Origin of the sequence: Mycolicibacterium fluoranthenivorans, from assembly GCF_011758805.1 — a bacterium.
Lineage (GTDB): Bacteria > Actinomycetota > Actinomycetes > Mycobacteriales > Mycobacteriaceae > Mycobacterium > Mycobacterium fluoranthenivorans.
In genome coordinates this window covers 1,198,623-1,255,736 of the sequence record NZ_JAANOW010000001.1, presented here as the reverse complement: position 1 = coordinate 1,255,736, position 57,114 = coordinate 1,198,623, and the positions used below count along the sequence as shown (strand labels likewise).

Below are 57,114 nucleotides of genomic sequence, written 5' to 3'. Positions count from 1 at the left end.
CACCGCCGACGCGCCGCTGACCGCCGCCGACTACACCAGGCAGCGCATGGTCGAGGCGATGCTGCATTCCGACTATCCCCTGCAGGCGCTGTTGTACAGCGTGGTGCTGCACCGCTATCTGAGGTGGCGGCTTCCCGGGTATGCACCCGAAACCCACCTGGGCGGGGTGATCTACCTGTTCGTGCGGGGAATGTGCGGCCCCGCCACACCGGTGACCGACGGCCACCCCTGTGGGGTGTTCAGCTGGGCTCCGCCACCGGTTTTGGTGACCGAACTGTCGGCACTGCTGGAGGGCGCGTGACCCCCGATTTCGAACCGGCCGATACCCATGTGGCACAACGATTGGCGGCACTGACCGGCGAGACCGACGAGTCGGTGATCCTGGCGGTGGCCCTGGCGGTCCGCGCCCTGCGCGCAGGGTCGGTGTGCGTGGACCTGCGCGCCGCGGCTGGCGAGTTCGGCACGGACGCCGACACCTGGCTGGCCGCCGTGCGGGCCAGCCCGCTGATCGGTCCCCCGGCGGTGCTGCACCTGTTCGGCGATCTGCTCTACCTGGACCGGTATTGGCGCGAGGAGCAGCAGGTGTGCGATGACGCACTGGCCCTGCTGGCCGCGCAGCCGCCGGGCCCCACACCGGAGGTGGCGCGGCTGTTCCCGGACGGGTTCGACGAGCAGCGGGCGGCCGCGAAACTGGCCCTGGCCCAGGGCCTCACCGTCCTGACCGGCGGTCCCGGAACGGGTAAGACGACCACGGTGGCCCGGCTGCTCGCGCTGCTCGCGGAGCAGGCGGCCCTGGCCGGCCGGGCGTCGCCGCGGATCGCGTTGGCGGCGCCGACGGGTAAGGCGGCCGCGCGGCTGCAAGAGGCGGTCCGCGCCGAGGTGGACCGCCTCGACCCGGTGGATCGCGCGCGGTTGACCGGGCTGCCGGCGACCACGTTGCATCGGCTTCTCGGGGCACTGCCGAATACGTCGTCGCGCTTCCGTCATCATCGGGGCAATCGGCTGCCGCACGATGTCATCGTCGTCGATGAGGCCTCGATGGTGTCGTTGACCATGATGGCCCGACTGCTGGAAGCCGTCCGCCCACAGACCCGGTTGCTCCTGGTCGGTGACCCCGATCAGCTGGCCTCGGTGGAAGCCGGCGCGGTGCTGGCCGACCTGGTGGACGGCCTGGGTGCCGACCGTGTCGCCGCGCTGCACACCTCGCACCGCTTCGGCGAATCGATCGGCGCGCTGGCCACGGCGATCCGGGACGGTGACGCCGACGGCGCTCTGGAGGTCCTCGCCGCCGGTGGACCGCACATCGCGTGGACACCGAGCTGCGACGCCCTGCGGGACGTCCTGCTGCCGCATGCGCTGCGGTTGCGTGAAGCCGCGCTGCTGGGCGATGCCCCGGGGGCCACGTCGGTACTGGATGAGCATCGGCTGCTGTGTGCGCACCGGCACGGCCCGTTCGGGGTGACGCACTGGAACCGTCAGGTGCAGCGCTGGCTTACCGAGGCAACCGGCGACCCGATGTGGTCGGTGTGGTACGCGGGGCGGCCGGTGCTGGTCACTGCCAACGACTACGGACTCAAGTTGTACAACGGGGACACCGGCGTCACCGTGGCGACACCGGAGGGCCTGCGGGTGGCGATCGGTGCCGCGTCGTTCTCGACCGGTCGCCTCACCGAGGTCGACACCATGCACGCGATGACGATCCACAAATCCCAGGGCAGCCAGGCCGACGAGGTGACCGTGCTGTTGCCGTCGGAGGATTCACGGCTGTTGACGCGGGAGCTGTTCTACACCGCGGTGACGCGCGCCAAGAGAGCGGTGCGCGTGGTGGGGTCGGCCGCCGAAGTCCGCGCGGCTATCGACCGCCAAGCCGTGCGCGCGACCGGACTCGGCCCGCGCCTGCGCCGGTAGGTCAGACGGTCCGCGCTGCGAATGCGGCGCTGGAGAGGATGCCGATCGCCAACGCCAGCGTCCCGTAACCCAGAACGGCGGCTGCGACGACGGCGGCGATCGATCCGAGACCCAGAACGACCAACAGGCCTGCTAACAATGCTCCGCCCATGTCCACCCTTTCCTATGACTGCCGTCACAATGTAGCGCATGTGGTGGGCTCAATCACACCAACCCACGGACACGATTCGGTGGAGACTTACTTACGCGCATTTGTACAGTTCAAGAGGCTAATTTGAGCTTGCCTATCGGCCGGTATTGCCTTGCCGATCGGCCGACTAAGTAGCTCCGTGTCTCGCGGATGCCGAAGGGCCCGGACAGGCGTCCGGGCCCTTCGGGAATGCGACTAGCGGTGGTTCTGGTGGTGATGATGCACGGAGGTCCCCGGCTGCGGCGCGTTCCCCTGGTACGGGAAGCCGGTCTGCGCGTCGGCGCTGCCGGCGACGCCCAACGCGATCATGGTCGGGGCGGCGGTAAGGACGATTCCTGCGGCGATACGGCGGGCGATGGTGGTCATGTCATCTCCTTGTGCGGCTGGGCTTTTCGCCGTTCAACCCGGGTGGTTCAAGCCCGCATTGTTCCGGCGTTGTCACCACAATGCCGGGTCCGGGCGCCGCGGTATGTCGGGCGACCGGACCACGCATCGGGGGAATCCACGTTCCCCCGATCGGGGGACACACCCGGGCCGGTGACTACGGCTGCATCGCCGCGAGCAGCTCGGGAAGCGCGACGGTGGCGATTCCGATCGCGCAGTCGCCGATGCCGTAGGGCAGGACCAGGGTGTCGGCGTGTACCAGCGCCCCGCACGAATACACCACGTTCGGTACATAGCCGTCCCGCTCGTCGGCCGCGGGATGCAGCAGGGCAAACGGCAGCCGCCCGATGATCCGGGTGGGATCGTCGAGGTCGAGGAGTATCGCCCCGATCGAGTAGGTGCGCATCGGCCCCACCCCATGGGTGAGGACCAGCCAACCGGCGCCGGTCTCCAGCGGAGAACCACAGTTACCCAACTGCAGCGTTTCCCACACGGCGCTGGGCTTCTGACATTCCTGCGTCGTCGTCCACACCGACAGGTGGTCACTGAAGGCGACGGTGTTCGATTCCCGGTCGGACCGCGACATCGCGGCGAATCGCCCGTGGATCCGGCGCGGAAACAGCGCCAATCCCTTGTTCGCCGCCGCCGCACCGACCATCGGTGTCGAGTCGAACGTCCGAAAGTCCTTGGTGGTCAACATCTGTTGACTGATCTCGACTCCATCGTAAGCCGTATAGGTGGCGTAGTAGGTGGCTTGCCCGTCGTCCTCGACGAAGCGGACGAATCGCGCGTCCTCCATCCCCGCTTCCTCGGCATCCGTCGCCGGCCACAACACCCGCTCGGCAAGGGGTATCTCGCCGCGGAACTCGACACCGTAGGAGCGGTCCGCAATATCAGTGATCAACTCGATCAGCTGCGGAGTGTGAGCTCTGGTGCGACTGTGCCGATGTAACCGCTCCAGTCGGTCGTCCAGATCGCCCCGGCTGAACCGTTCGCCGAGCCCGTCGAGCACATAGCCGGCAGTCTCTTCGGAACCCCACACTTTGACCAGCTCATTGCGAAACACCGCGGCGTCGAGCAGGGTCGAGGTGATGGTCCCGACCGTCGCGAACGGCACGGCATCGTCGAAGTGGACCGTCCCTGCGCCGTCCACGGTGCCGGTGCGGAATCCGATGGACGACCGATGCCCTTCACCGATACCCCGCACGCTCATCACAAAGCGCAGACTGCCCGGCGCCACCCCCGATTGATCGGGGTGCTCGACGATGCTGGGATTGCACAGCGCGGCCCCCTCGATGGTGTACTCGCTGGTGAAAGCTGCGCCCAGCAACAAGATTCGGGCATCGGAAAGATCCCGCCCCGGGTCCAGCCGGTCGGACAGCTCGCGTGCGTGCCGGCGGAACGTGCCGACGAGATCGCGGTGCCGCCGATCGAACCGGATGACGATATCGTCCAGGGCCGCCCGCACACCGTCCTCATCCAGCGCCAGTATCCGCCGCAATACCGCTCCCGCCCGGGACTCGTGGACTTCGAATCCCTCTTGACCGGGCACGAACAACCGGGTGATGACACGTGTCGGATCGGCCGCCATCCGAAGCGGGCTCCGGGTGACCAGTTCCTGGTCCGTCCGCGTCACTGGGGAGCACCGGTCACTGCGGAATACCGGCGAAGCGCCTGGCCAGCTGAAGTGTGGACATCGCCGCCAGTGTCGACTCCGCCCCCTGATTGATGTTCACGCCGTTCTCGTGCAGACCGTCGTATCCGCCGCCGGTCTCGGGGTCCCACATGAGCAATCCCGCGTCGTTGGCACCCTGGAACCACGCTGCCGCCGCACGCACGGTGTCGGGCCAGATCGACTGCGCATCGACGGAGGCTGCCCGGGCACACGCATCGGCCAGGGTGGATATCTCGATCGGCTGCTGGTCGAACCCGGGCCTGTGCTCGCCGGCCGACCAACCTCCGACCGGTGTGGGCGACAGGTGCTCGCCGTGTGTCTCGCGTTCGATCAGCCAGCCCAGCAGATCCAGGCCGCGCTGCCCGAGGGCGGGGTCGCCGACAACGGCGGCCGCGGCGATCATCGCCTCGGCGAGTACGGCATTGGCGTAGGTGAGGCGCGCCTCCGGCCAGGGCCAGCTCGGGTCGTCATTCGGCGCCGGGAGACCCGCGACGTAATCGTCGATCAGGCGCCGGGCCGCGGTGTTGCCGGGCTCGACACTGAGCAGTTCAGCGGCCCCGACGGCGGCGAAGGCCATCGCTCGCGGCCATGCGGAGCGACCATGGGCGGCGCGCTCGAACTGCACCACCGCCAGCCTGCGCACCAGACCCAGGTCGTTGTGCGCGGCGGCCGTGCCCAGTCCCCACAGACACCTGCCCCAGCAGTCCTCCAGTGCGTAGCTGTCGGTCCACTTGCCGCTGTGGTCCATTCGATTGCGGCATCCCCCGGAGTACGCCTGCGCCTCGTCCAGGAATCGCACCGCCAGCCGGGACAGCCCGTGGACCGCGTCGCCCGCCTCGGGCTCGCGGCTGGCCACCACCAGCACTCTGGCCATATCGTCGGTGCAGTACCCGTGGTTCTGGCGAGGCGACGTCCCGTCGGCGTGTTCAAAGGTGCCACGCCGGTCCGAGAGTCTCAGCAGATGACCGAACTCCGTCGTTATGACAGCCATGTCTGCTTCGACCGCTTCGCCAGAATTCGTTGTGCCACAGCTTGATACGAGGTGGCCACCACCGGCCAGGCCATTGCCGGCGCGAGCCTGCGGGCCTCCGCGGCCATCCCCCCGGCAAGCCGGGGCTGGGTCAGGACGGCCTCCAAGGCGGCCGTCATCGCGTCCGGGTCATCGTGGGGTACCACGATGCCGGCTCCGGTCGCCAGCAGCTCGACGGCGTGCGGGAAAGCGGTCGCGACCACCGGGCGGCCACTGGCGATCGCGTCCACCAGGACACCGGAAGTGACTTGGTCGGTGGAGTCGTAGGGCAGCACCACCACCGACGCGGACTGCGCGAGAGCGGACAACGACGCCACATCGCGGTAGCCGGCGTCGAAATGGACCGCTGCCGAGATGCCGGCGCGTCGTGCCTGCTCGGCACGAGCCTCACGATAGGCCTCACCTTCTGCGGCAAGAACCTTCGGATGGGTGCGACCGGCGATCAGGTATCGCGGGTTGCCCCTGAGCGTGTGCAGGGAACCCATCGCGTCGATCACGCGCTCAATGCCCTTGCCAGGGCCGAGCAGTCCCCACGTCAGCAGGGTGGGGCGACCGCTTCGCTTGGTATGGCCGAACGTCGTGACGGCCGCACCGTGCGGAATGGTGCTGACCTTTCGGCGTTCGACGTCGAACCCTGCACACAGCCGCAGCGCGGCCGAATCCGACATCACCACCACCTGATCCGCCAAGGCCGCCACCGCCTCCAACACCGAACGCTGATGCCGCGTCGGATCCTTGGGGACGGTGTGCAGCACGACGATCGACGGAATCTGCAGCCCGCCAAGGATACTGATGACCTCATCGCCATCGGCACCGCCGTAGATACCGTATTCGTGCTGGATGACCGCGACATCGCTGTTGTTGAGCAGATCCGAGCACGCGTCGACCGAGGACGGAGACCCGTTGATCAGTTCGCCGACAACGCGATTGCTACGGCTGGGGGTGCCGTCGGCCACTCGCACCACATTCACGTCGGCACCATTGGCGGACAATCCGTCCGCCAATGCGGCGCTGAACGTGGCAAGGCCGCACGGAGTGGGCGGATACGTGCTGAGAATTCCGAAGCTCGGCGTTGCCGACACCGGACGCTCCAACAACGGGCTATTCGAGAATTGAGAATTAAGAAAAGGTTTCAAGGTGTGATCCAGACAGTCGGATGTCACCGACGTGCCCGGCGCGAGCTGCTGCTCGTGAGATCAACGGCGGACAGCTGACTCATCCCGGACTGGCTGGGGTCCCAACACTGTCCACGTTACACCCCGGGTTCGGCCCGGCCTGGTCAGCACGGCGAGCACGGGCCCGGCGCACGGCTTCGGCGACGATCTGTTCGGCCACCTCGGCCAGTTTGCGTTGCTCGGCCTGACTCATCGCCCGTAGCTGGCCGAACGCCTCCGCGGCGCTGCGCCCGGTACGCGCGCGGATGATCCCGATCGCCTGATCGATCACCGGACGCGTCGACAGGGCCACCTGCAGCTGACCGGTGAGCGCGAGCGCGTCGGCCAGGATCCGGGCGTTGTGCACCGCGACGGCCGCCGGCTTGGCGAACAATTCCGCGAACTGCGCCGAATGCTCGTCGAAGGCGTCCTTCTCGCGGCTGTAGACGCTGACCGCACCGACGACCCGGTCACCCAGCAACAGGGGCACCGCCATCGCACTGTGCACGCCGAGCCGGCCCACCCGCGGACCGAATCGCGGCCACAGCTTGGTCCCCCCGAGCGAACCTGATCGCACCGTGCGCCGTTGCAGCGCGGCGGTGATGCTCGGCCCCTCGTGCACCGTGACGTATTGGATGGTGTCGATCTCAGCGACGAACGGCGCACTCGCAGCCGACGCCAGGACGGGGTCGTCCTGGCGTTCCGGCTGCAGCAACGTCACGCCGGCACCGTCGGCGCCGGGGACGGCACGCACGGCCGAGGCGGCCACCTCGGCGAGCACCTGGTCCAGGTCGAGGCTGTCTGCCACCAACCCGGCGAGGCTGGTGAGCCCGGCCTGCAGGTCGGCGACCGCAGTCACACCGTGATCATCTACGGAGTGCTCCGTCATCGCCCGTGCCCATACGTTCGGCCGGCAACGCACGCGTGCCGGATACCCGGTTCATATTAGTTGACCTGCTTCAGACCCCAACGGCCCCGAAGTCCTTCGTCGGGCAACGCGAGCCGGAAGTTGGTCCGCAGCGTCTGCAGATACTGGCGGGCCAGCGACCCGGTGGTGTAGGCGAGGTCGTATTTGTCGCACAGTTCCCGGACCCGCACGCTGATCTCGGCGTACCGGTTGCAGGGCAGGTCGGGAAACAGGTGGTGCTCGATCTGGTAACACAGGTGACCGCTGGAGAAAGCCATCACAGGGCCTGCGTTGAAGTTGGCCGCGCCGAGGAGTTGGCGCAGGTACCACTCCCCCCGGGTCTCCTGCTGCAGGATCTCCGGCGCGAACTGCTGCACACCGTCGGGGAAATGCCCGCAGAAGATCACCACATACGCCCACAGATTGCGGAGCAGGTTCGCCGTGACGTTCGCGGCCAGGGTCCGTCGCCATCTGCGCAGGCTCAGAGCCGGCAGCAGGACGTAGTCCTTGGCCACCTGCCGCCCGATCTTGCGGAGCAGCGACTGCGTCACCGCACGCCGGCCGGCTTCGGTGGTGGCCCGCTCGTGCTCGGAGTGCATTCCGTGCCGCGCGATACCCCATTCGAAGATGAGGGCGAGCAGCAGGTTCCGCAGCGGCTGCAGCAGATACTCGCGCTTCCAGGGCTGATCCCGGGTCACCCGCAGCACACCGAAGCCGAGGTCGTCGTCCACTCCGAGCACATTGCTGAACACGTGATGCCGGTAGTTGTGCGAATAGCGCCACTGTGCGGAGGTGCCCGCCATGTCCCATTCCCACGTGGTCGAATGGATCTCCGGGTCGTTCATCCAGTCCCACTGACCGTGACTGACGTTGTGCCCGATCTCCATGTTCTCAACGGATTTCGCGTACGCCAGCAGGACCGCGCCGACCACCCAGCCCGTCCGCGACGTGCTGCCGGCGATCACCAGCCGGGCCGTCAGATCCAGTACCCGTTGAAACGCGATCACCCGGTGCAGGTAGGTGGCGTCCGGGCCACCCAGGGAAGCTTCGATGTCCGACCGGATCGCGTCCAACTCGGCGCCGATCGCCTCGACGTCCGCCGGACTCAAGTTCGCGTACTCCGCGATATCGCTGATTGCCACCTGAATTCCCGGTCCGTGTTGGTACGGCGGCAAAGTCCGGGCCACCTCAAATGCAACACCTCCACCCTAGGCCTCGGAACCGATCCGCGCCACGCCGCGACCCGATGAGCAAGACTGGACCCATGACCGAGACCTCTGCCGCCCGTGTCGCGGTATACCTCGACTTCGACAACATCGTGATCTCGAGGTATGACCAGGTGAACGGGCGCAATTCGTTTCAGCGCGATAAGGCCAAGGGACTGGACCCCGCTCACCTGGCCCGCGCCACCGTCGACGTCGGCGCCGTGCTGGACTTCGCCTCGTCGTTCGGCACCCTGGTGCTCACCCGGGCATATGCCGACTGGTCGGCCGATGTGAACGCGGGGTACCGCCAACAGCTGGTCGGCCGTGCCGTCGACCTCGTGCAGCTGTTTCCCGCGGCCGCGTACGGCAAGAACGGCGCCGATATCCGGTTGGCGGTCGATGCGGTCGAGGACATGTTCCGACTGCCCGACCTGACCCATGTGGTGATCGTGGCCGGCGATTCCGACTACATCCCACTGGCGCAACGCTGTAAGCGGCTGGGCCGCTACGTGGTTGGTATCGGGGTGGCGGGATCGTCGAGCCGTGCGCTGGCCGCGGCCTGCGACGAATTCGTGGTGTACGACGCCCTGCCCGGTGTTCCGGTGTTCGAGCCCGTACCGGCTTCCGAACCGAAGAAGGCCGCCGGACGGTCGAAGAAGTCCGAGGAGGACGAGCCCGACCCCCAGGCGGCCGCCACCGCGCTGCTCAGTCGAGCTCTCCAGATCGGCCTGGAGAAGGAAGATGCGGAGTGGCTGCACAACTCCGCGGTGAAGGCGCAGATGAAGCGGATGGATCCGTCGTTCAGCGAAAAGTCTTTGGGATTCCGATCTTTCAGCGACTTTCTGCGGTCGCGCTCGGACACCGTCGAATTGGATGAGAGCTCGACGACCCGGTTGGTGAAACTGCGCGGCGACCGATCGGACTAGCAGTCTTGTGGTGAATGCCGCGTCGAAAATGACGGAATCACAATAAAATTCACGTGGTCGCGTCTCACGGTCAAGGTCGCCGGAACCGTCGTGTCGACGTGTATGGTCGGGGAACAGGGACCATCGCAGGCCCCCATATCAAAGGGGTCTCCATGGCCGACAAATCACCGCGGCAGAGCATGACGAAGAAGTCCGGTAAGTCACTCAAAGAGAAACGCGCGACCAAGCGCGCCGGCGAGACCGGGCAGCAGACGACCGAGAATGTCCTGCACCCCAAGAAGCGATAACTAGGACACCGCGCCGTTGAGCGCGGGTTCGGGGATCATCCCCTTCTCCACACCCCACATCGTGGCGATGGTCTTGTACTCGCCGGTGGAGATCAGGTGCTGCAGCGCCTGCATCAGCGACTGAGCCAGCGCCGACCCCTTGGCCACCGGCCAACCGTAGGGTGCCGCGTCGAACACCTCACCGGCGGGCACCAACGACCCGCCGCTGAGTTTGATGGCGAATCCGGTCACCGGCGAATCCGCGGACATCGCCGCGATGTCACCGGCGATCAACGCTGCCGTCACATCGTCCTGGCGGTGGTAGACCACCTTCTCGATGGGCGCCAGACCCGCCGCCACGCACTCGTCGCTCTTCGCGGGAATCTCCACGGTCTCCTGCAGGACGCTGGCCGCCACTCCCACGCGTAGTCCGCACGCCGCATCCGGGTGGACTGTCTGCCCGGCCCGTTGCGCCCAGAGCGTGCCGGCCTCGAAGTAGGTGACGAAGTCGACCGCTTTCTGACGTTCCGCCGTGTCGGTCACCGATGACATCCCGATGTTGTAGGCACCGCTCTGCACGGAGGGGATGATCTGATCGAATTCGGTCTCGCGGTACTCCGGGGTCAGCCCCAAGGTGCGGGCCACGGCATTCATCAGGTCGACATCGAAGCCGACGATATCGCCCGCGGAGTTCTTGAACTCGTTCGGTGCGTAGGGCACGTTCACCCCGATCACCAACTTGCCGGTATCGCGGATGTCCCCGGGCACGGTCGCGGCGATCGCCGGCACCGACCCGGGCAGCCCACCGCCGGCGGCATCGTGCGGTTCCCACCATTTCCACGCCGCCACCGCGCACGCCCCCACCAGCACCAGCACCCCGGCCACCACGAGCGCCCGCTGCGGTACCCGGCGACCCGCGCCGGACTGTGCGCGCTGCGCGGAATGCCGGCCCGAGCGGGTCACCCGAACGGGGATGGTCACCGCACGCCGGGCGGCCGCCGCCAGCTCGGCCCCGGTCTGGTACCGCTTGGCCGGTTTCTTCGCCATCCCCTTGGCGATCACCTCGTCGAAGGGCTCCAGCCGGGGGTTGAGCACCGACGGCTTGGGTGGCGGGGTCACCATGTGCCCCGCGATCTGCTGTTCGAGACTGTCGGCCGGATAAGGCCGAGTCCCGGTGAGACATTCGTAGAGCACACACGTCAGGGCGTAGATGTCGGCGCGCGGATCGGCCTGCCCGCCGTCGAACCGCTCGGGTGCCATGTACGCCAGCGTGCCCAGGGTGCTGCCCGCCGTCGTCATCCCGACCTCACCGGCGACGCGCGCCAGTCCGAAGTCGATCAGGTACGCGAAGTCCTGCTTGGTGATCAGGATGTTGGACGGTTTGACGTCCCGGTGAATCAGACCCTGCTTGTGCGCGGCGTCCAGTGCCGAGCCGACCTGTTCGACCACCTTGACCGCGAACTCGGGCTCCAGCGGCTTGTCGGTATCGGCCAGGATCGCGCCGAGGGTGCGCCCTTCGATCAGTCGCATGTCAAGGTAGAGCCGGCCGTCGATCTCGCCGAACCCGTGGATCGGCACGACATGTGGGTCGTTGACCCCCGCAGCCGCCTGAGATTCCTGCCGGAAGCGCGCCTGGAAGGTGGCGTCCAGCGCGAGGTTGGGTGGCAGCACCTTGAGTGCGACGACGCGTTTGGTCCTGGTGTCGTAAGCCTGGTAGACCTCGCCCATCCCGCCGCGGCCGATCAGCTCCTGGAGCTGATAGTGCCCGAAAGGTGTCGAGTCCACCGTGTTCCCTCTCGGCGCCGGCCTCTGTGTCGCGTTGTCAGCTGCGTCGCAGTGTCGATCGAAGCTACATCACAGTGGCAAAATTGTCGTCACATGGCTAACGGGCCGGCGGCAGCTGACGTCGGCCGGGCAGCTCCGGATGGTGCTCCGCGTCAGTCAGCTCCGGACCCCGCCGGGACCTGACCCGGCCGATGCCCGGGACGTCCGTCCAACCGGACTCGACGGATTCGGCCGGCCCCTCGGCTGCGCCCTCGGTCTGGACGGTCACCTTGTGCGTGCGTCGCAGGGTGAAGTGGATTTCCTCGGTCTCCTCGAAGACCTGCCGCAGCGGCTTGGTGGCGTTGTCGATGGCACCGGCGACGATGGGCGGCACGAAGGGCCGGATCCAGCGCACCGCGGCCTTCGTGACGTCGGGAATGACGGGGATGGCCGCCAGCCCACCACTGCGCTGCGGCTCGGCGACGGCAGGCAGGTTCCCGGACTCCGGCCCGTCCAGCGCCCGGATGCCGGCGGCGTCCTGGGCGGCGACCGGCAGATGCACATCGACCGGTGGCTCGATCTCACGGAACACCGGTTCAGGCCGCACCACCCGCACCTGCTCCCGGGCCTGCAATGCCTGCTCGACGCGGCGACGCTGCTGCTCACGGTCGATCTCGTTCTGCGCCGCGACGGCCAGCCGGGCGCTCTCCAGCTCCTGTTCGGCCCACATCTCCTCGATGGTCGAGCGGACCTCGGCCCGCTTGACCGCGATCGCCGTATCGGCCGCCAGTTCGGCGCGGTGCCGTTCGGCGGCGGCCTGGGCACCCCGCTCGGCGGCCGTGGCGCCCCGCCACCGCCGGAGGATCAACGGCAGCACGCTGAGCAGCACGAAGAACATGTCCATCAGGACCCGCAGTACCAGCGGACCCGGATGGGTGCCGGTATATCCGTTCATCGCCGACCAGCGGACGCCCAGACCGGTCACCTCGCCGCTTCGGCGGGCGGCCTCCAGCGCTTGTTCTCGACCTGCGATATCGGCCTCCAGCCCGGCGGCCCGGCCGCTGCGGTCGGCGACGGCCGCGTCGACCTGGCGTTGCGCGTCGGCGAGGATCTCGTTCGCGGTGCGGGTCTCGGGTCCGGCACCGGGTACACCCGTGATGCGGACCTGCGGGCACTGCGGAGACGGGTTGAACTCGCACCTGGCCACCACGAGGGCCTCGTCGCGTTGGGTGTTGGCTGTCGCGACGGCATCGTCGAGGCCGGCTCTGGCTCGGCGTGCCTGATCCAGCTCGGCAGAGGCGCGCACCACCGCGGGCGCCGAATCGACCTGCGCCGCAAGCACCCGGTCGATCGGTCCGGCGAAGATCACCGTCGCCGCCAGCTCACCGACGACGACCCCGAACGCCGCCGCGACGGCGACCCGGCCCGCCAGCGCCGACCGGCCGCCGGCACACGCCCAACTCACCGCGCCGAACAAGACTCCGGCCGCCACTCCCCCAGCCGCCGAAGCGACCGCCGGCCACTGGGTCGCGCCAGCCAGTGCCAGCGCGGACACCAGCGCCGCAAGAGCGCTCGACAGCAACAGCACCGCCGCAGACAACGGTTCCGGTAGTCGCTTCGCACGCATTGAGGCTCCAAACTGTCCGAATTCGATGATGTTCCCCGTCGCTTCGCTCGCCCCCGGGCGATGTTCCCCGTCGCTTCGCTCGCCCTGCAGCGATTCCCCGTCGCTTCGCTCGCCCTGGCCGAGCTGCATGCCGAACGGAATCCCTCACGCCGGCCGCGAATACCCCGGATTCTCCCACAGCGCCGGTACCCGTGCTTCGCACGACGAGCGGTTACGTTTGTCCACGTGCGTGTCGACGGCCGGGATATCAGCGTCACCGGGAGCTTGCTTCAACCGTTGACCCGTCGCACCAACGACATCCTGCGACTGCTGCTCGCCGCACTGTTCCTGGCCACGGTGATCACCAGCTCACTGATCACCCGCAACGACTGGGTGAGCCTGGAACGGTCCGTATCGGAGATCATCGGGGTGCTCACCCCGACCCAGTCCAACCTGGTCTACCTCGCCTACGGCGTGGCGATCCTGGCGTTACCGTTCGTCATCCTGGTCAGCCTGGTGCTGTCGCGGCAGTGGAAACTGCTCGGGGCGTATGCGGCGGCGGGGCTGCTGGCTGTGCTTTCCCTTTCCATCTCCGGAAATGGCATCGCCGCCCCACAATGGCATTTCAACCTATCCGACCGGCTCGACACCCAGCTGTCCCAGTTCCTCGACGATCCCCGGTGGATCGCACTGCTGGCGGCGGTTCTCACGGTGTCGGGACCGTGGTTGTCCCGGCGGCTGCGCCGGTGGTGGTGGACGCTGCTGCTGGCATTCGTGCCCATCCATCTGGTGGTCAGCGCCGTGGTGCCGGCCCGCACCCTGCTCGGACTGGCCGTCGGCTGGTTCGTCGGCGCGCTGGTCGTCTGGGTGGTGGGCACACCGGCCCTGGAGGTGCCACTCGACGGCGCGATCCGGGCCCTGGACCGGCGCGGGTTCGTCGCCACCACGCTGGCGGTCGTCCGCCCGCCCGGCCCCGGACCTCTGGTGCTGGCGGCCACCAGCGCCGACGCCACCGTGGTGGTGGAGCTGTACGGACCGAATCAGCGCAGCGGCGGCGCCATGCGTCAGCTGTGGGGCAAGTTCCGGCTGCGCGACGACGAGACCGCTCCCCTGCAGACCTCGATGCGCCGCGCCGTGGAGCACCGGGCGCTGATGGCCATCGCGATCGGCGATCTGGCACTGGCGAACACGTCGACCGTGGCGATGGCCGCGCTGGATCGCGGGTGGACGCTGTACGCGCGCAAACCCGCCTCAGGCGCACCGCTGAGCGCCGAGTCCACCCCTGCCGACGCCGTGTGGTCCGCACTGCACCTGCTGCACGAACACGGCATCGCGCACGGCGATCCGCGCGCCAAGGAGATCACCGTCGATGACCACACGGTGCGGTTCGGTGGGTTCGCCCACGCCGAATACGGCGCCACCGACCCGCAGCTGCAGTCCGATATCGCGCAGCTGCTGGTGACCACCAGCGCGCTCTACGACGCGCCGACGGCCGTCGCCGCGGCCATCGGCGCCTTCGGCCGCGACGCCGTGTTGACCGCATCGCGCCGGCTCACCAAATCGGCGGTACCGAAACGGATCCGGGGGGACGTGCCGGACGCACCGGACGTCATCAAGGCCGCACGCGAAGAGGTGCAGAAGCAGACCGGCGCCGACCAGATCCGACCCGAGGCGATCACCCGCTTCACCCGCGTTCAGGTGATCCAGCTGGTGCTGCTGGTGGCGCTGGTGTACGTCGCCTATCCGTTCATCAGCACGGTGCCGACCTTCTTCTCCGAACTGGGCTCGGCCAACTGGTGGTGGGCGCTGCTGGGCCTGACCGTGTCCGCACTGACCTATGTGGGCGCAGCCGCGGCATTGTGGGCCTGCGCCGACGGGCTGGTCAGCTTCCGCAATCTGTCGATCATGCAGGTGGCCAACACCTTTGCGGCCACCACCACCCCGGCCGGCGTCGGCGGGCTCGCCCTGTCGGCACGATTTCTGCAGAAGGCGGGGCTGAGCTCGCTGCGGGCCACGGCCGCGGTGGCCCTGCAGCAGACGGTTCAGGTGATCGTGCATGTGCTGCTGCTGATCATGTTCACGACGTTGGCGGGTGCGTCGGCGAACCTGTCGCATTTCGTCCCGAGCACGACGGTGCTGTACCTGGCTGCTGGTGTGGCGCTGGGCCTGGTCGGATTCTTCCTGGCCGTGCCCAAACTGCGCCGCTGGCTGTCCTCGTCCCTGCGACCGAAGCTCAAGGAGGTCACCGAAGATCTTGTCGAGCTCTCGCGGGAGCCCAAACGGCTCGGGCTGATCGTGCTGGGCGCGGCGGGCACCACGCTGGGCGCGGCACTGGCGCTGTGGGCCAGTGTCGAAGCATTCGGCGGGGACACGTCTTTCGTCACGGTCACCGTGGTGACGATGGTCGGTGGGACGCTCGCGTCGGCGGCGCCGACGCCCGGTGGTGTCGGCGCGGTCGAGGCGGCGCTGATCGGTGGTCTTGCCGCGTTCGGTGTCCCGACCGCGATCGCGGTGCCCTCGGTGCTGCTCTATCGCGTGCTGACCTGCTGGCTGCCGGTGTTCGTCGGCTGGCCGGTGATGCGCTGGCTGACGCGTAACGACATGATCTGACCGCGCACGTATGTTGGTCGGTATGGCCTTTCGTACTTTGCTTCCGTCCGCGGCCGCAGTGGCCGCCACCGCTGTGATCGGCGGGCTGGCCAGCCGGCCCGCCCAGTCGCCCTGGTACGAGCAGTTGCGCAAACCGCCCTACCAGCCACCGCGCCAAGCTTTTCCGATCGTGTGGCCGGCGCTCTACGCCGACATCGCCGTCACGTCGGCAGCGACCCTCGACGAACTGGAAGCCCGGGGCGAGACAGCACAACGCAAGGCCTACCTCGCCGCGCTGGCCACCAATCTCACGCTCAACGCGGCGTGGTCGTGGATCTTCTTCAGCCGGCGCAAGCTGGGCACGGCAGCCGTCGCCGCCGCAGCGCTCACCGCAAGCAGCGCGGACCTGACCCGACGCGCCGTGCGAGTGAACGGCGCCAAGGCGGCACCGCTGGGGCTGTACCCGGCATGGTGTGCGTTCGCGACGGTGCTGTCGACCCACATCTGGGCGCTGAACCGCCGCAGCTAGCGGTGTCCCCCGTCGCGAGTTAGTTCGGGTTCGACGGCCTGCGCTGGATCCGAAGTGCGGTGGTGGGATTCTCCAGCACGGTCGTCGGCGGTGCTTCCATCACCGTCGTCGGATCCTCCCTGCGTCGGACGATTCTCGGCACCGTGGGGGCCTGCGGCACCGGCTGGATGACGGTCGGGGGCTCGGCGGGTGCCGGCGCCGCGGTCCGTGGCTTTCCGCGGCCGCTGCGGGAGTGGAGATAGCCCGCCAACGGTCCGGTGAACAGCATCACGGCCAGCACGATCAGGCTGAGCACGCTGATGGTGACGTCGAACGTGCTGGTGATCTGCTGGGCCAGGTTGTTGCCGTAGATCGCGTCGGGGGCGGGGCCGGCATAGCGCGGCGCGAGCGCCACCCCGATCGCCACGTTCGCGACGCTGAAGACGACCAACACCCCGCCGAACGCGGCGGCTACCGTGCTGTTGGTGAGATTCCGGTGCAGCCACAACGCGATGACCGCGGTGACGAGGTTGAACACCGTCATCGCCACGCTGTCGTAGAGCGCCCGCGGCAGATCCAGCGACAACGCCACCAGATAGTCGACCACTCGCAATGTCGCGGACGCGAACGCCCAGAACGCGATGAGTGTCAGGCATTTCTGCGCGGCGCCGCGGTAGGCGCCGATGGTCGGCGGCTTGATCAGAAAGACGGCGTACAGCGTCGTCGGCGCGACGATCCCCGCCACGGCGGCCCAGGCGAGATAGCCCTCGTAACCGATCGCGGCGGTCGAAGTGTTCTGGGCGATGCCGTGGAAGGCGTCGATATCGCGCCCGACGCCGGCGATCCAGGTCAGCGTCGCGGCGACCGCCCCCGCGCTGCCGACGGCCGTCGTGGCCAGCCGTGCGGCCGCGGTCTTCTCCGTGAGCCAGCGTGAGGCGATGACGAGGGCGATCAGCGCCTCGGCGCCGTACAGCGCAGTGGTGAGGACGACCCCGACGTCGCGGCCACCGAACGTACCGTCGGTGACGAACAGATACCGCAGGCGCCAGTACAGATTGAAGGCCACTGAGAGCGTCGCCAAGGCGATCGACAGGAACCCGATGACCCGCGCCACCGCATACCAACGTCGAAAAGCGTTGTCTTCGATGGTGATCGACGTAATCGGCGGCTGCGCTGCCAGCAGTGCGCCGGCCACCCCGAGCAGCAGGCCCGGCCCGACACCCGGCGGCACCGCGCCGGTGCCGCCGTGCTGGACGGTTTGCGCCAGGTGATACCCGACGAAGGCGATGGCCAGGAGCACGTAAGGACCGGCCAGCAGCAGCCGGACCCGGCAGACCCGCCGGATCTCGGTCGGCGGACGGACGTGCGGGAGGAGAGCGGCCCCGACGGCCAGCAGCGTCACCACGACCAGCACGGCGAACAACGCCCCGCGACTGCCCGGCACCCCGAGCCCGAACTGCAGGTTCCACGGCAGCAGCAGCGCGAGCATCATCAGCGCGACCGCCAACCCGTCGCGCACTCGGTTGGCGCGGACGGGGACATGGCCGACGCGGTCGCTCACCCGCCCGATCCTTCCACGGGCGCGACCGAGACGGTATCGACTTCTGCTCGGCGGCCGGGCTGTGCGGTAGCTTGGAACGGTCGAAGCGTCGGGGTGAGCGCGAGGCGAGGAGTGGATCCGTGGACGTAGTCCTCGGGGTGGCGGTCACCGGACGAGTGGCACGACTGGCGATGATCGATTCGCCGGGGACCCAGGTGTTCGATCAGTATGCGTTCGATCTGCCCGACGGTGATTCGACCGGGGCCCTGACCGAACTCGCCGAGACCATCATCGGCACCTACCGCGAGGTCATCGATTCGGGCAACCGGCTCGCGGCGACACGCCTGTGCCTGCCCGACGCCGCCGAGGCCGAAACCCTGCGACAGACGGTGTCGAGCGCCGGAGTACAGAACGTCGAGGTGGTGACGGAAGCAGAGGCCGCCGCGGCGCTGGCCCGTAGCCAGGGCGCCGACGCGTCGCTGCTGTTGGCCGGGGACGACACGGTGTCGTTGACCGTGGTCGGCGAGAATCCGGCGTTGACCTCGACGCTGGCCTCGGTACCCATCGGCGCTGCCGGCGCCGCCGTCGCGTGCGCATCGGTGTTGGCGCAAGCGCCGGCGCACGTCCGGGTGATGCTCACCGGTCAACGCCTCGATCTGGATTCCATTGCTGCAGAACTTCATTCGATGGCACCGGTCGAGGTTCCACCCGACGCCGGTTATGCGATCGCCCGCGGCGCGGCGCAGACCGCGAACGCTTCCGGTGCGATCCCCGCGGGGGCGGCCACGCAACCCGCGCCCGCCGTCGATGCCACGCAGGCCGCGCCGGCGATGGACGCCACGCTGGCCGCCCCGATTGCGGACGCCACCCAGGCCACTCCGCTCAATTCGGCCGATACCGAGCTGGCTCCCCAGCTGGCGTATTCACAGGCCGCCGAGGAAGCCTGGCCGCAGTACCCGGACCTCGGGGAGATCCCGGACGAGGCGCTCGCCGAGTTCGTGCCCGAACAGGCGGATGAGGCGGGTTACCCGGATTCCGATTTCACGACCGCCATCCCGGCGCCGCCGCCGCGACTCATCTTGATGGGCAGCGCGGTGGGTTTCCTGGTGGTCAGCTTCGCCACCCTGGCCGTCACCGTGGCGGTCAACATCCGGCCCGCGGCCGTGGTCAGCGCGCAACCGCCGCCCACCCAATCGGACACCGTTCCCGGACGGTATCTCCCGCCCGTGCCTCATGAGCCCGACCCGGTGGCCCTGCCGGTCAGCGTGCTGACCCCGCCCCCGGCGGCACCCGCCGCCCCGGTGCGGTCCAGAAGTGTGAGTCCGCCCGCGCAGGCGCCGGTACCGCAGGCGCCTGCGCCGGCGGAAGCGCCGCCGGCACCGCCGGCGGTCGGCGTCCCGGCGATCCCGATTCCCGTTCCGCCGGTCGTCGTGTTCCCGCCCTTCAATCCGTGGACTCCGCCCACGGTCACGTCGACCGTCACCACCACGCCGACGACCACCACCACACCGACCACCACCACGCCGACCACGACACCTTCGACGTCGACGACGACTTCGACGTCGACCACGACCACGACCACGACGAGTTCGCCTCCGACGAGCACGTCCAGCTCGCCACCACCGACGTCGTCCTCGGAACCCCCGATCGAGCCGGTCACCCCGGTGACCCCGGTCCAGCCGGTGACGCCAGTTCAGCCGGTCACCCCGGTAGAGCCGGTGACCCCGACGGCCCCGGCTTACACGGCACCGAGCCAGGCTCCGGCGCAGGCACCGGAACCTGCACCCGTCACGACGGTCGAGGCCCCGCCCGTCACGAAGGCCCCCTCGGGCGGTGAGTCCACGTCAAGCGGTTCCAGCGGCCGGTCCGGAGGGAGCGGACACTCCGGCCAAGCTCCGGTGACCACGGTGTCGGAGAGCCCGTAGCCAACGCTCGCCGGAGCGCAGACCATCCCCCGCTGCCGACCTTTCCGCCGGTGAGATAGATCACTTGACAACATTGGAATCGCAGCTCACGGGTCCCGACTTATAGCAGGCAGTTGCCACCTCTACACAGAAGCGATGGCAGAGCTTTCAGAACGGGGACCCATCTCATGAGCTCATCACTGCCGGCCCGCACAGCGGCCGTCACCGCACGGGTGGCGAAATCGACGTTGTTCACCACTCTGGCGCTGGCGGCGATCGCGGTGGGCCTGTTCGCCGGTCCCGCCGCGACCGCCAACGCCGCTGACGACTCCTGCGCGGCCGTCGAGGTGGTGTTCGCACGCGGTACCTTCGAAGGTCCCGGTGTCGGCGCCACCGGCCAGGCGTTCGTCGACGCACTGAATGCACGGCTGCCCGGCAAGACCGTCGATGTGTACGGGGTGAACTACCCGGCCTCGCTGGACTTCGGACAAGCCGTCGACGGAGTGGCCGACGCCGCCAACCGGGTCCAGGCGATCGCCGCACAGTGCCCGTCGACCAAGATCGTGCTCGGCGGCTACTCGCAGGGCGCCGCGGTGGCCGGCTACACCACGTCGAGCACCGTGCCGGCCGGGTATGCACTGCCGGCAAGCATCTCCGGACCGATGCCCGCGTCCGTCGCCTCACACGTGTCGGCCGTCGTCCTGTTCGGTACACCCGACAGCTGGTTCCTGAACCTGGCCGACCGCAGCGCTCCCCCCATCGCGATCGGCGACCTGTATGCAGGCAAGACCATCCAACTGTGCGCCACCGGTGACCCGATCTGCTTCCCCGGAGGCCTGGACCGCTCCGCGCACAGCTCGTACAAGTCCAATGGGATGGCCGACCAGGCAGCCGATTTCGTGGTGGGCCGGTTGGGTCTGCCCGCTCCGGCGGCGACCGTGGTGCAGGCTGCGGCCGAAGTGGTGCCGGGGAACTGAAAACCACAACCCTACGGCCGGAAGCCAGTTGGCTTCCGGCCGTAGGTTTTTCATGGAGCTACGCGTTATTGTTCGCGCGTTCGGGCTGGCGCTTCTTCTTTTCGATATCCGCGAGTTGCTCTATCCGGTCGGCCTGAACGCGTTTGGCCGCTGCATCGCGCCGCTTCTCCTCTGCATCGCCGAGCTTGGCTTTGGCAGCGGCGTCGGACCGCTCCTCGGATGCGCGAATCTCGTCCTGGTGCGCACGTTTGGCGGACTCGATCGTGTTCGTCTGCCGGGCGGCATCCTCGTTGACCCGCTTCTTCGCCTCAGCAGCGCGCTTGTCGGCGTCCTCCTCGGCTGTACGTGAGCGTTCCGCCGCCGCAGATTTGGCGTCCTCGACGGCACGTTCCTTGGATTCCCGGGCCTGTCCGATATCGCCGATCACCTTGTTGTGCGTGGCTTCGAGCTCTTCTTCGGCGTGATCGCGTTTGCGCGTCGCAGCGTTCTCCAACCTGGTCGCACGCGACAGCGCGTCGCTGCGTTCGGCGAGCGCAGCGCCACGACGCTGCAGGTCCTTATCCCTGAGCACACCCCCGACGGCAGCGTCGAGCAGACCAAAGGAGCGCTCATATCGCAGTCGGGTGGGCGCGTCGGAATCCATCCGCGCGAAGAACCTGTCCTCGGCGACCTGAAGCGGAAGTCGAGCGACCCGGTATTGGAAGCGCAGGACTGCGAGTGGGATTGACGTGATGCTCATGGAGACTCCTTGTTTCTTTCGTTGCTCAGGGCAGGTCGGCTTCGGCGGTCACACGGTCAGCGCGTTCCCTGATGCGCTGCGCTTGGGCCTGGGCGCCGGCGGTGACGTGCTCGGCGGTACGGTGCTCGTCGATGGCGTCGGACAGTTCCCCGCTCGCCGCCTGAATATTCGCGCGCTCTTCGACTTTCGCCTGGGATGCCTCATGCTGCGCGCCGGCTTCGGCCTGGGCCTTCGCCCTGGCCGCGTCCTGCTGGCCGGCCCGCTCCACAGCCTGCCTCCGCGCGGCGTGTTGCGCGCGGACATCGCTCTCGACGACCGCCGCTTCGGCGTTCACGTCAGCACGCGCATGGGCGCCCTCGATCTTGGCCTCGGCTGCTTCCTTACCGGCTTGGCTGGCCTCGGCGTCGGCCACGGCCTCGACACTGTTGGCTTCCTTGCGCTCCTGGGCCTGGGTCTGCTCGAGTTGACCCTCCGCGGTCAGGGATTCGTTGCCGGTGACAGCGCCGAACACTTCCTTCGCCTTGCCCTTGACCGAGTCGATCAAACCCTTTCGGGCCTGGTCCGCCTTGTTGTGCTCACTCATATGCTTCTCCTGTCGATGATCGGTGAAAATGCTTGATGCGCCGAGAATCTCCCGTGCCCAGTGACGAGATGGCCGGCTGGTGACGAACCTGACGGTTCATACGCGACACAGCGGGTAGGCGCCCCTTGGTGAGGGATACACCGTCTAGCCCCAACTGAAACCCTTTTCGGCTGTGGGAGACAGATGTCATACGACGCCGCCGGGCCAGCCGATCCGTTCGCCCGTGAGCACGCCGGCCGACCGCGTCCGCACTCACCGCCTCAGCGCATGGTGGCGAGGTTGTTCCAGAAGCTCGTCACGCTGTCGGCGCCGCCGAACAGTGTGGTGAAGTGCGTCGAGTCGACAGGACGATGTCACCGGCCCAGCAGCCGCAGCGCGTCACTCTCTGGAGCGGTCGACGCGTAGTGCGGCAGGTGCGGGTGGACGTTGAAGGTGGGGTGCAACACGCACACGAGATCAACATTCGGATCTGCGTGGTGGCCATTCGCGACATGGCAGCCCGGAATGTGGTGATCACCGTCTGTCGCAACAATTTTCGTTGACAACGAAAGATATTTGATGAGAACCGCTAACCATATTTCGATACTTCGTAGTCGGAAATATCGACCGGAAAATGCGAATTCGTGTCCGGGTACGCCCTACCGGATTACTCTCCAGCGATACCGACTCAGGCGCGGCGTCCAGGAATACGCGCGGTGGGCCGCGTAACCCACCGAGGGGGTCATCATGCGACCACAAATACGCTGCATCGCTCTGGGGCTCATGCCCCTGATACTCATGACCGTCGGCGGTATCGCCGCGCCGTCGGCATCGGCCGACTGTACGAATGCCGGCTACGCCACCGTGTGCGCACAGGGCGAGGTGCGCGGCGGTGGCCCGACCCCGCCGTCAGTCGTCTACCCCTCCTATTGCGCAGACCCGTGGTACTGCGATGACGATTGGAACGTGGACGTGATCTGGGACCCGGGCCGTCCCGGCGGCATCGGACCGCGTCGCTGAGCAATACCTACCCCGTGCCGTGACCCTTTCCATCGACGAGGAGCCTCACACATGTTGATTCGAAACCTGATTGGCGCCGGTGTGATTGCCGGGACGATGATTGCCGGCACCTCGGCAACCGCAGCCGCCGATCCGCCGAACTGCACCGCCGCAGACCTTGCCGGCGTGATGTCCGGCGTCTCGGCGGCAACATCGACCTACCTGTTCACCCACCCGGATGTGAACGCCTTCTTCACCGGACTCAAAGGCCAGACGAGGGACGAGATGCACACCTCGATCAAGGCCTACTTCGACGCGAATCCCCAAGTGAGCGACGAACTCAAGGCCGTCAGGCAACCCGCGGCCGATTTCCGGGACCGCTGTAACGCACCGATGCCCGATATGCCCATGGGCTAAATGTCCAGACGTGCAACCCGTTTGTGTCTCCCTACGGGCCGTCACAACGGCGAAGTCAGATGACACAGATAATCCGACGAATACTCACAGCATTCTCGCAGCCAGGGGTTGTTTTGCAGACGCCAACTCTTCCTAGGGTGACGGTTACCGCCCACGGCGGGCGGGCGAAGGGGATCGGACATGGGTAGCTCACGCTTCATAGGCCGAGTGGGTGCGCTGGCGATGTTTCTCGGCGTCGGCGTATCGCTGACCACCGCACACGGGATCGCGTACGCCGAACCGTCCCCGACCACCGCCTCGACGACCGTGGCAACCCCAAGCAGTGGCGATCAGCCTGCCGCGGGCGGCACTGATCTCCACAAGCGTGCCCCGAAGCACAAGCAAGACCCGTCGGCCGCTACGCCAACGACGGCAGCCGATGCCTCGCCGCTGTCGGATGCTGCAGTCCAGAAAGAAACGCGAAAGCCTCGTCACAATGTCGACGAAAGCACCCACCACGGCGGCGGCACACCACACACCGCACTGACGCCGCCTTCGCCTTCGACTTCGAAAGCGACGCCGAAGGCGGCCGAGGAACCGCCCGGTGCGGCAAGAAAAGTCCCTTCGCCGAAACCAAGCACCACGGCAGCCGCTGCGGCCACCCGCCTGTCCGAACAGCCGGCAGCGTCAGCGGCGGTCGCCCCGGCGACCGCTACCCGAACGGCCGTGGCCACCGCCCCCAATGTGCTGGGGCACGTGGTCGCGGTGGCCAAGCAGCTCCTCAAAAAGGCGCTGGGCCCACTGGTGTCGACGCTGCCGTCGAACGTGCCCGCTCAATCGCCCGTGCTGTGGACGGTACTGGCCTGGGTCCGTAAGGAGATCGAGACGAATCTCTTTCCCGCCCATGTGGTTTCCCCGTGGTCGGTCACCAGCCCCAACCTGCTGGTCAACGGCAGTGCAGAACTCGCCGACCCGTCGCTGACCGGCAACAGCTCGGTGACCATCCCCGGCTGGACCGTGACCGGTACCCCGACCGTCATCAGATACGGCACAGCGCGTGTCATCCCGCTGGGTCTGTCCATCCCAGGCCCGACGTTGCCTGCCGTCTTCAACTTCCCCAACGATCGACCCGTCAGCGGAGACACGCAGTTCATCGGAGGGGGCAACGTCGCCACCTCGACGCTGTCGCAGACGGTCGATCTGACCGGTGCGGCGTCAACCATCGACGGCGGCTCAACCCCGTACAAGCTCAGCGGATGGCTCGGCGGCGCGTCGATCGATCCGTCGGCAGCCTCGATCACCGTCCGCTTTCTGGACGGCAACGGCGCTCAGTTGGGAGTCGGGAAGATCGGCCCCGTCACCGCCTTGGACCGCTGGTTTCAGACCGGACTGCTCGAACGGAGCACTTCGGCCGTCATTCCGGTCGGCACCCGCTCGGCGCAGGTGGTCGTGACCCTCAGGGATTCAAACCCCGCGACCCTCGGCTACAACAACGCATTCGCCGACGACCTCGCCTTCACGGTGGGCGCGGCACTACCCGCACCGCCGCCACCCGCCCCGCCGGCATCGACGGTCGGCCAGCTCGACCATGTCTTCATGGTCTACATGGAGAACAAGGGCTATGGGGACATCGTCGGCAGCCCCAACGCGCCCTACCTCAACAGCCTTGTCAACGCGTACGGCGTCGAGACCAACTACTACGCGCTGACCCATCCGAGCGACCCCAACTACTATCCGCTTCTCGGTGGTTCCGACTTCGGTTACAGCTTCAACTGCGCGACCAATTGCATCGACGCTCGCAACCTCGCCGACAACATCGAAGCGGCCGGCAAGACGTGGGCGGGATACGCCCAAGGCATGTCCGCGGCGGGACCCTACACCGCGACCGGCGACTACGCGCCCGACCAACTGCCCTTCCTGGCCTACCGCGACATCTACAACGACCCGGCCCGCGCCGCCGCGCACCTGTTTCCACTCACCCAACTGGCGACGGATCTCTCGTCATCTTCCACCGCACCCAACTTCGCCTGGTTCGCGGCAAACGAGGCGAACAACATGGAAGGGCCCATCGCCTCGCTCACGGGTGTCCTCAACTACATCGGAGGTCTGTTCACCAACCACCAGTACAACGTGAAGGCGGGTGATCAGTTCCTGCAGAACACCGTCCCCGCCATCCTGAACTCTGCGGTGTGGAACGACCCCGCGCAAAAGAGCGCCCTCTTCATCACCTTCGACGAGGACACCGACAACATCTCGCTGGGCTTCGGCAACGGCGGAAATCACGTCCTCACCATCGCGATCCCCTCGCCGGGTGCGATCAGCGCCGGGATGCGTTCAGGACCGTTCACCGACGACAGCTACGCCAACCACTACAGCCTGCTGCGCACCATCGAGGACGCACTCGGGCTACCGTCCCTGACCGACAACGACACCTACGCCCAACCCCTGAACGGCCTCTGGACGACATCGCCGACGAACCCTGGCACCACACCCGTCATTCTCTGAGGACACCACGAGAGATACCCACCGACCCCATCTACATCACGCCAGTCGTCGGTGGCTGACCTCGTTCGCCGACTGTTCACTCACTACCGCCTTGCGAGTCATATCGATAACTGTCAATATCGATGTATGTCGAATCAATGGGATGCGGTGACCGACGCGGACGCGTGTTGCGCACCGGGAGCACTACTGCGAGAACCACTGTCGGCAGCTGACGCCGCCGATATGGCGGTCAAGCTCAAGGCGCTCGCCGACCCCGTTCGGCTGCAACTGTTCTCGACGATCGCCAGCCGCGAAGGCGGCGAGGCCTGCGTCTGCGATATCTCCGACGGGGTCGAGGTATCGCAGCCCACCGTGTCCCATCACCTCAAGGTCCTGCGCGACGCCGGCCTGCTCACCTCGCAGCGCCGCGCGTCCTGGGTCTACTACGCCGTCGTCCCGCAAGCACTGGCCAGCCTCGCCGTCCTACTGGGCGCCGATACTCGAACGGAAGTCCCCGCATGACCGACACCACCAGCACTGCCCCGGCAGTCGTGGGCAAGCTGTCCACCCTGGACCGGTTCCTGCCGGTGTGGATCGGCGCCGCGATGGTCGCCGGCCTGCTACTGGGCCGGTGGATTCCGGGCCTGAACACTGCGCTGGAAAAGGTTCAGATCGACGGGATTTCGCTGCCGATCGCACTGGGCCTGTTGATCATGATGTACCCGGTGCTGGCCAAGGTCCGCTACGACCGCCTCGACACCGTCACCGGCGATCGCAAACTGCTGGTGTCCTCGCTGCTCCTGAACTGGGTACTCGGCCCGGCACTGATGTTCGCCCTGGCCTGGCTGCTGCTCCCGGACCTGCCCGAGTACCGCACCGGACTGATCATCGTCGGGCTGGCCCGCTGCATCGCGATGGTGATCATCTGGAACGACCTGGCCTGCGGGGACCGCGAAGCGGCCGCCGTCCTGGTCGCGCTGAACTCGATCTTCCAGGTCGTCATGTTCGCGGTGCTGGGCTGGTTCTACCTGTCGGTGCTGCCGGGCTGGCTCGGCCTGGCGCAGACCACCATCACCACCTCGCCCTGGCAGATCGCGAAATCGGTGATCATCTTCCTGGGAATCCCCCTGGCCGCCGGCTATCTGTCGCGGCGCCTGGGCGAGAAGGCCAAGGGCCGCGACTGGTACGAATCGACGTTCATCCCCCGGATCGGACCGTGGGCGCTGTACGGCCTGCTGTTCACCATCGTGATCCTGTTCGCGCTGCAGGGTGAGCAGATCACCAGCCGCCCACTGGATGTCGTGCGCATCGCGCTGCCCCTGCTGGCCTACTTCGCGATCATGTGGGGCGGCGGGTATCTGCTGGGCTCGCTGCTCGACCTCGGCTATGAACGCACCACCACCCTGGCCTTCACTGCGGCGGGCAACAACTTCGAACTCGCCATCGCCGTGGCGATCGCCACCTACGGCGCCACCTCGGGCCAAGCCCTGGCCGGCGTCGTCGGGCCGCTGATCGAGGTACCGGTCCTGGTCGCGCTGGTCTATGTCTCCCTCGCGCTGCGAAAGCGGTTCCACCACCACACTTCGCAGCACCTTCCCACCGACGAGGCGACGAGAACGGAACCCACCTCATGACCGAGACACCCGTCACCCACGCACTGCGCTCAGACCTGTCCATCGACCAGAAGCTCGCCCTCAAAACAGCGGCGACACGGCTGCGGACCGAATTCGAGGACACGTTCGGGGTGGCGACCATCGAACGGTTCCTGCACACCTCCTATGACCAATTCGCCGGTCGGGCCACCATTCCCAACTTCCTTCCGCTGCTGGCCGAACGGTTCGCCCGCCAACGCCTGCACGCCCTGGCCCGCGTGGAAGGCAAGATCGTCGACGGAAAACCCACCGTGCTGTTCCTGTGCACCCACAACGCTGGACGCTCCCAGATGGCACTGGGCTACTTCACCCACCTGGCCGGCGACCGCGCGGTCGCCTGGTCGGGCGGCTCCGAACCCGGCACCGAGATCAACCCCGCGGCCATCGCCGCGATGGCCGAAGTCGGCATCGACATCACCGGCGAGTACCCCAAACCGTGGACCGACGAAATCGTCCAAGCCGCCGACGTCGTCATCACGATGGGCTGCGGAGACGCCTGCCCGGTGTTCCCCGGAAAGCGCTACGAGAACTGGCAATTACCCGATCCGGCCGGACAGGGACTCGATGCGGTGCGCCCGATCCGCGATGACATCGAAGAACGTGTGCGCCGGCTGCTCGCCGACCTCAACGTCACCCTCACGCAATGACCGACACCCCCAAGGTGCTGTTCGTCTGCGTCAGCAACAACGGAAAATCCGTGATGGCCCAGGCTCTCCTGCGTCACACCGCCGGCGAACGGATCACGACCACCTCAGCAGGCACCAAAGCCAAAACCGGCGTCAACGCGCAATCCGTCGAGGCGCTCGCCGAACTGGGCATCGACATCAGCGGCCACACCGCAACCCAGTTGACCGACGACCTCGTCGCCGCCGCGGACCTGGTCGTGGTCCTCGGCGCCCAGGCGCACGTCGACCCGGTCGCCGACACCCCGATCGAAACCTGGGAGACCGACGAGCCGTCGTTGCGCGGTATCGAGGGCATGGAGCGGATGCGGTTGATCCGCGACGATATCGCCGCCCGCGTCGCCGAACTCGACACTCGCTTGACCGGACACGTCACCGCTCAATAGCACTGTTCCACAAACACTTTCACGTCGCGCCACCTGGCACGGCGCGATGCCCCCTGCCCACCTGACATCGTCAAGGAGTCCCTGATGGCACCTCGTCACATCATCGCGATCGGCGGCAGCGATGCCGGAATCTCGGCAGCCCTGCGCATCCGCGAACTTGACCCGGTAACCGAGGTCACCGTCGTCGTGGCCGATGCCTACCCGAACTTCTCCATCTGCGGCATCCCCTATTACGTCTCCGGAGAGGTCACCCATTGGACCAACCTGGCGCATCGCACCGCCGCAGACCTGGCCGCCACCGGCATGCGGGTACTCACCGACACCACCGCCACCAAGATCAACGTTGTCGACCACACCCTGGACGTGCTCGACAACGCCGGTGCGCCCAGGCAATTGAGCTATGACGCGCTGGTCGTCGGGACCGGCGCGGTGTCCGCTCGCCCACCCATCACCGGACTCACCGGGCCTGGCGCGCTCGGACCTACCGACGGAGTGCACCTGCTGCACTCCATGGGCGACACCTTCGCGGTGATGGAGTCCCTGGCCCGCCGCGACCCCAAAACCGCGGTCATCATCGGCGCCGGATACATCGGCCTGGAGATGGCCGAAGCACTCACCACCCGCGGGATCGCCGTCACCCAAATCGAAGCTCTGCCGGAGGTGCTGCCCACCGTCGACCCCGAATTGGGTGCGGTGGTGCACGCCGAGTTGACCCGTAACGGTGTCGAGGTGCTCACGAACACCACCGTCGATGCGATCGGCCGTTCGGAGGCCGGCGCTCTGACCGTCGGCGCCACCCACGGCGGGCAGAGCCTCTCTCGGACTGTTGATTTCGTGCTCGTGGTGGTCGGTGTCAAACCGGATGTCGAGTTGGCCGCCGACGCGGGCGCCGAACTGGGTGTCAAGGGTGCGATCGTCGTCGACGATGCGATGCGCACCACTCTGCCCGACGTGTTCGCCGCAGGTGACTGCGTGCACACCCACCACCGTCTTCTCGGTCTGACCTGGTTGCCGTTGGGCACCACCGCCCACAAGCAGGGCCGGGTGGCCGGCGAGAACGCCCTCGGCGGTGCTGCCCGCTACGCCGGGAGCCTGGGAACCCAGGTGGTCAAGGTGTTTGATCTGGTGGCCGCGCGCACCGGGTTACGCGAGCACGAAGCCCTGGCCGCCGGGCGCGGCTGGACACCCGTCAGCACCACCGCCACCCCCGATGATCACAAGGCCTACTACCCGGGAGCGACACCCATCAACATCCGGATCACCGGTGACGCTGCCAGCGGACAGCTGCTGGGTGCCCAGCTGGTCGGGCACCGCAGCGCCGAGGTATCCAAACGCGTCGATACTTACGCCACCGCGCTCTTCCACACGATGACGGTCACGGCGATGAGCGAGCTCGACTTGTCCTACACCCCGCCGCTGGGATCTCCGTGGGATGCCACGCAAATGGCCGCTCAGGCGTGGGTGCGCGAACACCGCCTCGCCGCGGAACGCGACCGGATCACCGTCTAGTTCCGCAACGCCGTCTCACCGTTGGTGGTCGCACCGTGCTGCGGCGCAGTTGCCACGGCGATGGCAGCCGCGACCGCGGCTGCCAGACCGAGGACCACGAACATCGCGGCGTAGCCGTGCAGCCAACGGGCCAGCGCGGCCAGCGCGGCCAGCGAGGTGAACACGGCGAGCAGGGCGGTGGTGAGGGCCACGGCGGCCATGATGACGACGCCACACCGACTCGTGCGACCAGCGATGTAGAGGTCACAGGAACGACAGATCCGGCCGGGACCCGGTCAGCACCACCGCCAATCCGTGACAACTCCGCCCCCACAAACGCGTCAGGCCCCCTCCGTAGAGGGGGCCTGACCAGGTGTGGCAGGTACAGGATTCGAACCTGTGTAGGCGTTAGCCGACGGATTTACAGTCCGCTCCCATTGGCCGCTCGGGCAACCTGCCGGGTGTCGCACTCCCGGACTCCGGTTTGGTGCGAAGAGAAGGGTACAACGAGGATGTACCGAAGACGAAAACGGCCCATACCGAGAGCACACCGAGAGGGAGGATCCAATGGCGGATTCCAGCTTTGACATCGTGAGCAAGTTCGACCGCCAGGAGGTCGACAACGCGCTCAACCAGGCAGCCAAGGAGCTGTCGACCCGTTTCGACTTCCGCGGCACCGACACCACCATCGAGTGGAAGGGTGAGGAAGCCATCGAGATCGTCAGCTCCACCGAAGAGCGCGTGAAGGCCGCGATCGATGTCTTCATCGAGAAATTGGTGCGCCGCGACATCTCGATGAAGGCGTTCGAGGCGGGCGAGCCGCAGGCCTCGGGCAAGACCTACAAGGTGACCGGCACGCTCAAGCAGGGCATCACCAGCGAGCAGGCCAAGAAGATCACCAAGATCATCCGCGACGAGGGCCCCAAGGGTGTCAAGGCACAGATCCAGGGCGACGAGGTCCGGGTGAGTTCCAAGAAGCGCGACGACCTGCAGGCCGTCATCTCGCTCCTGAAAGGCGCCGACCTCGATGTCGCCCTTCAGTTCGTCAACTACCGCTGAGTCCGGATACGCGCAATCCAGATACGCGAAGAGCCCGGAGACCACTGTCTCCGGGCTCTCTGCGTTGGTTCTACTGCGACTCGGGATCCGTGCCGCCATGGGTGATGGCGCGGACGAACTGGCCCGGCGCGGCCGCAAGGCCACCGGCGATCTGCCTCGGCGCGTTCGCCAAACCGTTGGCGATATTCTGCGGCGCGGTGACGACCTGCTGGGCTCCTACGATCGCCTGAAGGGGCAGAGTCCCGATACTGGTGACGAGCTGCCCGGGCACCGCGGGCAGACCACAGGGGCTTACCGATCCGTCGTCGTTGGCCGGGCAGCCCTTGCTGGCGAACAGCTGCCCGGGCGCCACCGCGAGACCATCGGCGATCTGTTGCGGGGCCTGCACCACATTGTCCGCGATGGTGCACGGGATCGAGGTGAACCCGGGCGCACAGCTCGCCTGCGCGGGCGCCGCGGTCGCGAAGCCGCCGAGGCCGGCGATACCGACGGCGCCAAGTCCGGCGGCGACGAAGATGAGAGTTCTCTTCACTGCTACTCCTATATGGGATGGCGAATTGCCGGGGCGCGGACGAATTACGCTCAGCGTAGCTCAACTTTATCCACGCTGCGCCTTTGTTGCGGTCGCTGCAGCAACGGTCCCAATGGGGCAAGAAACCCGCTGAACTGTTGGTTTATCGCCAATACTGACGGACCTGCAAGTTTGCGGGTCCGATAGAGGGAAAAAGATTGCGAAGTCAACTAAACGCCGTCCCAAGTTTCTTGCAAAGGCAATAAAAATGGGGACCATCAACTTGCGAAATCAAATAACTTCAGCCAAGGCCGGACCGCTACGTCGGCACGTCCACGAGAGATGTGCCGCCAGATCGCACTTCATCCAGCCACCGCCGAACCCCTCGCCGGACGAGCTCGAGCATCAACACAAGGAGCCCGGAGACGACTGTCTCCGGGCTCCTTGTGTCGGTGTCAGATGCGCTATTGCGACTCGGGGTCCGTACCGCCGTGGGTGATGGCGCGGACGAACTGGCCCGGTGCGGCCGCAAGGCTACCGGCAAGCTGCCCCGGCGCACTACCCAGGCTGTTGGCAATATTCTGCGGCGCCTGGAGCACATTGGCAGCGATCGTCGTCGGCGCGTTGAAGACCGTCTGCGCGCCGGCAGCAGCCTGCGCCGGCAGGGTCCCCACACTGTAGGCGAGCTGCAGGGGCGCCGCGGCGAGGCCACCCGCGAGCTCCCCGGGCGCCGCGGCCACATTCGTCACGATCGTGCACGGGATCGAGGTGAATGAAGGCGCGCACGCCGCCTGCGCGGGCGCAGCGGACGCAAAGGCAAAACCGCCGAGACCGGCGGCGCCGATCATGCCGGCGACGATGAGGGTGCTCTTCACTGAATTCTCCCAGGGATCGAGATGTTGTTGCAGACGCAAAGATGAGTAGGCTCAGAGTAACGCCTATGCGAGAACTTTGTCGGTCAGTTGAATGACATCTCGTGTACGCCGACCGGGCGACGAAACAGGTACGCCAAGAAGCCGGCCGACACGCAGCCGTGAATTCGTTGCGCTGGAAGAACTCCGAAGCGTCGTTCAGCTGTCGCTGAGAAGTTCCTCAGTGATCGGACGGCCGACCGTCGCCCCGTCGTCGCGATGGTCGGTGCCATCCCGGCACTCACCGAAAACGGTGTAGGCGATCCGGCCCGGTACGTGCGCCCGCCCCATCACCACCATCACGCCGTCCTTGTTGATGACGGTGCCGTACGGCTTCTTGCCCGGCGGCGGTCCGTCGGTCCAGCCGGCGGCCACCATCGCATCGGCCACCTGCCGCGCGTACACATCGGGCGCGATATCGACGGGCAACTCCGAGCTCATCTCCACCCTGCCGCGGTACGGCGGCTCGCCCTGGTCGTTGCACGACTCGAACGAGAAGCCGCCCGAGACGCCCCGCAGGCCGGCGACCTTCCGCAGTTGCCTGCCGACGTCGACCACCTGCTGGGTCGACTGTGCGGGCGTCAGCGGATTGGCCGGTCGATCGGCATCGGGATGTGTGGGATTCATCGCACACCCTCCTAACGTCAACATGACGGCGACGGTCGCCGCGACCCTACTTGTATTCATGATCTGTGGTCACCGAACTTCCTGAACGCTCTGCTTGCGGGTCGATGAAGGCCGGGGAACCGGGGATGTCGGAATCGATGTGCGGCAACGGAATGTCGATCCCGAAGGGCAGATCGACGTGATCGGGTGTGCTGATATGCGGCTGTCGACGGCCCTCGGCCAGTAGCCCGTCGCCCTCCAACCGGTCGGCGTTCCCGCTGGCGATATCGGTCATCGCACGCAGAGATTCACTCCCCATGTCGTAGTAGTGCGAGTGGTCGTGGGTGCTCAGGCCACCGTGCCCGGCCACCTCGGCGTCGAAACGCACCGAGCCGTACGCCTCCCCGGCCGGGTCGGCGCCCAGACCGGCATAGGGCCCCACCGGATACCCCAACTGCTGGTTGAGCACATTCGCCGGAATCGCACCCGGGGTACCCAACCAGCTCACCGGATCGGTGGACGCCGAACCGACGTACACCTGTCCACCATCGAGGTGGAAGTCCGCCGCACTCGTGGCCAAATCGGTTCCCGGACAACCGATCAGCACTGCGTCATTGGCCCGCATCCCACTTCCGGCGAAGGCGTCGGCCACCGTGGTCGAGCCGTACGAATGACCGATCACCGTGATATGCGAGGAACCCTCGTGGGTGGCCGACAGACCGTTGACATCGGCGGCCAGCAGTGCGCCCCCTTGGCGCGCCAGATCCGGATTGGCGATCCGAAGATCGGTGAAACCGTCCGGTGCGTCGTAGCCCATCCACATGATGACGGCTGTCGGATCGTCAGGATCGGCCAGCGCTGACTGGTCGTAGAGGTTGATGGCGTCGTTGTGGCCGTCGGCCAGCCAGCCGTCGCGCACGCTGCTGCCGGTGCCGGGGACGATGACGGCGGTGTTGCGGGCCTTGTCCGGATTGCCGATCGCGATGGCGGCCCGGCCCTGCCCGTTGTCGGCCATCGGCTGGTACCCCCACAGCATCACCGGCCGCGGGTTCTGTGGGTCGGAGCCGCGCTGGTGCGTCAGCCCCTCATCGGTGCGCCGGGCGTTGTAGAAGCGGGTGGCATCGTCTTGGGTCAACCCGTACTTGGCCGGGTCCTTGATGACCTCGTCCTCGGAGACGCCGTGGCGACCGGCGACCTCGCGCACCCGGTTCAGGTCGTCGTGCATCACCGCCTGATTCACCTTGTCGCGGATCTCGGCGGGAATGCCGTTCAGGTTGCCCAGCTCAGCGGGGTGTTCGGCGACGTAGCGGTCCTTCTGTTCTTGCGGCAGCGAATCCCACCACTTCTTCACGTCCTCCGGTGCGGTACCGGCCGCCGGGATCTGCGGTGGCGGCGGCGCACCCGGCGGCTGCTGCGACGGCGAGACGCCTACCGCGGCCCGCACCGACTCGGCGGTTTCCCGGTCGATCTCGTCGAACAGCTCCAGCAGTCTCTTGATGAGCGCGGTCCAGGCCAGCGCCAGCCCGGTGAACGCCGGCGGCAGGAACGGCGGCGCGGTGCAGGTACCGTCGTCGGCAACCTGCCAGCCCAGTGCGCGCAGACCCGACACCACCGACAGCAGTCCGGTGCGTGTCGAAGACAGCTGAGCCCCGCCCCGCTGCAGGGCCGCCTGACAGGCCAACATCCTGCCGCGCAGACCCTGCATCTCGGCGAGCTGGCGTTCGGCCCGGGCCACGGCGGCGTCGGCGGCCGAACCCGACCAGGCCCCGCGCAGCGCGGCGATGACCTGGCGTTCACCGGCGATGGCGGAGTCGAGGTGAGCGATCTTGGCGCCGAGCTGGGCGGCGGCGGTCAGCAGGCTCTCCGGATGCGACGCCGCCACCAGCGAGATCGAAGTCAACGAAAACCACACCCCCAAACCGACCCCTTCGATCGTCGCACAGCCCGGAAGGGTTTCCGCGCAACAATCGAATCGGCCACGAACGCGGGGACGGCAAAACTAACCTGGCCGCATGGCAGCCGCGCAACGTGTACCGAATGTCGTCGTCCTGGGTGGTGGATCGTGGGGCACCACCGTCGCATCGATCTGCGCGCGCCGTGGACCGACCCTGCAGTGGGTGCGATCCGAGGAGACCGCCAAGGACATCAACGACAACCACCGCAACTCCCGGTATCTCGGCGATGAGGTGGAGCTGCCCGACAATCTGCGGGCCACCACTGATTTCTCCGAGGCGGCCAACTGCGCCGACGTGATCGTGATGGGCGTGCCCTCGCACGGGTTCCGCGGCGTACTGCAGGAGCTTGCGAAGGAACTTCGGCCGTGGGTCCCGGTGGTCTCACTGGTGAAGGGCCTGGAGCAGGGCACCAACATGCGGATGAGCCAGATCGTCGACGAGGTGCTGCCCGGGCATCCGGCCGGGATCCTCGCCGGGCCCAATATCGCGCGCGAGGTCGCGGAGGGTTACGCGGCGGCGGCCGTGCTGGCCATGCCGGATCAACATCTGGCCGCCAACTTGGGACAGCTGTTCCGCACCAGGCGATTTCGCACGTACACCACCGACGATGTGGTGGGTGTCGAGATGGCCGGAGCGCTGAAGAACGTCTATGCGATCGCGGTGGGCATGGGCTACTCCCTGGGTATCGGGGAGAACACCCGGGCCATGGTGATGGCGCGGGCGGTCGCCGAGATGTCCAAACTCGGGGTGGCCCTGGGCGGACACCGCGACACCTTTGCCGGCCTGGCCGGGATGGGTGACCTCATCGTGACGTGTACCTCGCAGCGCAGCCGCAACCGTCACGTCGGCGAGCAACTCGGGCGGGGCAAGACCGTCGAGGAGATCATCACCTCGATGAATCAGGTGGCCGAGGGCGTCAAGGCGGCCTCGGTGATCATGGAGTTCGCCAAGGACTGCGGGATCACCATGCCCATCGCCCGTCAGGTCGACGGGGTGATCAACCACGGCGCCACGGTGGAGGATGCCTACCACGGGCTGATGGTCGAGAAGCCCGGCCACGAGGTCTACGGTTCCGGCTTCTGATCTCGACGCGCAGTCGCGAGAGGATCAGTTGAAGTACGGGTTCCGGGCGGCGCCGTCGGGCCGATCCACCAGCGGGTTGGTCTGGTTGACGATGTAGCTGCCCGACGGGCTGAGCACGAACCCGGACTGGTCGAACGAGTTCTGACAGGTGGTCATCACGCCGTCCGTGCCGCAGGTGATGTTCTTGTAGCTGAGCTTGTTGTTCGGCAGCAGCGGGTAGACGTGCCCGGTGAGCGAACCCCAGATCGGGGCGTGGGATACGGCGAACGCGGGCGGTCCGACCTGACCGCCGGTGATCGCATTCGCCTCCTCCGGCGGGGCCGGGATCGGACCGCTGCAGCCGTAATCACCGGTGGTCCGCATCATGATGCAGACCAACCCGCCGGGTGCGGCGAAGGCGTACATCGACCCGTCCATCACCATGAACTGCGAGGGCTTGGCCAGCTCGTAGCCGCCGATATTCGGCGGGGGCGGTGGCGGCGGAGCGGGGTCGGCCGCCGCAAGAGGAAGGCCCATGCCGGGCATAGCGACGGCCGCGGCGCCGGCGGCGCTCGCCAGCGCGATCAGCATCTTGCTCAGCATGGGCCCACCCTAACCTGGTCACCTCGCGCAGGCCAGGTCAACGTAGACGGTCGTGTACCGGACGACTTCCTGCGTGTTTCCGCGCGGGAACGCCCTCAGCTCGGTGATATCGCGCCCCGGGCGGACCCCGCTGACGCTGCACTGGTCGATCGAACCCGCGCCCACCTTGGTGGTGATGACGCGGTAACCCTCGGACTGCAGCTGATCGATGGTCTGCTGCGCGGTCGACGGACCGGTCGGGGCGGCACCGGCGGGAGCGGCCAGCACCAGTCCGGCCGCGGCCAGGCCGACGGGGAGGAGAGTGAGCGATCTGAGCATGCGATACACCTTTCCGTGAATTTCTGAATACACGTCCAGGCTATTACCGATATGCACGAATTCCCACACATGCATATCAAATGCAAACAATGGCGATTCAGGCCGAACTCATACCAATTGCGAAGCCGGCGCCAGCGGCAGGTCAACCGTGAAAGTTGTTTCTTCAGAGGAAGACTGGACCGTCACCGCGCCCTTGTGAGCCTCTATGATCGACGCGACAATGGCCAGACCCAGACCGGTGCTGCCCAACTCTCGCGACCGGGATTTGTCGGCGCGCACAAATCTTCCGAACAAGTTCGGCAACAATTCCGCATCAATTCCCGGACCGTCGTCTGTGACCGTCAGAAGCGCGCGGTCACGCCGGATGTCCAGTCCGATCGTCACGGTCACCCCGGGCGGTGTGTGCATCCGGGCGTTGGTCAGCAGATTGCCGAGCACCTGATGCAGCCGCGCGCGGTCTCCGCGCACCCAGACCGGATCCTCGGGCAGACGCGTCACCCAGTGGTGCTCCGGCGCCGACACCGCGATGTCGTTCACGGCGTCGACCACCAGATCGGCCAGGTCGACATCATCGCTTTCCAGGTCCTGTCCTTCGCCGAGTCTGGTCAGCAGCAGCAGATCCCCCACCAGTCCGGTCATCCGGCGAGCCTCGGCCTCGATGCGGGCCAGCGCGTACTCGGTGGTGGGTGGAAGCTCGGCGCTGTCCTGGCGGGTGAGCTCGGCGTACCCCTGGATCGCCGCCAACGGCGTCCGCAGCTCATGGCTGGCATCCATCAGGAACTGCCTGGTGCGCCGATCGGAGGCGGCGAGCTCGGCCAGCGCGCTGTCCACGTTCGCCAACAGCTGGTTGAGGGCTTCGCCCACCACCCCGACCTCGCTGTCGGGGTCGGTGTAGCGCTCCTGCACGCGGGCATGGATACGCGGATCGTCGGCATCCAGGCGCAGGGTGGCCACCTTGGCCGCGGTCGAGGCGACCCGGCGCAGCGGCCGCAGCGCATACCGGACCACTGCGACCGTACCCAGCGCCGTCACCACCAGCGCGACGACGATGATCACCGCGAGGGTCACCGTCTTGCGGGCGATCACCTGATTCGCGCTGTCCAGCGATACCCCGCACAGCAGCATGTGCCCGTCGCCGTCACCACCGGCGGGCTCTGCCGCCAACCGGTAGGCACCCAACCCGGGCAGTTTCACCGTGCGGGGGCCGGCACCGGTCCAGTCCAGGCTGTCGAGTGCCTCGACAACCGCACGCGGCGCCGGGTGCGGCTCCCCGTCGGAGAACACCGCCGACTGCACCACTTCCCCGTCGTGCAGCACCGCGATCAGGTTGCCCGGGGCCTGCCCGACGAACGCCGACAATGCGTCGGCATCGACCGCATCCTCGGCTTCATCCTTCTTGAGCTGCAACTTGTGGAACGAGTGACTGAAAGCGGCCAGCGACCGGGACAGTTCCGTGTCGCCCATCGTGCCCACGTAGGTACGCAGGCTGTAGACCGACAGCACGCCCACCGCGAGCAACACGACGGTCACGATGGCGGTGACTCCGAGCACCAGCTGCCGGCGCAGCGACCGGGGCCACCAGATCACGCCGGCTCGGTCGACGGCCGCAGCATGTAGCCCACCCCGCGCACGGTCTGGATCATCGGCGCCCGGTCGGTGTCGACCTTCTTGCGCAGGTAGGAAATGTAGAGATCCACGATGCTGGACTTGCCGCCGAAACCGTAGTTCCACACCCGGTCCAGAATCTCGGCGCGGCTGATCGCCCGGCCCGGATTGCGCATCAGGTATCGCAGCAGTTCGAATTCGGTGCCGGTCAGCGCGATCGGCGTTCCGGCCCGGGTGACGTCGCGACTGGCGCCGTCGAGTTTGAGGTCACCGACCGTGAGCACCTCGTCGGCCGGCGGGGTGGTGTGGCTGGACCGGCGCAGCAGCCCACGCAGCCGGGCCACCAACTCCTCCAGGCTGAACGGCTTGGTCATGTAGTCGTCGGCACCGGCGGTCAGCCCGGACACCCGGTCCAGCACGGAGTCCCTGGCGGTGAGGAACAACGTCGGGGTGTACCCCTGCGCCTCACGGACCCGCTGCAGAATCTGCATCCCGTCGATATCGGGCAGCATGATGTCGAGCACCACCACGTCGGGTTCGGTCTCGTCGAATTTGGCTACGCCGTCGTGACCGTTGTGGGCCACGTCGACCACCCAGCCCTCGTAGTGCAAGGCCATCTTGACCAGGTTGGTCAGGGCGGGCTCGTCGTCCACCAGCAACACCCGAATGGGCGATCCGTCGGCTCGATTAATCTTGGGCAGCTGACCGAGGATGGCTTGACGGGGGTGTTGGGTACGAGGAGGTAACGACATCGTGGCCATACACCCATTCTGCTGACCTCGCAGTGCACTGTCACGGAGTTCATAGCGAGTTCTTAGACGTTACAACGGTATGACCCGCATCACCTTTCGCCTCGTCAAGTGACACGCAACGAAACAATCTGCGGTACATCACGTTTCACATCACAATGAAAGACACCACACAGCAGAAGATTTGGGTTCGATATGCAACCTCGAATCTTCCTTGACCGCTTGTCAACGCGATAAATACGCTCGCCCATAGCAATTGCCCCGCAGAACGCGTAACCGACTGCATTGCAACTTGTTTCGACGTATTCGAGATCCAGCTGCGACAAAGATGTCGTTTGTACCCACAATCCCGTGATGGGAGCTTTTCACATGCGGCAAACAATTCTGCGGTACGACCTCCCCGCCTCACTGGTGGTGTTCCTGGTCGCACTGCCTCTATCCCTCGGTATCGCCGTCGCCTCCGGGGCACCCGTACTGGCCGGGCTCATCGCGGCCGCAGTCGGCGGGATCATCGCCGGCGCGATCGGCGGATCCCCGTTGCAGGTGAGCGGTCCGGCGGCCGGCCTCACCGTCATCGTGGCCGGCTTGGTGGCCGAGTTCGGCTGGAAGGTCACCTGCGCGATCACCGTGTGCGCCGGCATCCTGCAGGTGCTGTTCGGGCTCAGCCGCATCGCACGGGCGGCCTTGGCGATCTCGCCGGTGGTCGTCCACGCGATGCTCGCGGGTATCGGCATCACCATCGCTCTGCAGCAGGTGCACGTGCTGCTGGGCGGGAATTCGCACAGCTCGGCGTGGGCCAATGTCACCGCACTGCCCGGTCAGCTGGTCTCCGCGCACGGACCCGGGCTGTTCCTCGGGGCCCTGGTCATCGCGATCCTGGTGGGTTGGCGCTGGGTGCCCGCCACGCTCCGCAAGGTGCCCGGACCGCTGGTCGCCATCGTCGGGGTCACCGCGCTGAGCGTCCTCGCGCCCTTCGACGTACCCCGGATCCAGCTCGACGGTTCCCTGCTCGACGCGATCGCGCTGCCCAGCCTGCCCGACGGCAACTGGGGTGCGTTCGCCACCGGCGTGCTGACGGTGGCCCTCATCGCCAGCGTGGAGAGCCTGCTGTCGGCGGTGTCGGTGGACCGGATGCACTCCGGGCCGCGCACCGATTTCGACCGGGAGCTGATCGGGCAGGGCGCCGCCAACATCGCCTCCGGCGCGGTCGGCGGTCTGCCCGTCACGGGCGTCATCGTGCGTAGTTCCACCAACGTCACCGCGGGCGCCAAGACCCGCGCCTCGGCCATCCTGCACGGTGTCTGGATCCTGGTGTTCGCGGTGCCGTTCGCCGGGCTGGCCCAGCTGATCCCGTCGGCGGCGCTGGCCGGCCTGCTGATCGTCATCGGTATGCAGTTGGTCAAGATCGCTCATATCGAAACCGCCCGCCGCACCGGCGATCTCGCGGTCTACGTCGTCACCGTGCTGTGTGTGGTGTTCCTCAACCTGCTGGAGGGTGTGCTGATCGGACTGGCCCTGGCCGTCGCCATGACGGTGTGGCGGGTGGTCCGTGCCAAGGTCGCGGCCGAAGAGGTCTCGCAGAACCACTGGCGCGTGGACATCGAAGGTTCGTGCACCTTCCTGTCGCTGCCGCGGCTCACCAGCGTGCTGGCCACGGTCCCGGCCGGCACCGACGTCACGATCGAGTTGTCGGTGGACTTCCTGGACCACGCCGCACACGAGGCCATCGAGGAATGGCGCCGTCAGCACGAGGCCACCGGGGGCAGTGTGCACCTGCACGATCTCGGCGCCGTCGAGATGGGCAGCGCCGTCGACGGGCCCCCCGAGCGCGGGTTCACCCCGTTCGACAAGCGCTCCGGGGTGGCGCCGTGGAGCACCTGGCAGAAGAACCACATGCCGTCGGTGCTGCACGGCCTGGCCAACTACCAACGCAGGACGGCCCCGGTGCTGCGGCCGCATCTCAAGGAACTGGCCGATGAGCAGCAGCCCGAGACGTTGTTCCTCACCTGCGCCGACTCGCGCGTGGTGCCCAACGTCATCACCAGCAGTGGCCCGGGCGATCTGTTCACCGTCCGCAACGTCGGCAATATGATCCCGGCGGGCCAGAAGGACGCGTCGGTCGAGGCGGCCATCGCGTTCGCGGTGGACCAGCTGGGCGTGTCCTCGATCGTGGTGTGCGGGCACTCCAGCTGCGGTGCGATGAAGGCCCTGCTGCACGGCGCTCCGGAGGACGAGCACCTGAAATCCTGGCTGGCACATGGTGACCCGACGCTGGAGGCGTTCCAGGGCGGTGGCCATCCGGTGGCACGGTCGGCCGCGGTGGCCGGGTTCGGCACCGAGGACCAGCTGTCGATGGTGAACATCGCGGTGCAGGTGCAGACCCTGGCCCGGCACCCGGTGTTGGCGGCGCACCCCGGCATCGAGGTGATCGGGTTGTTCTACGACATCGCCAGCGCCGACGTCCTGCGGGTCACCCCGACCTTCGTCGAGACCCTGGTCGGCGCCGCCTGACCTCGTGATTTCGGCGCGCTTACCCGCGGTGACCGCGGGTAAGCGCGCCGAAATCGCTGTTGAGGGAACCGTGGCCGCTCGGTCCGCGTCAGAACCGATGTGCTCGACGATCTTCTCCGAAGACATGACGGCGTCATCACCCTCGACCAGGCCAAGGCAAGCGGACTCAGCGCGGACAGCGTCCAGCGGCTCGTGGCGTCGGGACACTGGCGCCGGTGCGCACGCGGCGTCTATTTCGTCGACGACCGCCCCTTCACCGACGCGGCCCGAATCCGGTCCGCCGTCTGGGGATACGGCAAGCAGGCCGCGGCCTCCGGACTCGCGGCGGCCTGGTGGCAAGGCCTGACACGCTTCGCACCTGAGGTCACCGAGATCACCGTCCCGCGGAACAGCCACGGCAGACGACGGGCCGGGTGCCGGGTACGCAGACGCGATCTCGCCCCAACCGACCTGACATCCTGCCGCGGACTCTGCGTGACGGCGCGGCCGCTGACCGTCGTGGAAGCAGCCACCCGGCCGGGCGGCGGGGCCGCCATCATGGACGCTGCACTACAAGGGGGTTCTCCACTGCGCGAGCTCTGGCAGGCGCACCTACGCAACAAGGGCAGGTACGGCTCGCCGTCGGCCAGACGATTGCTGTTCGCCGCACAAGACGGCGCACGGTCGGAAGCCGAGCGGCTGTTGGTCAAGGCGCTCAGGGTGGCCGGTATCACCGGCTGGCTTGCCAATCATCCGGCCGGTCCGTATGTGATCGACGTCGCGTTCCCCGACCTGGGCGTGGCCATCGAGATCGACGGCTGGGCCTTCCACAGCGATCCGGAGAAGTTCCGCAGTGACCGGCGCCGGCAGAACTACCTGATCGTGAACGGCTGGCAGGTACTGCGGTTCACCTGGCTGGATATCACCGCATACCCCGAACGTGTCATCGGGACCATCCGCTCGGCGATTTCGGCGCGCTGACACGCGCTCAACGCGGGAAAGCGCGCCGAAATCGCTCAGCTCAGAGGCGGCGGCCGGCCATATCCTCCAGGCGACGGATGCGGTCCTCCATCGGTGGATGGGTGGAGAACAGCTTGCCGATCTTCTCCCCCGCCCGGAACGGGTTGGCGATCATCAGGTGCGCCTGGTCGGCCAGTTGCGGCTCGGGCGGCAGCGGCGCGGCCTGCACGCCGTAGGCGATCTTGCGCAGCGCGCTCGCCAGCCCCAGCGGGTCACCGGTCAGCTCGGCACCGGACTGGTCGGCCTGGTACTCGCGCGACCGCGACACGGCCAGCTTCACCACCGTCGCGGCAATCGGACCCAACAGCGAAACCAGGAGCATCGCAAACGGATTCGCGCCACCTTCGCGGTTCCCGCCGAACATGCCGGCGAACATCGCGATATTGGCCAGCGCGGTGATCACCGACGCGAGCGCGCCGGCCACACAGGAGATCAGGATGTCGCGGTTGTACACATGGGACAGCTCATGGCCCAGCACGGCCCGCAGCTCACGCTCATCGAGGATCCGCAGAATCCCGGTGGTGCAGCACACCGCGGCATTGCGCGGGTTGCGCCCGGTGGCGAAGGCATTGGGGGCGTCGGTATCGCTGATGTAGAGCCGGGGCATGGGTTGACGCGCCGTGGTCGCGAGCTCCCGGACGATGCGGTACATCGCCGGCGCCTGCATCTCGGTGACGGGCTGGGCGTGCATGGCCCGCAGCGCCATCTTGTCGCTGTTGAAGTAGACGTAGGCGTTCATGCCCACCGCGAACAGCACCGACAGCCACAGGATGGACGGGTTACGGAACAGCGAGCCGATGAACACGATCAACGCCGACATGCCGACCAACAGCACGAACGTCTTCATCCGGTTGGCGTGTGGATGCCAGGTCATCTGCTTCCCTTCCTACGAAAGTCCCCGCTCCCTGTAACGCCGAGCCACCCCCCGCAGGTTCCTGCGCCGGTTATCCGTGCCGGTTGACGGTGTAGTCCACCAGCGTCGCCAACGCGGCCCTCCCCGGCCCCGCGGGCAACAGGTCCAATTCAGCGCGGGCCTGACGCGCGTAGTCGGCCACCGCCTCCTTGGCCCGCGTCATCCCGGGCGAGCGGCGCAGCAGGCCGAGCGCCTCGGCCACCTCGGCGTCGTCGGTGACCGGACCGTCCAGCAGGGCCCGCAGCCGGTCGCCGTCGGCCCCCTGCTCCCGCAGGGCGTACAGCACGGGCAGTGTGTGCACCCCTTCACGCAGGTCGGTGCCCGGCAGCTTGCCCGACTCGTCAGGGTCGCTGTCGATGTCGATGATGTCGTCGGAGATCTGGAAAGCCGTACCGACGATGCCGCCGAGCCGGGCCAGCCGCTCGATCTGCTCCTGGCCGGCACCGGAGAACGTGGCACCGAACCGGCCGGAGGCCACAATCAGGCAGGCGGTCTTCTCGTACACCACCTTCAGGTAGTGCTCGACCTCGTCGGCGCCGGTGACCGCACCCCGGGTCTCGCGCATCTGCCCCGTCACCAGCTGGGCGAAGGTGTCGGCGATCACCCGCACCGCTTCGGGTCCCAGCCTCGACACCAGCCGCGACGCGGTCGCGAACAGGTAGTCGCCGGCGAGGATGGCGATGTTGTTGCCCCAGCGTGCGTTGGCGCTGTCGGCGCCGCGGCGCACCTGCGCCTCGTCCATCACGTCGTCGTGGTACAGCGTGGCCAGATGCACCAGCTCGATCACCGCGCCCGCGATGGCGACGTCGGGATGATCGGGACTGGGGCCCAGGGAGGCGGACAGCACGGTGAACAGCGGACGGAAGCGCTTGCCACCGGCCTGGAACAGATGCTGGACGGCCTCGGCCATCAGTTCATCGGCTTTGCCCAGTTCAGTGGACATCAGGTCCTCGACGCGGGCGACACCGTCGCGCACCCGTGCGGCAAACTCCGGGTCCCCGAAGTCCACCCCCGCCACCACACTCCCCGGTGTCCTCATGGTTCCAACATACTGTGAGTCATGCTGGATACGGCGGGCAGGAGCGGAGCGCCCCGGGGAGCAATGAAGGCAGATGTGGTGGTCGTCGGTGCCGGGCCCGCGGGTTCGTCGGCCGCGGCCTGGGCGGCACGCGCCGGTCGGGACGTGCTGGTGATCGACTCGGCGCAGTTCCCCCGGGACAAGGCGTGCGGTGACGGACTGACCCCGCGGGCGGTCGCCGAGCTGGAGCGGCTCGGCCTGGGCACCTGGCTGGACGGCAGAATCCGGCACCACGGTCTGCGGATGTCCGGATTCGGCGCCGACGTCGAGATCGGCTGGCCGGGCCCGTCGTTCCCGTCGACCAGCAGTGCCGTGCCCCGCACCGAACTCGACGACCGGGTCCGGATGGTCGCCGCCGACGACGGCGCGAAGATGCTCCTGGGATCAAAAGCCGTTGGTGTGCAACATGATTCCGGTGGTCGAGTGTCGGCACTGACCCTGGATGACGGCACCGAGATCGGCGTGGGCACGCTGATCGTCGCCGACGGCGCCCGCTCGACGCTGGGCCGGGTCCTCGGCCGCACCTGGCATCAGGAGACCGTCTACGCGGTGGCGATCCGTGGGTACCTTGCCTCCGCGCGCGCCGACGAACCGTGGCTCACCTCACATCTCGAATTGCGTTCCCCCGAAGGCGAAGTCCTACCCGGGTACGGCTGGATCTTCCCGCTGGGCAACGGCGAGGTGAACATCGGGGTGGGGGCGCTGGCCACCGCCAAGCGGCCCGCCGACGTCCGACTGCCGCGGCTGATGGCCTACTACGCGGGCCTACGCCGCGAGGAATGGGGTTTCACGGGATCACCTCGGGCCGGGCTGTCCGCACTGCTCCCGATGGGTGGGGCGGTATCCGGTGTGGCCGGACCCAACTGGATGCTCATCGGCGACGCCGCAGCGTGCGTGAACCCGCTCAACGGCGAAGGTATCGACTACGGCCTGGAGACCGGACGGCTGGCCGCCGAACTCCTGGACCAGCGAGATCTCACCCAGGCCTGGCCCGCCGTGCTCACCGAGCACTACGCGCGCGGCTTCTCGGCCGCACGGCGGCTGGCGCTGCTGCTCACCTATCCGCGATTCCTGCCGATGGCCGGTCCGGTGGCCATGCGGTCGGAGTTCCTGATGAAGGTCGCGGTACGCATGATGGGCAACCTGGTCACCGACGAAGACGAGGACTGGACCGCCCGGGTGTGGCGGTCGGCCGGAATGGCGTCACGACGGCTCGATCAGCGCAAGCCGTTCAGCTGAGCCTCAGCGGTACTCGCACAGGTAGGCCGTCTCCACCTCGGCGCGCACCCCGAATGTGCTGTCCGTCGGCACGGTGAACTGTGTTCCGGCAGCGAAGGTTTCCCAGTCATCGCGGCCGGGCAGCTTGACCGTCAGCGCACCGGAGACGACGTGCATGATCTCCTGGGTCGACGTGCCGAACTCGTACTCCCCGACGGCCATGACACCCACGGTCGCCGGGCCGTCGGCCGTCGCGAACGCGATCGAGGCGACATCGCCGTCGAAGTACTCGTTGACCTTGAACAACACAGCTCCTCGCACTCGGGTGAGCGGTCAGCATACCTAGACCACGTACTTGAGCACGCCGAGGATCGCCGCCTCGTCGGCGGGCTCGGTGAGGCACGCGTCCAACGCGGACCGGAGTGCGGTGGTGTCGATATCGGTGCCTATGAACACCAGTTCGGTGCCGGCCCGCCGCTGCCTCTCGAACCGGACCGATCCGCCCACCAACTGCAGCACATACCGGTGCCCCGGGCCGAAGTCCACGAAACCCTTTGCCCGGTACAACCCTTGGGGCCGATCGCGGAGCAGTGCCATGAACTGGCGCGGGTTCAGCGTGCTGTCGGCCCGGAACTCGACGCTCTGGTACGCGGGATGGTCATGGTCATGGTGATGATATTCGTGCAGCAGCTCGTCGAACGACATCTGTGCGCGCGGTGGGCGGGGCGCGGGATCGATCAGCAACCGGGGGTCGATGGTGGCGAAATCGGTGGGCAACAACGGCACTGCGGGGTGTAGCGCCCGCACCTGCGCGGTGACCGCTACCAGATCCCCTGCCGCAGAGGCCTTGTTCAGCACCACCAGGTCGGCCACCCGTACCCCGTGCTCGAGGTCTGCCGGTGCGGTCGCGTCGACCACCAGGACCAGCCCGGCGTAGTGGAAGCGCTTGTCGTCCACCGCCATGATGGTGCGGGCCAGAGCCGGGGGCTCCGCGACGCCGCTGGCCTCCACCACGATGAGGTCCAACCGGGGCTTGACCGCCGCCAGCTTGCCGAGCATCTCGGCCACCTCACCGTCGTCGGTGACACAACAGATGCACCCGTTCGAGAGCGAGGCCATCGCGTCCACCTGACCGGCGACCAGCATGGCATCGATGTTGACGGCACCGAAATCGTTGACCAGAGCGCCTATTCGGGCACCGGAGCTGTTGCGCAGCAGGTGGTTGAGCAACGTGGTCTTACCGGCACCGAGGTGCCCGGCGACGGCGAGTACGGGGATGCTCACGCCAGGGCGCTTCAGTCGACGGGCGGTTTCACCGCCGCATGCAATGCGACGATGCCGCCGGTGAGGTTGCGCCAACGCACCGAGCCCCAGCCGGCATCGGCGATCCGGTCCGCGAGTGCGGCCTGGTCGGGCCACGCGCGGATCGATTCGGCCAGGTACACATAGGCATCCGGGTTGCTGGACACCGCCGACGCCATCGCGGGCAGCGCCTTCATCAGGTACTCCTTGTACACCGTCGCGAACGGACGATTGGTCGGCGTGGAGAACTCGCACACCACCAGACGGCCACCCGGACGGGTCACCCGGGCCATCTCGCGCAGGCCCGCCACATGGTCGACCACATTGCGCAACCCGAAGCTGATGGTCACCGCATCGAACACGCCGTCCGCGAACGGCAGCCTGGTCGCATCGGCACCCACCTTCGGCACCGCGCGGGATGCGCCCGCACCGAGCATGCCCACCGAGAAGTCGGCCGCCACACACCACGCGCCGGAGGCCGTCAGCTCCACCGTGGACACCGCCGTCCCGGCCGCCAGGTCCAGCACCTTGTCGCCCGGGCCGATCTGCAGCGCAGCGCGCGTCTGACGGCGCCAGAACCGGTCCTGGCCCAGCGACATCACCGTATTGGTGAGGTCATAGCGGCGGGCCACGGCGTCGAACATCGACGCCACCTCATGGGGGTCTTTCTCCAGCGTCGCTCGACTCACCGCACTAAAACTACCTGTGAATCCCGTACTTCCGGGAATGGGCGTCCCGAGGTGACGTTGGTATCGGTCGTAGGCACCTGAGGAGGGCTGTTATATGGCTGAGAAGATCTGGTTCATCACCGGCGCATCCCGGGGCTTCGGCCGGGAATGGGCCGTCGCGGCCCTGGACCGCGGTGACAAGGTCGCCGCGACCGCGCGCGATACCGCCACGCTGGAGGACCTCACCCGGAAGTACGGCGAGGCGGTGCTGCCGCTGCGCCTGGACGTCGACGACCGCGCGGCCGACTTCGCCGCCGTCACGCAGGCCCACGACCACTTCGGCCGGCTGGATGTCGTGGTCAACAACGCCGGCTACGGCCAGTTCGGCTTCATCGAGGAGCTCTCCGAGACCGAAGCCAGGGACCAGATCGAGACCAACGTGTTCGGCGCGCTCTGGGTCACCCAGGCTGCGCTGCCCTACCTGCGGGCGCAGCGCAGTGGCCACCTCATCCAGGTGTCCTCGATCGGCGGGATCACCGCGTTCCCGAACGTCGGGATCTACCACGCCTCGAAGTGGGCGCTGGAGGGCTTCTCGCAAGCACTGGCCCAGGAGGTGGCGTCGTTCGGCATCCATGTGACGCTGATCGAGCCGGGTGGCTTCGACACCGACTGGGCCGGCTCGTCGGCCAAGCGCGCGACACCGCTGCCCGACTACGCCGAGGCGCACCGGCAGGCACAGGAGGCCCGCGCCAAACGCGTCGCCAAATCCGGCGACCCGAAGGCTTCGGCCGCCGCCGTACTCAAGATCGTCGACGCCGAGAAGCCGCCGCTGCGGGTGTTCTTCGGGGAGCTGCCGCTGCAGTTGGCCAAGGCCGACTACCAGTCCCGGCTGGCCACCTGGGAAGAGTGGCAACCCGTTTCGATCGAAGCTCAGGGCTGATCGGTTTTCGCCGCGGCCACAGTGCTCAACACGGCCGCCACATTGAACACGATCTGCAGAACAGCGAGAGCGGTGGCCGTATAGAAGAGGAGCGCCACAACGGGATTCATCGGCATGTGCTGATGAATCGCCGTAGCGGCCATCGGGACCGGCGACTGAACGCCGGCGGACCCGATTTGGTGGTGCACGTGTGCCGACAGCCCGGCCGGCACGTCGTACTCGTCGGCAGACATCGACAACGCAAGGATGAGGTGCAAGCCGACCATAGCCGCAGCCAGCGCCGCAGCGACGACGCAGTCCTGGGTGGTCGGCGCCGCCCAGAGTTTGCGGGCACACGGGATACAAGCCAACGCGAGTACCGCCATCACGGCCGTCACCACAGGTGCAGAAGTGAAATGTGTTGACAAAAGCGGAATGTGGGCAAGCGAGCAGACCAATGAGAGCACCGCAAGGGGACGCCCGAACCTGTGCTCGACGTTCGGATTCGTCAGCAGTACCGGTGTGGTCATGATGAGCTTCCTTGCCGGAGGGTGGTTGACAGGAGAGCCGCCGGCACCGGGTACAAGATGCCGGCGACTCTGCTTGGGTCGGTCAGGCCAGCGGAGCCTGTTCGGGAGAACGCGCGGTAGGCGAGGCCGTCGCCTCCCCCGGTCCGTCGCCTTCGCCGTCCGTGTCATAGACCGGACCTGTACCGTCTACGGCCAGGACGACTCGGCCGATCATCTGGTATTTCTCCGGCGATGTGCGCCGCAGGTAGAGGGCCACGACCACGCCAATGCTGAACAGCGTGACGGCGATGTAGGGGATCAATTTGAACAACAGCGACTGGGCGGCCGATCCCGCTGCGGTGTCCAGATTCTGGATCATCAGAACCACGACGGCGAGCATGCCGAGCCCGCCTGCGACCGGTGCCACCCGGACACGCCAGACGCTCTCGCCGGGGTGGTGCTGGCGGAAGTAGTTAAAGACCGCCGCCATGGTGATGGTCTGCACGATCAGCAATGAGAAGGTACCGACCACCGCCAGTAGCACGAAGATATCCAGGTAGGGATCCTTCTTGAAAGCCCAGAACCCGGTGATCCATACCGCTGCCACCGCCGACTGCGCAAAGGATGCCGCGAACGGTGACCCGTGTGTGCGGTGGGTGCGGCCCAGTACCCGGGGCAGGAGCCCTTCCCTGCCAAGTGCGTATCCGTACCGCGAAGCGCAGTTGTGGAATGCCAGCGCGCACGCGAAAGACCCACTCATCATCAGCCACTGGAAGATCAGGACAGCCCAATGCCCGGCGAACACCTCGGTCGGATGAAAGAACATGTCCAACGGGTTGCTGCCCTGTGCCCTGGCGATGGACTCCGCCCGGCCGTTTCCGGCCACCGTCATCCACGAGACGAAGATGTAGAACAGGCCCACCCCGGTAACCGCGACGAGCGTGGCGATCGGGATGATTTTGCGCGGGTTGCGTGATTCCTCGCCGTACATGACCGTCGACTCGAATCCGGTCCACGACCAGAACGCGATGAACATGGCCAGCCCAGGTGCTGCGATGGCCAAACCGTTGGGTTTGAACGCATTCAGGGGATTGATGGCATCGGTCATCAAGCCATCTGGACCTCCGCCGTGGAACAGCACGGCGAATGCCATGACGGCCAGAATCGCGATCTCGGTGATCAGGAAGATCGACAGAACCTTCGCTGCCAGCGAGATGTCGAAATACGCCAAGGCTGCGTTGATCGCGATACAAGCAAAGGCGAACCACGGCCACGGGATGTCGACGCCCACCTGATCGATGAAGACCTTGTTGCCGAAGTACGCGAAGATCCCGACCAGAGCAGCCTCGAACACCGAGTAGCAGAACGTGACCATGTAGCCCGCGCCCAGCCCGGCGACGCGGCCGAGACCGTGAGAGATGAAGCCGTAGAAGGCTCCGGTGGAGGTCACGTGCCTGGCCATGGCGACGTAGCCGACCGCGAAAACGCTCAGCACCACAGTGGCATAGATATAGGTGGCCGGGGTCCCGGTTCCTACCCCGAATCCCACCGAGAACGGTACGTTACCGCTCATCGCCGTGATCGGGGCTGCGGTGGCCACGGCCATGAACACCACATCGATCAGCCCCAGGGTGTTCGGTTTCAGCCTGTCCACGTGATGCTCAGGCAGCGCCGAATCGGCTGCGGGTCGATTCATCGTCAGCCCTCGCATCCGCAGTGATCGACACCGGAATTCCGCTCGGGCACTGGCAGATTGAGTGTCGGATTCTGGTCGAAGAAGCCGTGCGGCTGCAGAATGAATCCCACGTGCTGACGGGGCATGACCGGCCAGTCCTCCAGCCGCACCACATGATGCATGCCGAACGTGTACCACACGACGATGTCCTGGTCGACGATGTCGCGGTTGGCCGCAACGTATTCGGGCAGGCCGGCACCTCCACGAGACTGGTTCGGGTCCCCGGCGGGGTAACGCTCGGACTCGTCGTACGCCGTGACCCAGAAGTTGTTGGTGGCGAAGCCGGCACGTTTGGACACCCACGATTCGGGTGTGGCGCACAGGGTGATCGCGTCGGTGGGCTGTAACCGGTAGGCCACGGGCTCATCGACGAGGTTCCGACTGTCATGGTTGACGATCTTCCAGAACCGGTGCTTGCCCGCGTCGGCGCGGCGTACGGCATCTTGTTCTCGAGGGAGTAAGCGGTCGACGGTATAGAAGCAACTCTGGGTTGGGTTGTCTTCGGGCACAACGGTATCTACCTCGTAGACGGCATTGCGAGGTCCGTCGAGTTCGAAGTCCAGTCGCACATTGAAGATGTGCTGATGGATCGGGGCATAGAGACCGTCGTTGTTGAGGGTCTGCCCGTACAGCGACTTTGTGCCGGCAACCTGCCCCGCGGTGGACAGAATGCCGGTCGCTTTGACCAGGAACTCGATGGTGCCATCGAGGTAGAGGTGCCAGTAGAAGCCGTATTCGTAGTTGGCGACGGTGGCGATGAACGAGACGACCAGCTTGCGTGAGCGACGGACCTCGGCGGTGTCCTGCCGGTAGTCGTAGTGCTTCCACATGATGGAATCGTCTTCTTCGTGCATGCAGACGGCGTTCTTGATGGTGAACGGGTTTCCATGACTATCGCTGACCACAGCGTCGAAGTAGTGGATCTCACCGAGGCAGTCGCAGCCCAGTGCCAGCGAGTTCGCCAGCGCACCGATGTTGTACTCGCCCGCGTCGAAGGCGTTCTTCTTGTGCTGCACCGGTGACGGGTCGCCGTAGGGCACCACCATCTCCACCAGCGAGGCACGGTTGATGACCGACCGTTCCCGGCCTTTGTCCCGGAACGTCATCTGATGCAACACGAGGCCCTCACGCGGGGTGAATCCGACCCGGAAGCTCCAATCGCCCCAGCTGACGTGCTGACCGTCGACGGTGAAGGAGCGGCCTTCGGGAGAACGGATCTCGATCGGTTTGATGTCCGTGCGGGTGGGTCCGACGTGCTGGGGCAGGTAGTTGCCGGTGGCATGCGGAACCGGGACAAAGCCGTTGTCCTCGATCTCTACCACTTCGCCAGTGTTGAGGTCGTAGATGATGATCAGACCTTCGGCGGGGTGTGCGTAGGGGTTGTCATCGGGATCGTGGCGGACGAACACCAGGGTGCGCATCAGCCGGCGGCCTTGATCATCTGCGCCGTAGTAACCGGCCGACCACGGTTCGATACACACCAGGTCCAGATCGGTCAGGCCGCGGCCGGCCAGCGCCTCGACCACGCGTGGGTCCTTCTTGCAGTTCTCTTCGCATTCGGCGAACTCGTCGAGCATGATTGGCGGCTGGGTGCCCGTGGGGCGGCGCTTCCAGTCGGCGACGGTGTCGGTGTCCAGGTCCACGGCGGCCTCATACGAATGTCCGGTCGCCCTATCGATCAGTACGGCATCCGCCCGCCGGGTGATGTCCGAAAGATTCTGACGTAACTGGTCTTTCGAGGGTTCGTGAAGCTCGACCTGAACGAAGCGGAAGCTGTCAGCAGCTGCCGGACCGCCTTTGAGGACGGCGACCGCGCGGGCGATCTCCCGCCCGGCCAGCGGGTCCAGCGGGTGCGCACTGCCCAGATCTGCGCGAGCCAGGTCTGTTTCTTGGATGGACATGGTCAATCGCTCCTCATGCAGGGTTGGGTCGACTGCCGTCCGTCGTGATCCGGTCGGCGCCGCGATGGGTGGACCGGCCACCCCGATCACGGGTGCTCGCCGGCCACGCACTGGACACTATCGGCGGTTTGTGACCGGGAGCACATATCGGGGACAACTCGCATGAGAAGTTTGACCTGCAAAAATCCCGCGCCGATTAACATGCATGAAACATGAAGGACATCTCCTCGACATGAGCTACTCCGACCCTGGGCGTCGTCACATGTCGCGCAGATCCCGCCGGTGAGCGGATTCGGGCGGCTCCGAACGCGCAAGCGGCCCCAGGATGAGAGTTCAGCGATGGCCAGTCCCCGAGCGTTGGTCGCCACCTCATCCCCCATCCACGGGCTCCCCCGCCGCCAACTACCGCTCATGCCGGTGTTTGCGCAGTCGGTCGCCGCGGTCGCCCCGTCGGGAGCCGCGGCCGTCATACCCGCGCTGGTTCTGGCGAGCGTCGGCGGCGGCGGCGCCATCGCGGCTTTCGCCGCGGCAGCTGTTGTGGTGCTGCTGGTCTCGGCGTGTCTGCGTCCCATGGCGCAGCGGATGTCCGCCGTCGGGGGGATCTACAGCTATACGGCGCGCGGCCTGGGCCCGCTGGTGGCGGTGCCGACGGGATGGTCCGCCATCATCGGCTATGGCGCCGTGGGTATGGCGGGGCTGATCGCCGTCGGAACCTATCTGTGCAACATCATGGTCTCACTCGGAGTCACGTCCGGGATTCCGACGGCAGCCATCATTGCGGTGCTCATCGGTGCGTCCGTCATCGCCACCGCGATCATGGTTCGCGGCATACGCGTGTCGGCCTGGATCACCCTGCTGATCGAGTGCATCTCGATCGCGCTGCTCGCTGTCCTTTTCGTGCTCGTGCTCGTCACAACGCTCCGTCACGGCACGCCGGTACGCGCCGCGATGACCTGGACATCCGGCACGCAGAATCTCGCGGTCGGAGTCGTGGTCGCCGTCAGCGCATTCGTCGGCTTCGAGAGTTCCACCACGCTCAGCGGCGAAGCGCGCCAACCGTTTCGCTCCGTACCCTTGACCATCCGGTGGACCCCCGTGATTGCGGGGGTGCTCTACATGGCGTCGGTAACCGTCCTGGCGATCGCGCTGCATGGGGCACCGAGTTCGGTCCAGCACAGTTCGACGCCATTCGTCGCCCTTCTCGCCGCCCAGCACGCGACGGCCCTGTCCGCCATACTCGACCTGGGAATCGCCGCCTCCTTCTTCGCGTGCACCGTGGCGTCGATCAACGCCCTTGTACGAGTGCTGTTCTGCATGGGACGCGAGGGCGTCGCCCCGAGCGTGCTCGGTCGTACGCACCCTCGATTCAAAACGCCGGCCCCCGCGATCATCGCCTCGATGGTTGTGGTGACCACGGCCCCGATCGTGGTGCTCGTCGCCGGTACGAAGCCCCACGACGGCCTGCTGATCTTTCTGACGCTGAGCGCCTGCGGATACCTGGGCACGTACCTGTCGGGATGCATCGCCGCACCCATCCTGCTGCGCCGAATCGGCGAGTCGACACTGGGCGGTGCGGTCCTGAGCGCCCTCACCACAACGATCCTGCTTGTGCTGTTCGGTAACGCCATCTACTTTGCCTGGCGCGACGGCGCCGTCCTGCTGTCGGTATACGGCGCACTGCTCGCCGTCAGCGTGCTCTACACCATCGGGCTTCGGTTCCTGGCACCACAACGACTGAGCGCCGTGGGCATCTACGACGAAACCCAGCGGGGGGATCTGCTTGACTCGGTGCCGTTCCGATGACGGCCCGCCGCGACCCTTCCCCTCATCATCCGAGCACGGTCTCGAACTCATTGGAGATTCTGGAAACCGTTGCGGCGCTGGGCCTCGGGGTAACCGCGAAGGAGATCGCGACTTCGCTGCACATGCCACCCGCAACGGCATACCGGTTGCTCAATGCCCTGGTCGCCGAGGAGTACCTGGTCCGGACCGCCGACCTGCGTGGCTTCGGGCTCGGGGCCCGGCTCAACGGATTGTTGACCACCGCCTCGACGCCGAATCTGTGCCACGCCGCCCGAGTACACCTGGCCGCCGTGCGGGACGAGGTTCGGTTCGCCATTCATCTCCTGGTGTTCCACCCGACGTCGGTTCGCGTACTGGACGCCGATCCTGATCACCCTGTGCGCGCCGAACGCGAACTGGTCCGCAATCTTCATGCCTCGGCGGCGGGCCATCTGCTGCTCGCGTCCGCCTCGACCTGGCAACGACTACTTCCGCCCACTGCACTACGGAAGCTAACCCCACACACCATCACCAGCCTCGCCGAACTCAACGAGGCTCTACGGGCCGTACGGTCCGCGCAATTCGCTGTGCAAAGCGACCAGCTCGAAATTGGCCTCGCTTGTGCCGCTGTACCACTCCTCGATACCGAGGGTGATGCCGCTGGAGCTCTCTGTATCGCCGGGCCATCGGCTCGAACCGACACTCTGCTGACCCATATCGACAGACTTCGCGCGCACGCACGCGAACTCGCGCCGCTCGTCTTCTGAAAAGGCTGCCGTCCGGTCGCGCCGGCTCAGGCCGCCTTGCGCTGGCGCAGGCCGATGACGGCTTCGTAGTGGCCGAACAGTTCCTCGCATACGGCTGGCCAGGTCCGGGCGAGCACGCTGCGCCGGGCGGCCGCGGAATAGCGGGCCCGTTCGGCGATCAGGTGGTCGACGGCTCCGGGCAGCCGGTGCTCGAATTCGTCGACACCGAGCAGCAATCCGGTGTGCATCGGGGCGACCAGGTCTCGCGGCCCGCCGGCGTTCGGCGCGACCACCGGTACCCCGGAGGCCATCGCCTCTTGCACGGTCTGACAGAACGTTTCGTGTTCACCCGGATGCACGAACACGTCCATGCTCGCGTAGGCGGTGGCCAGTTCGGCGCCGTAGAGCGCCCCGGTGAACACCGCGCCGGGCATGAGGGCGGCCAGCTTCGGCCGGTCGACACCCTCACCGACGACGACCACCTGCAGATCGTCGCGGGCGGCCAGCACCGCCAGTCGCTCCACGTGCTTCTCCGGGGCCAGCCGGCCGACGAACCCGACGATCGGCTTACCCTGCGGGGAGAGCCGGCGGCGCAGCGCCTCGTCCCGGGCCGAGGGTACGAACCCGGTGATATCGACACCGCGGCCCCACTTGTGGATCCGCGGAATACGGTGCGCCTCAAGGTCTTCGATGGCAGCGGTGGACGGTGCCAGGGTGCGGTCGGCCTTGCTGTGCAGCCGCCGCGTCCACGCCCACGACACCCGGGACAGCATGCCGACCCCGTAGCTCTCGGCGAACCCGGCCACATCGGTCTGGAATACCGCCACCGTCGGCACACCGAGTCGGCGGGCCGCATGCAGCCCACCCCACCCGAGCAGCGCGGGAGACGCCAGGTGTACGACATCGGGGTCGAAACCGCGTAGTACGTTGACCATTCGCGGCATCGGCACCCCGAGCGGCAGTGAGGTGACCTTGGGGAACATCTTGGACGGCACCCGGTGGACCCGAACACCGTCGTACACCCGGTCAGCCGGCGGTTGGCCGCGCGGGGTATCGGGGGCGATGACGATGACCTCGTGACCGGTGCGGCGGAGATGCTCGATCACCCGAAGCACCGAGTTGGTGACGCCGTTGACGTTCGGGAGGAAGGACTCGGCAACGATTGCAACGCGCACGTCCCCACTGTCGCAGCGCTGGTTAACAACGCGGTTGCGTGCCGGCATATGGCGTGCGAACACCACGACAGCGGTACGGTTGCCCTTGTGCGTCGATGGTTGGTGGTGCTGGCCTCATTCACCCTGCTGACCGGGGTCGGGTGCGCGCGCCAGATTCCCGGCAGCCCACAGCCCGATCCGGTGAAACCGATGACCGAGGTGAGCAAAGACGGCTTCGGCATCGTCGCGGGATTCGCCGAGGCACCGGCACGTATCGAGATCTACACCGAGCCGCAGTGCACCCACTGCGCCGATCTGCAACACGATTTCGGCGATCGGATCCGCTATTACCTCGGTATCGGGGCCCTGCAGGTGACC

The 57,114-nt window shown here is 66.9% G+C and carries 56 protein-coding genes and 1 tRNA gene (2 of these 57 running past the window's edge); 25 read left to right on the top strand and 32 right to left on the bottom strand.

The genetic code is table 11. From position 1 onward, the window contains the following. Positions 1-301, top strand: partial view of an exodeoxyribonuclease V subunit beta gene (gene recB / locus FHU31_RS06195; protein WP_167156772.1) — the end only. 2,942 nt of this gene lie to the left of the window's left edge; the window shows 301 of its 3,243 coding nt (coding positions 2,943-3,243); the start codon falls outside the window, past its left edge; its stop codon occupies positions 299-301. Then, entirely contained in the window at positions 298-1,908 is a 1,611-nt protein-coding gene (gene recD, locus FHU31_RS06190; RefSeq protein WP_167156770.1) for an exodeoxyribonuclease V subunit alpha, read from the top strand. The genes recB and recD overlap by 4 nt, the downstream gene beginning before the upstream one ends. Position 1,909: 1 nt before the next feature. Here the strand turns inward: recD and FHU31_RS06185 are convergent, their stop codons facing one another. The 7 genes from FHU31_RS06185 to FHU31_RS06155 form a co-directional block, all read right to left on the bottom strand. Next, positions 1,910-2,059 carry a hypothetical protein gene (locus FHU31_RS06185; protein ID WP_090360082.1) on the bottom strand — a complete coding sequence of 50 codons (150 nt, stop codon included), beginning with the start codon at positions 2,057-2,059 and terminating at the stop codon, positions 1,910-1,912. Between the two features lie 234 nt (positions 2,060-2,293). Continuing rightward, the gene (locus FHU31_RS06180; protein WP_167156769.1) at positions 2,294-2,464 is read right to left on the bottom strand and encodes a hypothetical protein; all 171 of its coding nucleotides are present in this window, start codon (positions 2,462-2,464) and stop codon (positions 2,294-2,296) included. Positions 2,465-2,639: 175 nt separating this feature from the next. After that, the gene (locus tag FHU31_RS06175) at positions 2,640-4,118 is read right to left on the bottom strand and encodes a glycoside hydrolase family 130 protein (protein WP_167156767.1); all 1,479 of its coding nucleotides are present in this window, start codon (positions 4,116-4,118) and stop codon (positions 2,640-2,642) included. A gap of 13 nt (positions 4,119-4,131) precedes the next feature. Then, entirely contained in the window at positions 4,132-5,148 is a 1,017-nt protein-coding gene (locus tag FHU31_RS06170; protein WP_167156765.1) for a glycosyltransferase, read from the bottom strand. Further along, on the bottom strand, positions 5,136-6,269 hold the full coding sequence (locus FHU31_RS06165) for a glycosyltransferase (RefSeq protein WP_263988003.1): 1,134 nt from the start codon (positions 6,267-6,269) through the stop codon (positions 5,136-5,138). Before FHU31_RS06165 ends, FHU31_RS06170 begins: the two co-directional genes overlap by 13 nt. Before the next feature lie 133 nt (positions 6,270-6,402). After that, entirely contained in the window at positions 6,403-7,200 is a 798-nt protein-coding gene (locus FHU31_RS06160; protein WP_263988002.1) for a GAF and ANTAR domain-containing protein, read from the bottom strand. Between the two features lie 86 nt (positions 7,201-7,286). Continuing rightward, positions 7,287-8,390: a fatty acid desaturase family protein gene (locus FHU31_RS06155; RefSeq protein WP_167160695.1), complete on the bottom strand. Its 1,104-nt coding sequence runs from the start codon at positions 8,388-8,390 to the stop codon at positions 7,287-7,289. A 122-nt stretch (positions 8,391-8,512) separates the two neighbouring features. Here FHU31_RS06155 and FHU31_RS06150 point away from each other — a divergent pair, with 122 nt between their 5' ends. Both FHU31_RS06150 and FHU31_RS31825 read left to right on the top strand, forming a co-directional pair. Then, positions 8,513-9,379, top strand: a complete 867-nt coding sequence (locus FHU31_RS06150; RefSeq protein WP_167156761.1) for an NYN domain-containing protein — start codon at positions 8,513-8,515, stop codon at positions 9,377-9,379. Between the two features lie 152 nt (positions 9,380-9,531). Further along, complete coding sequence (locus tag FHU31_RS31825; protein ID WP_263988001.1) at positions 9,532-9,666, top strand: hypothetical protein; 135 nt, start codon at positions 9,532-9,534, stop codon at positions 9,664-9,666. On the opposite strand, the gene stpK7 is transcribed toward FHU31_RS31825, so the two are convergent. Together stpK7 and FHU31_RS06140 are read right to left on the bottom strand one after the other, a co-directional pair. After that, positions 9,667-11,430: a serine/threonine protein kinase StpK7 gene (stpK7, locus tag FHU31_RS06145; protein WP_167156759.1), complete on the bottom strand. Its 1,764-nt coding sequence runs from the start codon at positions 11,428-11,430 to the stop codon at positions 9,667-9,669. It lies immediately after the preceding gene. A 97-nt stretch (positions 11,431-11,527) separates the two neighbouring features. Further along, positions 11,528-13,036, bottom strand: a complete 1,509-nt coding sequence (locus FHU31_RS06140; RefSeq protein ID WP_167156757.1) for a DUF4407 domain-containing protein — start codon at positions 13,034-13,036, stop codon at positions 11,528-11,530. A 225-nt stretch (positions 13,037-13,261) separates the two neighbouring features. Here FHU31_RS06140 and FHU31_RS06135 point away from each other — a divergent pair, with 225 nt between their 5' ends. Continuing rightward, positions 13,262-15,625, top strand: coding sequence for a lysylphosphatidylglycerol synthase transmembrane domain-containing protein (locus tag FHU31_RS06135; RefSeq protein WP_167156755.1), 2,364 nt, complete (start codon positions 13,262-13,264; stop codon positions 15,623-15,625). Between the two features lie 22 nt (positions 15,626-15,647). Next, positions 15,648-16,133 carry a TspO/MBR family protein gene (locus FHU31_RS06130; protein ID WP_167156753.1) on the top strand — a complete coding sequence of 162 codons (486 nt, stop codon included), beginning with the start codon at positions 15,648-15,650 and terminating at the stop codon, positions 16,131-16,133. Between the two features lie 19 nt (positions 16,134-16,152). Here the strand turns inward: FHU31_RS06130 and FHU31_RS06125 are convergent, their stop codons facing one another. Beyond that, positions 16,153-17,673, bottom strand: coding sequence for a DUF7937 domain-containing protein (locus FHU31_RS06125; RefSeq protein ID WP_263988000.1), 1,521 nt, complete (start codon positions 17,671-17,673; stop codon positions 16,153-16,155). Positions 17,674-17,792: 119 nt separating this feature from the next. On the opposite strand from FHU31_RS06125, the gene FHU31_RS06120 reads away from it, so the two are divergent. Further along, entirely contained in the window at positions 17,793-19,577 is a 1,785-nt protein-coding gene (locus FHU31_RS06120) for a DUF7159 family protein (RefSeq protein WP_167156751.1), read from the top strand. Positions 19,578-19,744: 167 nt separating this feature from the next. Beyond that, a complete protein-coding gene (locus FHU31_RS06115) occupies positions 19,745-20,533 on the top strand; it encodes a cutinase family protein (protein ID WP_167156749.1) in 789 nt (262 codons plus the stop codon). A gap of 58 nt (positions 20,534-20,591) precedes the next feature. On the opposite strand, the gene FHU31_RS06110 is transcribed toward FHU31_RS06115, so the two are convergent. Further along, a complete protein-coding gene (locus tag FHU31_RS06110) occupies positions 20,592-21,272 on the bottom strand; it encodes an IF2 family translation initiation factor (protein WP_167156747.1) in 681 nt (226 codons plus the stop codon). Between the two features lie 25 nt (positions 21,273-21,297). Then, positions 21,298-21,855: a CsbD family protein gene (locus FHU31_RS06105; RefSeq protein WP_167156745.1), complete on the bottom strand. Its 558-nt coding sequence runs from the start codon at positions 21,853-21,855 to the stop codon at positions 21,298-21,300. Between the two features lie 726 nt (positions 21,856-22,581). Here FHU31_RS06105 and FHU31_RS06100 point away from each other — a divergent pair. Further along, positions 22,582-22,854, top strand: coding sequence for a hypothetical protein (locus FHU31_RS06100; protein WP_167156743.1), 273 nt, complete (start codon positions 22,582-22,584; stop codon positions 22,852-22,854). A 51-nt stretch (positions 22,855-22,905) separates the two neighbouring features. Beyond that, a complete protein-coding gene (locus tag FHU31_RS06095) occupies positions 22,906-23,250 on the top strand; it encodes a heme-binding protein (protein ID WP_167156741.1) in 345 nt (114 codons plus the stop codon). Positions 23,251-23,720: 470 nt separating this feature from the next. On the opposite strand, the gene FHU31_RS06090 is transcribed toward FHU31_RS06095, so the two are convergent. After that, positions 23,721-23,963, bottom strand: coding sequence for a hypothetical protein (locus FHU31_RS06090; RefSeq protein WP_167156739.1), 243 nt, complete (start codon positions 23,961-23,963; stop codon positions 23,721-23,723). Between FHU31_RS06090 and FHU31_RS32005 the strand changes: the two genes are divergently transcribed. The 6 genes from FHU31_RS32005 to FHU31_RS06060 all read left to right on the top strand — a co-directional run bounded on the left by FHU31_RS32005 (position 23,956) and on the right by FHU31_RS06060 (position 29,943). Next, entirely contained in the window at positions 23,956-25,734 is a 1,779-nt protein-coding gene (locus FHU31_RS32005; protein ID WP_167156737.1) for an alkaline phosphatase family protein, read from the top strand. The two genes, FHU31_RS06090 and FHU31_RS32005, sit on opposite strands and share 8 nt — an antisense overlap. A gap of 126 nt (positions 25,735-25,860) precedes the next feature. Next, entirely contained in the window at positions 25,861-26,235 is a 375-nt protein-coding gene (locus FHU31_RS06080; RefSeq protein ID WP_167156735.1) for an ArsR/SmtB family transcription factor, read from the top strand. After that, positions 26,232-27,347 (top strand): ACR3 family arsenite efflux transporter, encoded by a 1,116-nt coding sequence (gene arsB / locus FHU31_RS06075; protein WP_167156733.1) that lies wholly within the window; start codon positions 26,232-26,234, stop codon positions 27,345-27,347. Before FHU31_RS06080 ends, arsB begins: the two co-directional genes overlap by 4 nt. Beyond that, positions 27,344-28,012 carry an arsenate reductase ArsC gene (locus FHU31_RS06070; RefSeq protein ID WP_167156732.1) on the top strand — a complete coding sequence of 223 codons (669 nt, stop codon included), beginning with the start codon at positions 27,344-27,346 and terminating at the stop codon, positions 28,010-28,012. The genes arsB and FHU31_RS06070 overlap by 4 nt, the downstream gene beginning before the upstream one ends. Then, entirely contained in the window at positions 28,009-28,434 is a 426-nt protein-coding gene (locus tag FHU31_RS06065) for an arsenate-mycothiol transferase ArsC (RefSeq protein WP_167156730.1), read from the top strand. The genes FHU31_RS06070 and FHU31_RS06065 overlap by 4 nt, the downstream gene beginning before the upstream one ends. An 84-nt stretch (positions 28,435-28,518) precedes the next feature. Next, positions 28,519-29,943 carry an FAD-dependent oxidoreductase gene (locus FHU31_RS06060; protein ID WP_167156728.1) on the top strand — a complete coding sequence of 475 codons (1,425 nt, stop codon included), beginning with the start codon at positions 28,519-28,521 and terminating at the stop codon, positions 29,941-29,943. Here FHU31_RS06060 and FHU31_RS06055 read toward each other — a convergent pair. Beyond that, positions 29,940-30,143, bottom strand: a complete 204-nt coding sequence (locus FHU31_RS06055; protein ID WP_234901143.1) for a hypothetical protein — start codon at positions 30,141-30,143, stop codon at positions 29,940-29,942. The two genes, FHU31_RS06060 and FHU31_RS06055, sit on opposite strands and share 4 nt — an antisense overlap. Before the next feature lie 155 nt (positions 30,144-30,298). After that, positions 30,299-30,381 (bottom strand) — tRNA-Tyr (locus tag FHU31_RS06050). A 108-nt stretch (positions 30,382-30,489) separates the two neighbouring features. Here FHU31_RS06050 and FHU31_RS06045 point away from each other — a divergent pair. After that, positions 30,490-30,981 carry a YajQ family cyclic di-GMP-binding protein gene (locus FHU31_RS06045; RefSeq protein ID WP_090360128.1) on the top strand — a complete coding sequence of 164 codons (492 nt, stop codon included), beginning with the start codon at positions 30,490-30,492 and terminating at the stop codon, positions 30,979-30,981. A 70-nt stretch (positions 30,982-31,051) separates the two neighbouring features. Here the strand turns inward: FHU31_RS06045 and FHU31_RS06040 are convergent, their stop codons facing one another. The 4 genes from FHU31_RS06040 to FHU31_RS06025 form a co-directional block, all read right to left on the bottom strand. Further along, positions 31,052-31,513, bottom strand: coding sequence for a hypothetical protein (locus tag FHU31_RS06040; protein ID WP_167156726.1), 462 nt, complete (start codon positions 31,511-31,513; stop codon positions 31,052-31,054). A 443-nt stretch (positions 31,514-31,956) separates the two neighbouring features. After that, positions 31,957-32,367, bottom strand: coding sequence for a hypothetical protein (locus FHU31_RS06035; RefSeq protein ID WP_167156724.1), 411 nt, complete (start codon positions 32,365-32,367; stop codon positions 31,957-31,959). A gap of 195 nt (positions 32,368-32,562) precedes the next feature. Continuing rightward, positions 32,563-33,030, bottom strand: a complete 468-nt coding sequence (locus FHU31_RS06030) for a lipoprotein LppJ family protein (RefSeq protein WP_167156722.1) — start codon at positions 33,028-33,030, stop codon at positions 32,563-32,565. 46 nt (positions 33,031-33,076) lie between these two features. Next, positions 33,077-34,900: an alpha/beta hydrolase gene (locus tag FHU31_RS06025; RefSeq protein ID WP_167160691.1), complete on the bottom strand. Its 1,824-nt coding sequence runs from the start codon at positions 34,898-34,900 to the stop codon at positions 33,077-33,079. 121 nt (positions 34,901-35,021) lie between these two features. Between FHU31_RS06025 and FHU31_RS06020 the strand changes: the two genes are divergently transcribed. Next, on the top strand, positions 35,022-36,047 hold the full coding sequence (locus FHU31_RS06020; protein WP_167156720.1) for an NAD(P)H-dependent glycerol-3-phosphate dehydrogenase: 1,026 nt from the start codon (positions 35,022-35,024) through the stop codon (positions 36,045-36,047). Positions 36,048-36,071: 24 nt separating this feature from the next. On the opposite strand, the gene FHU31_RS06015 is transcribed toward FHU31_RS06020, so the two are convergent. From FHU31_RS06015 to FHU31_RS06000, 4 genes are all read right to left on the bottom strand, one after another. After that, a complete protein-coding gene (locus tag FHU31_RS06015) occupies positions 36,072-36,629 on the bottom strand; it encodes a hypothetical protein (protein ID WP_167156718.1) in 558 nt (185 codons plus the stop codon). A gap of 18 nt (positions 36,630-36,647) precedes the next feature. Beyond that, entirely contained in the window at positions 36,648-36,947 is a 300-nt protein-coding gene (locus FHU31_RS06010; protein WP_167156716.1) for a hypothetical protein, read from the bottom strand. Positions 36,948-37,055: 108 nt separating this feature from the next. Continuing rightward, complete coding sequence (locus FHU31_RS06005; protein WP_263987999.1) at positions 37,056-38,534, bottom strand: sensor histidine kinase; 1,479 nt, start codon at positions 38,532-38,534, stop codon at positions 37,056-37,058. After that, on the bottom strand, positions 38,531-39,313 hold the full coding sequence (locus tag FHU31_RS06000; protein ID WP_167156714.1) for a response regulator transcription factor: 783 nt from the start codon (positions 39,311-39,313) through the stop codon (positions 38,531-38,533). The genes FHU31_RS06005 and FHU31_RS06000 overlap by 4 nt, the downstream gene beginning before the upstream one ends. 357 nt (positions 39,314-39,670) lie before the next feature. Between FHU31_RS06000 and FHU31_RS05995 the strand changes: the two genes are divergently transcribed. Both FHU31_RS05995 and FHU31_RS05990 read left to right on the top strand, forming a co-directional pair. After that, the gene (locus FHU31_RS05995) at positions 39,671-41,812 is read left to right on the top strand and encodes a SulP family inorganic anion transporter (RefSeq protein ID WP_234901142.1); all 2,142 of its coding nucleotides are present in this window, start codon (positions 39,671-39,673) and stop codon (positions 41,810-41,812) included. Between the two features lie 99 nt (positions 41,813-41,911). Further along, entirely contained in the window at positions 41,912-42,772 is an 861-nt protein-coding gene (locus FHU31_RS05990) for a type IV toxin-antitoxin system AbiEi family antitoxin domain-containing protein (protein WP_167156710.1), read from the top strand. Positions 42,773-42,812: 40 nt separating this feature from the next. Here FHU31_RS05990 and htpX read toward each other — a convergent pair whose 3' ends face one another. Together htpX and grcC1 are read right to left on the bottom strand one after the other, a co-directional pair. Further along, on the bottom strand, positions 42,813-43,685 hold the full coding sequence (htpX, locus tag FHU31_RS05985) for a zinc metalloprotease HtpX (protein WP_167156709.1): 873 nt from the start codon (positions 43,683-43,685) through the stop codon (positions 42,813-42,815). Between the two features lie 70 nt (positions 43,686-43,755). Beyond that, a complete protein-coding gene (gene grcC1, locus FHU31_RS05980; RefSeq protein WP_167156707.1) occupies positions 43,756-44,763 on the bottom strand; it encodes a nonaprenyl/(2E,6E)-farnesyl/geranylgeranyl diphosphat synthase in 1,008 nt (335 codons plus the stop codon). 63 nt (positions 44,764-44,826) lie between these two features. Here grcC1 and menJ point away from each other — a divergent pair, with 63 nt between their 5' ends. Further along, complete coding sequence (gene menJ, locus FHU31_RS05975; RefSeq protein ID WP_167156705.1) at positions 44,827-46,041, top strand: menaquinone reductase MenJ; 1,215 nt, start codon at positions 44,827-44,829, stop codon at positions 46,039-46,041. A gap of 3 nt (positions 46,042-46,044) precedes the next feature. Here menJ and ppnP read toward each other — a convergent pair whose 3' ends face one another. The 3 genes from ppnP to FHU31_RS05960 are packed head-to-tail and all read right to left on the bottom strand — an operon-like array spanning position 46,045 to position 48,011. Beyond that, a complete protein-coding gene (gene ppnP, locus FHU31_RS05970; protein WP_235683531.1) occupies positions 46,045-46,329 on the bottom strand; it encodes a pyrimidine/purine nucleoside phosphorylase in 285 nt (94 codons plus the stop codon). Positions 46,330-46,362: 33 nt separating this feature from the next. After that, the gene (locus FHU31_RS05965; RefSeq protein WP_167156701.1) at positions 46,363-47,304 is read right to left on the bottom strand and encodes a CobW family GTP-binding protein; all 942 of its coding nucleotides are present in this window, start codon (positions 47,302-47,304) and stop codon (positions 46,363-46,365) included. An 11-nt stretch (positions 47,305-47,315) separates the two neighbouring features. Then, a complete protein-coding gene (locus FHU31_RS05960) occupies positions 47,316-48,011 on the bottom strand; it encodes a demethylmenaquinone methyltransferase (protein ID WP_167156700.1) in 696 nt (231 codons plus the stop codon). Between the two features lie 94 nt (positions 48,012-48,105). On the opposite strand from FHU31_RS05960, the gene FHU31_RS05955 reads away from it, so the two are divergent. Beyond that, the gene (locus tag FHU31_RS05955) at positions 48,106-48,930 is read left to right on the top strand and encodes an SDR family oxidoreductase (protein WP_167156698.1); all 825 of its coding nucleotides are present in this window, start codon (positions 48,106-48,108) and stop codon (positions 48,928-48,930) included. On the opposite strand, the gene FHU31_RS05950 is transcribed toward FHU31_RS05955, so the two are convergent. The 3 genes from FHU31_RS05950 to FHU31_RS05940 all read right to left on the bottom strand — a co-directional run bounded on the left by FHU31_RS05950 (position 48,921) and on the right by FHU31_RS05940 (position 53,054). Then, positions 48,921-49,439: a hypothetical protein gene (locus FHU31_RS05950; protein ID WP_167156697.1), complete on the bottom strand. Its 519-nt coding sequence runs from the start codon at positions 49,437-49,439 to the stop codon at positions 48,921-48,923. The two genes, FHU31_RS05955 and FHU31_RS05950, sit on opposite strands and share 10 nt — an antisense overlap. Positions 49,440-49,521: 82 nt before the next feature. After that, complete coding sequence (locus FHU31_RS05945; protein ID WP_167156695.1) at positions 49,522-51,114, bottom strand: APC family permease; 1,593 nt, start codon at positions 51,112-51,114, stop codon at positions 49,522-49,524. Positions 51,115-51,116: 2 nt separating this feature from the next. Then, positions 51,117-53,054: a primary-amine oxidase gene (locus tag FHU31_RS05940; RefSeq protein ID WP_167156693.1), complete on the bottom strand. Its 1,938-nt coding sequence runs from the start codon at positions 53,052-53,054 to the stop codon at positions 51,117-51,119. A 339-nt stretch (positions 53,055-53,393) separates the two neighbouring features. Between FHU31_RS05940 and FHU31_RS05935 the strand changes: the two genes are divergently transcribed. Next, complete coding sequence (locus tag FHU31_RS05935) at positions 53,394-54,857, top strand: APC family permease (protein WP_167156691.1); 1,464 nt, start codon at positions 53,394-53,396, stop codon at positions 54,855-54,857. Next, positions 54,854-55,603 (top strand): IclR family transcriptional regulator, encoded by a 750-nt coding sequence (locus FHU31_RS05930; RefSeq protein WP_167156689.1) that lies wholly within the window; start codon positions 54,854-54,856, stop codon positions 55,601-55,603. Before FHU31_RS05935 ends, FHU31_RS05930 begins: the two co-directional genes overlap by 4 nt. A gap of 26 nt (positions 55,604-55,629) precedes the next feature. On the opposite strand, the gene FHU31_RS05925 is transcribed toward FHU31_RS05930, so the two are convergent. After that, the gene (locus FHU31_RS05925; RefSeq protein WP_167156687.1) at positions 55,630-56,757 is read right to left on the bottom strand and encodes a glycosyltransferase family 4 protein; all 1,128 of its coding nucleotides are present in this window, start codon (positions 56,755-56,757) and stop codon (positions 55,630-55,632) included. A gap of 87 nt (positions 56,758-56,844) precedes the next feature. Between FHU31_RS05925 and FHU31_RS05920 the strand changes: the two genes are divergently transcribed. Continuing rightward, positions 56,845-57,114: the 5' portion of a DsbA family protein gene (locus tag FHU31_RS05920; RefSeq protein ID WP_263987997.1), read on the top strand. 402 nt of this gene lie beyond the right edge of the window; the window shows 270 of its 672 coding nt (coding positions 1-270); its start codon is at positions 56,845-56,847; the stop codon falls past the right edge of the window.

What these genes read in the sequence shown, in the direction of transcription:
- menJ (WP_167156705.1), top strand. Translation starts at nt 44,827, where the DNA reads ATGAAGGCAGATGTGGTGGTCGTCGGTGCCGGGCCCGCGGGTTCGTCG.
- FHU31_RS06055 (WP_234901143.1), bottom strand. Translation starts at nt 30,143, where the DNA reads ATGGCCGCCGTGGCCCTCACCACCGCCCTGCTCGCCGTGTTCACCTCG.
- FHU31_RS06045 (WP_090360128.1), top strand. Translation starts at nt 30,490, where the DNA reads ATGGCGGATTCCAGCTTTGACATCGTGAGCAAGTTCGACCGCCAGGAG.
- FHU31_RS05950 (WP_167156697.1), bottom strand. Translation starts at nt 49,439, where the DNA reads ATGACCACACCGGTACTGCTGACGAATCCGAACGTCGAGCACAGGTTC.
- FHU31_RS05945 (WP_167156695.1), bottom strand. Translation starts at nt 51,114, where the DNA reads ATGAATCGACCCGCAGCCGATTCGGCGCTGCCTGAGCATCACGTGGAC.
- FHU31_RS05955 (WP_167156698.1), top strand. Translation starts at nt 48,106, where the DNA reads ATGGCTGAGAAGATCTGGTTCATCACCGGCGCATCCCGGGGCTTCGGC.
- FHU31_RS06060 (WP_167156728.1), top strand. Translation starts at nt 28,519, where the DNA reads ATGGCACCTCGTCACATCATCGCGATCGGCGGCAGCGATGCCGGAATC.
- FHU31_RS06030 (WP_167156722.1), bottom strand. Translation starts at nt 33,030, where the DNA reads ATGAATCCCACACATCCCGATGCCGATCGACCGGCCAATCCGCTGACG.
- FHU31_RS05995 (WP_234901142.1), top strand. Translation starts at nt 39,671, where the DNA reads ATGCGGCAAACAATTCTGCGGTACGACCTCCCCGCCTCACTGGTGGTG.
- FHU31_RS06185 (WP_090360082.1), bottom strand. Translation starts at nt 2,059, where the DNA reads ATGGGCGGAGCATTGTTAGCAGGCCTGTTGGTCGTTCTGGGTCTCGGA.
- FHU31_RS06170 (WP_167156765.1), bottom strand. Translation starts at nt 5,148, where the DNA reads ATGGCTGTCATAACGACGGAGTTCGGTCATCTGCTGAGACTCTCGGAC.
- FHU31_RS05940 (WP_167156693.1), bottom strand. Translation starts at nt 53,054, where the DNA reads ATGTCCATCCAAGAAACAGACCTGGCTCGCGCAGATCTGGGCAGTGCG.
- FHU31_RS05930 (WP_167156689.1), top strand. Translation starts at nt 54,854, where the DNA reads ATGACGGCCCGCCGCGACCCTTCCCCTCATCATCCGAGCACGGTCTCG.
- htpX (WP_167156709.1), bottom strand. Translation starts at nt 43,685, where the DNA reads ATGACCTGGCATCCACACGCCAACCGGATGAAGACGTTCGTGCTGTTG.
- FHU31_RS06130 (WP_167156753.1), top strand. Translation starts at nt 15,648, where the DNA reads ATGGCCTTTCGTACTTTGCTTCCGTCCGCGGCCGCAGTGGCCGCCACC.
- FHU31_RS06115 (WP_167156749.1), top strand. Translation starts at nt 19,745, where the DNA reads ATGAGCTCATCACTGCCGGCCCGCACAGCGGCCGTCACCGCACGGGTG.
- FHU31_RS06140 (WP_167156757.1), bottom strand. Translation starts at nt 13,036, where the DNA reads ATGCGTGCGAAGCGACTACCGGAACCGTTGTCTGCGGCGGTGCTGTTG.
- FHU31_RS06095 (WP_167156741.1), top strand. Translation starts at nt 22,906, where the DNA reads ATGTTGATTCGAAACCTGATTGGCGCCGGTGTGATTGCCGGGACGATG.
- FHU31_RS06065 (WP_167156730.1), top strand. Translation starts at nt 28,009, where the DNA reads ATGACCGACACCCCCAAGGTGCTGTTCGTCTGCGTCAGCAACAACGGA.
- grcC1 (WP_167156707.1), bottom strand. Translation starts at nt 44,763, where the DNA reads ATGAGGACACCGGGGAGTGTGGTGGCGGGGGTGGACTTCGGGGACCCG.
- FHU31_RS06080 (WP_167156735.1), top strand. Translation starts at nt 25,861, where the DNA reads ATGTCGAATCAATGGGATGCGGTGACCGACGCGGACGCGTGTTGCGCA.
- FHU31_RS06105 (WP_167156745.1), bottom strand. Translation starts at nt 21,855, where the DNA reads ATGAGTGAGCACAACAAGGCGGACCAGGCCCGAAAGGGTTTGATCGAC.
- FHU31_RS06110 (WP_167156747.1), bottom strand. Translation starts at nt 21,272, where the DNA reads ATGAGCATCACGTCAATCCCACTCGCAGTCCTGCGCTTCCAATACCGG.
- FHU31_RS06100 (WP_167156743.1), top strand. Translation starts at nt 22,582, where the DNA reads ATGCGACCACAAATACGCTGCATCGCTCTGGGGCTCATGCCCCTGATA.
- FHU31_RS06180 (WP_167156769.1), bottom strand. Translation starts at nt 2,464, where the DNA reads ATGACCACCATCGCCCGCCGTATCGCCGCAGGAATCGTCCTTACCGCC.
- FHU31_RS06010 (WP_167156716.1), bottom strand. Translation starts at nt 36,947, where the DNA reads ATGCTCAGATCGCTCACTCTCCTCCCCGTCGGCCTGGCCGCGGCCGGA.
- FHU31_RS31825 (WP_263988001.1), top strand. Translation starts at nt 9,532, where the DNA reads ATGGCCGACAAATCACCGCGGCAGAGCATGACGAAGAAGTCCGGTAAG.
- FHU31_RS05935 (WP_167156691.1), top strand. Translation starts at nt 53,394, where the DNA reads ATGGCCAGTCCCCGAGCGTTGGTCGCCACCTCATCCCCCATCCACGGG.
- arsB (WP_167156733.1), top strand. Translation starts at nt 26,232, where the DNA reads ATGACCGACACCACCAGCACTGCCCCGGCAGTCGTGGGCAAGCTGTCC.
- FHU31_RS06000 (WP_167156714.1), bottom strand. Translation starts at nt 39,313, where the DNA reads ATGGCCACGATGTCGTTACCTCCTCGTACCCAACACCCCCGTCAAGCC.
- FHU31_RS06020 (WP_167156720.1), top strand. Translation starts at nt 35,022, where the DNA reads ATGGCAGCCGCGCAACGTGTACCGAATGTCGTCGTCCTGGGTGGTGGA.
- FHU31_RS06070 (WP_167156732.1), top strand. Translation starts at nt 27,344, where the DNA reads ATGACCGAGACACCCGTCACCCACGCACTGCGCTCAGACCTGTCCATC.
- FHU31_RS06150 (WP_167156761.1), top strand. Translation starts at nt 8,513, where the DNA reads ATGACCGAGACCTCTGCCGCCCGTGTCGCGGTATACCTCGACTTCGAC.
- FHU31_RS06015 (WP_167156718.1), bottom strand. Translation starts at nt 36,629, where the DNA reads ATGCTGAGCAAGATGCTGATCGCGCTGGCGAGCGCCGCCGGCGCCGCG.